This is a genomic window from Pseudomonas sp. (genome assembly GCF_051660785.1).
In the GTDB taxonomy this organism is placed as follows: Bacteria; Pseudomonadota; Gammaproteobacteria; order Pseudomonadales; family Pseudomonadaceae; genus Aquipseudomonas.
In genome coordinates this window covers 230687-288357 of sequence record NZ_JBOFQE010000058.1, presented here as the reverse complement: position 1 = coordinate 288357, position 57671 = coordinate 230687, and the positions used below count along the sequence as shown (strand labels likewise).

The 57671-nt window shown below is 56.4% G+C and carries 49 protein-coding genes (1 of these 49 cut by a window edge); 23 read left to right on the top strand and 26 right to left on the bottom strand.

Features of this window, described 5'->3' with window-relative positions; genetic code table 11:
• Nucleotides 1-56 precede the first annotated feature (56 nt).
• The 6 genes from ACRC4F_RS15285 to ACRC4F_RS15260 all read left to right on the top strand — a co-directional run bounded on the left by ACRC4F_RS15285 (nucleotide 57) and on the right by ACRC4F_RS15260 (nucleotide 7017).
• Entirely contained in the window at nucleotides 57-1346 is a 1290-nt protein-coding gene (locus ACRC4F_RS15285; protein ID WP_438660065.1) for an NAD(P)/FAD-dependent oxidoreductase, read from the top strand.
• Nucleotides 1347-1362: 16 nt separating this feature from the next.
• On the top strand, nucleotides 1363-1917 hold the full coding sequence (locus ACRC4F_RS15280; protein ID WP_438660064.1) for a helix-turn-helix domain-containing protein: 555 nt from the start codon (nucleotides 1363-1365) through the stop codon (nucleotides 1915-1917).
• Nucleotides 1918-1937: 20 nt separating this feature from the next.
• Entirely contained in the window at nucleotides 1938-3278 is a 1341-nt protein-coding gene (locus tag ACRC4F_RS15275; RefSeq protein WP_438660063.1) for a glutamine synthetase family protein, read from the top strand.
• 335 nt (nucleotides 3279-3613) lie between these two features.
• Nucleotides 3614-6175 carry a nitrite reductase large subunit NirB gene (gene nirB / locus ACRC4F_RS15270; RefSeq protein ID WP_438660062.1) on the top strand — a complete coding sequence of 854 codons (2562 nt, stop codon included), beginning with the start codon at nucleotides 3614-3616 and terminating at the stop codon, nucleotides 6173-6175.
• Nucleotides 6175-6549, top strand: a complete 375-nt coding sequence (gene nirD / locus ACRC4F_RS15265; protein WP_438660061.1) for a nitrite reductase small subunit NirD — start codon at nucleotides 6175-6177, stop codon at nucleotides 6547-6549. The genes nirB and nirD overlap by 1 nt, the downstream gene beginning before the upstream one ends.
• A gap of 27 nt (nucleotides 6550-6576) precedes the next feature.
• A complete protein-coding gene (locus ACRC4F_RS15260; RefSeq protein WP_438660060.1) occupies nucleotides 6577-7017 on the top strand; it encodes a CBS domain-containing protein in 441 nt (146 codons plus the stop codon).
• A gap of 27 nt (nucleotides 7018-7044) precedes the next feature.
• Here ACRC4F_RS15260 and ACRC4F_RS15255 read toward each other — a convergent pair whose 3' ends face one another.
• The 7 genes from ACRC4F_RS15255 to ACRC4F_RS15225 all read right to left on the bottom strand — a co-directional run bounded on the left by ACRC4F_RS15255 (nucleotide 7045) and on the right by ACRC4F_RS15225 (nucleotide 14831).
• Nucleotides 7045-7689, bottom strand: coding sequence for an MliC family protein (locus tag ACRC4F_RS15255; protein ID WP_438660059.1), 645 nt, complete (start codon nucleotides 7687-7689; stop codon nucleotides 7045-7047).
• A 222-nt stretch (nucleotides 7690-7911) separates the two neighbouring features.
• A complete protein-coding gene (locus tag ACRC4F_RS15250) occupies nucleotides 7912-9063 on the bottom strand; it encodes an MFS transporter (RefSeq protein ID WP_438660058.1) in 1152 nt (383 codons plus the stop codon).
• A 90-nt stretch (nucleotides 9064-9153) separates the two neighbouring features.
• Nucleotides 9154-10188, bottom strand: coding sequence for a GlxA family transcriptional regulator (locus ACRC4F_RS15245; RefSeq protein WP_438660057.1), 1035 nt, complete (start codon nucleotides 10186-10188; stop codon nucleotides 9154-9156).
• 45 nt (nucleotides 10189-10233) lie between these two features.
• Complete coding sequence (locus tag ACRC4F_RS15240) at nucleotides 10234-11583, bottom strand: MmgE/PrpD family protein (RefSeq protein WP_438660056.1); 1350 nt, start codon at nucleotides 11581-11583, stop codon at nucleotides 10234-10236.
• A gap of 85 nt (nucleotides 11584-11668) precedes the next feature.
• Nucleotides 11669-12712: a glycine betaine/L-proline ABC transporter substrate-binding protein ProX gene (proX, locus tag ACRC4F_RS15235; protein WP_438660055.1), complete on the bottom strand. Its 1044-nt coding sequence runs from the start codon at nucleotides 12710-12712 to the stop codon at nucleotides 11669-11671.
• A gap of 67 nt (nucleotides 12713-12779) precedes the next feature.
• The gene (gene proW / locus ACRC4F_RS15230) at nucleotides 12780-13745 is read right to left on the bottom strand and encodes a glycine betaine/L-proline ABC transporter permease ProW (RefSeq protein WP_438660054.1); all 966 of its coding nucleotides are present in this window, start codon (nucleotides 13743-13745) and stop codon (nucleotides 12780-12782) included.
• 48 nt (nucleotides 13746-13793) lie between these two features.
• Nucleotides 13794-14831, bottom strand: a complete 1038-nt coding sequence (locus ACRC4F_RS15225) for a quaternary amine ABC transporter ATP-binding protein (protein WP_438660053.1) — start codon at nucleotides 14829-14831, stop codon at nucleotides 13794-13796.
• Between the two features lie 447 nt (nucleotides 14832-15278).
• On the opposite strand from ACRC4F_RS15225, the gene ACRC4F_RS15220 reads away from it, so the two are divergent.
• Nucleotides 15279-16232: a LysR family transcriptional regulator gene (locus tag ACRC4F_RS15220; RefSeq protein WP_438660052.1), complete on the top strand. Its 954-nt coding sequence runs from the start codon at nucleotides 15279-15281 to the stop codon at nucleotides 16230-16232.
• A 114-nt stretch (nucleotides 16233-16346) separates the two neighbouring features.
• Here the strand turns inward: ACRC4F_RS15220 and ACRC4F_RS15215 are convergent, their stop codons facing one another.
• Nucleotides 16347-17582 (bottom strand): aromatic ring-hydroxylating oxygenase subunit alpha, encoded by a 1236-nt coding sequence (locus ACRC4F_RS15215; RefSeq protein WP_438660051.1) that lies wholly within the window; start codon nucleotides 17580-17582, stop codon nucleotides 16347-16349.
• A gap of 630 nt (nucleotides 17583-18212) precedes the next feature.
• Between ACRC4F_RS15215 and ACRC4F_RS15210 the strand changes: the two genes are divergently transcribed.
• The 5 genes from ACRC4F_RS15210 to ACRC4F_RS15190 all read left to right on the top strand — a co-directional run bounded on the left by ACRC4F_RS15210 (nucleotide 18213) and on the right by ACRC4F_RS15190 (nucleotide 24215).
• Entirely contained in the window at nucleotides 18213-19124 is a 912-nt protein-coding gene (locus ACRC4F_RS15210; protein ID WP_438660050.1) for a dihydrodipicolinate synthase family protein, read from the top strand.
• Nucleotides 19117-20634 (top strand): aldehyde dehydrogenase, encoded by a 1518-nt coding sequence (locus ACRC4F_RS15205; protein WP_438660049.1) that lies wholly within the window; start codon nucleotides 19117-19119, stop codon nucleotides 20632-20634. Before ACRC4F_RS15210 ends, ACRC4F_RS15205 begins: the two co-directional genes overlap by 8 nt.
• Nucleotides 20631-21977, top strand: coding sequence for an NAD(P)/FAD-dependent oxidoreductase (locus tag ACRC4F_RS15200; RefSeq protein WP_438660048.1), 1347 nt, complete (start codon nucleotides 20631-20633; stop codon nucleotides 21975-21977). Before ACRC4F_RS15205 ends, ACRC4F_RS15200 begins: the two co-directional genes overlap by 4 nt.
• Before the next feature lie 181 nt (nucleotides 21978-22158).
• On the top strand, nucleotides 22159-23157 hold the full coding sequence (locus tag ACRC4F_RS15195; protein WP_438660047.1) for a 4-hydroxyproline epimerase: 999 nt from the start codon (nucleotides 22159-22161) through the stop codon (nucleotides 23155-23157).
• A gap of 140 nt (nucleotides 23158-23297) precedes the next feature.
• Nucleotides 23298-24215, top strand: coding sequence for a DMT family transporter (locus ACRC4F_RS15190; RefSeq protein WP_438660046.1), 918 nt, complete (start codon nucleotides 23298-23300; stop codon nucleotides 24213-24215).
• Nucleotides 24216-24307: 92 nt separating this feature from the next.
• Here ACRC4F_RS15190 and ACRC4F_RS15185 read toward each other — a convergent pair whose 3' ends face one another.
• Nucleotides 24308-25063, bottom strand: a complete 756-nt coding sequence (locus ACRC4F_RS15185) for an SDR family NAD(P)-dependent oxidoreductase (RefSeq protein ID WP_438660045.1) — start codon at nucleotides 25061-25063, stop codon at nucleotides 24308-24310.
• Between the two features lie 12 nt (nucleotides 25064-25075).
• Nucleotides 25076-25687: an SDR family NAD(P)-dependent oxidoreductase gene (locus ACRC4F_RS15180; protein WP_438660044.1), complete on the bottom strand. Its 612-nt coding sequence runs from the start codon at nucleotides 25685-25687 to the stop codon at nucleotides 25076-25078.
• 415 nt (nucleotides 25688-26102) lie between these two features.
• Here ACRC4F_RS15180 and ACRC4F_RS15175 point away from each other — a divergent pair, with 415 nt between their 5' ends.
• Together ACRC4F_RS15175 and ACRC4F_RS15170 are read left to right on the top strand one after the other, a co-directional pair.
• Nucleotides 26103-26810: a TetR/AcrR family transcriptional regulator gene (locus tag ACRC4F_RS15175; RefSeq protein WP_438660139.1), complete on the top strand. Its 708-nt coding sequence runs from the start codon at nucleotides 26103-26105 to the stop codon at nucleotides 26808-26810.
• Nucleotides 26800-27576: a pyrroline-5-carboxylate reductase family protein gene (locus ACRC4F_RS15170; RefSeq protein ID WP_438660043.1), complete on the top strand. Its 777-nt coding sequence runs from the start codon at nucleotides 26800-26802 to the stop codon at nucleotides 27574-27576. Before ACRC4F_RS15175 ends, ACRC4F_RS15170 begins: the two co-directional genes overlap by 11 nt.
• A gap of 96 nt (nucleotides 27577-27672) precedes the next feature.
• On the opposite strand, the gene ACRC4F_RS15165 is transcribed toward ACRC4F_RS15170, so the two are convergent.
• Nucleotides 27673-29709, bottom strand: coding sequence for an oxidoreductase (locus ACRC4F_RS15165; protein ID WP_438660138.1), 2037 nt, complete (start codon nucleotides 29707-29709; stop codon nucleotides 27673-27675).
• A gap of 194 nt (nucleotides 29710-29903) precedes the next feature.
• Between ACRC4F_RS15165 and ACRC4F_RS15160 the strand changes: the two genes are divergently transcribed.
• Complete coding sequence (locus tag ACRC4F_RS15160; protein ID WP_438660042.1) at nucleotides 29904-30884, top strand: isopenicillin N synthase family dioxygenase; 981 nt, start codon at nucleotides 29904-29906, stop codon at nucleotides 30882-30884.
• 314 nt (nucleotides 30885-31198) lie between these two features.
• Entirely contained in the window at nucleotides 31199-31867 is a 669-nt protein-coding gene (locus tag ACRC4F_RS15155) for a dTMP kinase (protein WP_438660041.1), read from the top strand.
• Between the two features lie 894 nt (nucleotides 31868-32761).
• Here ACRC4F_RS15155 and ACRC4F_RS15150 read toward each other — a convergent pair.
• Nucleotides 32762-33073 carry a helix-turn-helix domain-containing protein gene (locus ACRC4F_RS15150; RefSeq protein WP_438660040.1) on the bottom strand — a complete coding sequence of 104 codons (312 nt, stop codon included), beginning with the start codon at nucleotides 33071-33073 and terminating at the stop codon, nucleotides 32762-32764.
• 91 nt (nucleotides 33074-33164) lie between these two features.
• Here ACRC4F_RS15150 and ACRC4F_RS15145 point away from each other — a divergent pair, with 91 nt between their 5' ends.
• Entirely contained in the window at nucleotides 33165-33599 is a 435-nt protein-coding gene (locus ACRC4F_RS15145; protein WP_438660039.1) for a hypothetical protein, read from the top strand.
• 166 nt (nucleotides 33600-33765) lie between these two features.
• Here ACRC4F_RS15145 and ACRC4F_RS15140 read toward each other — a convergent pair whose 3' ends face one another.
• Together ACRC4F_RS15140 and ACRC4F_RS15135 are read right to left on the bottom strand one after the other, a co-directional pair.
• Entirely contained in the window at nucleotides 33766-33960 is a 195-nt protein-coding gene (locus ACRC4F_RS15140; protein WP_438660038.1) for a hypothetical protein, read from the bottom strand.
• A gap of 119 nt (nucleotides 33961-34079) precedes the next feature.
• Entirely contained in the window at nucleotides 34080-34508 is a 429-nt protein-coding gene (locus ACRC4F_RS15135; RefSeq protein ID WP_438660037.1) for a hypothetical protein, read from the bottom strand.
• A 259-nt stretch (nucleotides 34509-34767) separates the two neighbouring features.
• On the opposite strand from ACRC4F_RS15135, the gene ACRC4F_RS15130 reads away from it, so the two are divergent.
• Nucleotides 34768-34977 carry a hypothetical protein gene (locus tag ACRC4F_RS15130; protein ID WP_438660036.1) on the top strand — a complete coding sequence of 70 codons (210 nt, stop codon included), beginning with the start codon at nucleotides 34768-34770 and terminating at the stop codon, nucleotides 34975-34977.
• A 63-nt stretch (nucleotides 34978-35040) separates the two neighbouring features.
• Here the strand turns inward: ACRC4F_RS15130 and ACRC4F_RS15125 are convergent, their stop codons facing one another.
• Nucleotides 35041-36201 carry an ATP-binding protein gene (locus ACRC4F_RS15125; protein ID WP_438660035.1) on the bottom strand — a complete coding sequence of 387 codons (1161 nt, stop codon included), beginning with the start codon at nucleotides 36199-36201 and terminating at the stop codon, nucleotides 35041-35043.
• A 525-nt stretch (nucleotides 36202-36726) separates the two neighbouring features.
• On the opposite strand from ACRC4F_RS15125, the gene ACRC4F_RS15120 reads away from it, so the two are divergent.
• Entirely contained in the window at nucleotides 36727-37701 is a 975-nt protein-coding gene (locus tag ACRC4F_RS15120) for an HNH endonuclease (protein ID WP_290024053.1), read from the top strand.
• A 40-nt stretch (nucleotides 37702-37741) separates the two neighbouring features.
• Here the strand turns inward: ACRC4F_RS15120 and qatD are convergent, their stop codons facing one another.
• From qatD to ACRC4F_RS15095, 5 genes are all read right to left on the bottom strand, one after another.
• Nucleotides 37742-38509, bottom strand: coding sequence for a Qat anti-phage system TatD family nuclease QatD (gene qatD, locus ACRC4F_RS15115; protein WP_290024052.1), 768 nt, complete (start codon nucleotides 38507-38509; stop codon nucleotides 37742-37744).
• Entirely contained in the window at nucleotides 38506-39927 is a 1422-nt protein-coding gene (gene qatC / locus ACRC4F_RS15110; protein WP_438660034.1) for a Qat anti-phage system QueC-like protein QatC, read from the bottom strand. The genes qatD and qatC overlap by 4 nt, the downstream gene beginning before the upstream one ends.
• On the bottom strand, nucleotides 39878-40423 hold the full coding sequence (qatB, locus tag ACRC4F_RS15105; protein ID WP_438660033.1) for a Qat anti-phage system associated protein QatB: 546 nt from the start codon (nucleotides 40421-40423) through the stop codon (nucleotides 39878-39880). Before qatB ends, qatC begins: the two co-directional genes overlap by 50 nt.
• Nucleotides 40424-40749: 326 nt before the next feature.
• Nucleotides 40750-42699: a Qat anti-phage system ATPase QatA gene (gene qatA / locus ACRC4F_RS15100; protein WP_438660032.1), complete on the bottom strand. Its 1950-nt coding sequence runs from the start codon at nucleotides 42697-42699 to the stop codon at nucleotides 40750-40752.
• 678 nt (nucleotides 42700-43377) lie between these two features.
• The gene (locus tag ACRC4F_RS15095; RefSeq protein ID WP_438660031.1) at nucleotides 43378-44385 is read right to left on the bottom strand and encodes a DNA-binding protein; all 1008 of its coding nucleotides are present in this window, start codon (nucleotides 44383-44385) and stop codon (nucleotides 43378-43380) included.
• A 181-nt stretch (nucleotides 44386-44566) separates the two neighbouring features.
• On the opposite strand from ACRC4F_RS15095, the gene ACRC4F_RS15090 reads away from it, so the two are divergent.
• Both ACRC4F_RS15090 and ACRC4F_RS15085 read left to right on the top strand, forming a co-directional pair.
• On the top strand, nucleotides 44567-45514 hold the full coding sequence (locus ACRC4F_RS15090) for a site-specific integrase (protein WP_438660030.1): 948 nt from the start codon (nucleotides 44567-44569) through the stop codon (nucleotides 45512-45514).
• Nucleotides 45515-46234: 720 nt separating this feature from the next.
• Entirely contained in the window at nucleotides 46235-46966 is a 732-nt protein-coding gene (locus tag ACRC4F_RS15085; protein WP_438660029.1) for a cysteine hydrolase family protein, read from the top strand.
• A 438-nt stretch (nucleotides 46967-47404) separates the two neighbouring features.
• On the opposite strand, the gene ACRC4F_RS15080 is transcribed toward ACRC4F_RS15085, so the two are convergent.
• The 6 genes from ACRC4F_RS15080 to ACRC4F_RS15055 all read right to left on the bottom strand — a co-directional run bounded on the left by ACRC4F_RS15080 (nucleotide 47405) and on the right by ACRC4F_RS15055 (nucleotide 56783).
• Entirely contained in the window at nucleotides 47405-47986 is a 582-nt protein-coding gene (locus ACRC4F_RS15080) for a methyl-accepting chemotaxis protein (RefSeq protein WP_438660137.1), read from the bottom strand.
• Nucleotides 47987-48322: 336 nt separating this feature from the next.
• On the bottom strand, nucleotides 48323-49240 hold the full coding sequence (locus ACRC4F_RS15075) for a hypothetical protein (RefSeq protein ID WP_438660028.1): 918 nt from the start codon (nucleotides 49238-49240) through the stop codon (nucleotides 48323-48325).
• Nucleotides 49241-50221: 981 nt separating this feature from the next.
• On the bottom strand, nucleotides 50222-53302 hold the full coding sequence (locus ACRC4F_RS15070) for an efflux RND transporter permease subunit (protein ID WP_438660027.1): 3081 nt from the start codon (nucleotides 53300-53302) through the stop codon (nucleotides 50222-50224).
• Nucleotides 53299-54486, bottom strand: coding sequence for an efflux RND transporter periplasmic adaptor subunit (locus ACRC4F_RS15065; protein WP_438660026.1), 1188 nt, complete (start codon nucleotides 54484-54486; stop codon nucleotides 53299-53301). Before ACRC4F_RS15065 ends, ACRC4F_RS15070 begins: the two co-directional genes overlap by 4 nt.
• Nucleotides 54483-55859 (bottom strand): efflux transporter outer membrane subunit, encoded by a 1377-nt coding sequence (locus tag ACRC4F_RS15060; RefSeq protein ID WP_438660136.1) that lies wholly within the window; start codon nucleotides 55857-55859, stop codon nucleotides 54483-54485. The genes ACRC4F_RS15065 and ACRC4F_RS15060 overlap by 4 nt, the downstream gene beginning before the upstream one ends.
• A gap of 189 nt (nucleotides 55860-56048) precedes the next feature.
• A complete protein-coding gene (locus tag ACRC4F_RS15055; protein WP_438660025.1) occupies nucleotides 56049-56783 on the bottom strand; it encodes a response regulator transcription factor in 735 nt (244 codons plus the stop codon).
• A 143-nt stretch (nucleotides 56784-56926) separates the two neighbouring features.
• Here ACRC4F_RS15055 and ACRC4F_RS15050 point away from each other — a divergent pair, with 143 nt between their 5' ends.
• The gene (locus ACRC4F_RS15050; protein ID WP_438660024.1) at nucleotides 56927-57619 is read left to right on the top strand and encodes a response regulator transcription factor; all 693 of its coding nucleotides are present in this window, start codon (nucleotides 56927-56929) and stop codon (nucleotides 57617-57619) included.
• Nucleotides 57597-57671, top strand: the 5' end (the start) of a protein-coding gene (locus ACRC4F_RS15045; RefSeq protein WP_438660023.1) for a sensor histidine kinase. 1290 nt of this gene lie beyond the right edge of the window; 75 of the gene's 1365 nt are visible here — the first part of the coding sequence; its start codon is at nucleotides 57597-57599; its stop codon lies beyond the right edge, outside the window. Before ACRC4F_RS15050 ends, ACRC4F_RS15045 begins: the two co-directional genes overlap by 23 nt.

Here is a 57671-nt window from a genome sequence, read left to right as displayed (position 1 = left end):
AAATTTATGCTGTAGTTTTTCATGAAATTATAAAAAGATAATTTCATGAGGCTTGTATGTTTCAGCAGTCCACGCAGCATGTCGCCAGCTACTACGCCCACAGTTGCGCCGATCGCCTGACCACTCGGCCGGCGCTGGCCGGTGAGCAAAGTACTGAGGTGGTGATCATCGGTGCCGGCTTCAGTGGCTTGCATACCGCGCTGCGTCTGGCCTTGGCCGGCAAACGCGTGACGCTGCTGGAAGCCAGTCGGGTGGCGTGGGCAGCGTCGGGGCGCAATGGCGGTCAGGCCATTCTTGGCTGGTCGTGCGACATGCCGCCGCTGGAAGAGGCGTTGGGCTATGAACGTGCACGACGGTTGTGGGACGGCATGCGCTGGGCAGCGCAAGAACTGCGGGCGTTGCCGGCTCGCCATGGTTTCGACTGTGATTATCGCGCCGGGCATTTGTGGACATCGGTCATGCCTCGTCGGGTCGGCCTGCTGACGGAATGGCAGCGCGAGGCCAGTCACAAGTGGGGCCACGATGGCTTGCAGTTCATCCGCCGTGAGCAGCTGCCGGAATGGGTGGCCAGCGAGCGCTATCAGGCAGGACTTTATGATCCCGAGGGCGGGCATCTCAATCCACTGAAACTGGCCCTCGGCCTCGCCGCCGCTATCGAACGTGCTGGCGGGCGTATCCATGAACAAAGCAAGGCGTTGAGTTATCGAGAGGAGGGCGGTCAGTTCCTGGTGAACACCGAACTCGGATCGATTCGCGCGGATGTGCTGGTGCTGGCCTGCAATGCGTATCTAGACCGGCTCGACCCACAGTTGGCCAGTTGCGTGTTGCCAGTGGGGACTTACCAGGTCGCCACCGCACCGCTGACGGCCGAGCAAGCCACGGCGTTGTTGCCGAGCAATGTCTGCGTCACCGACAACCAGTTCGTTCTCGACTATTTCCGTCGCACGCCGGACAACCGCCTGCTGTTCGGCGGTGGCTGCACGTACCTGGGTGGAATGCCCAAGGACATCGCCGGCGCAACCCGGCCGTTTCTGGAACGGGTTTTCCCGCAGCTCAAAGGCGTGGAGCTGGAATTCGCCTGGGGCGGGCATATCGACCTGACGCTCAAGCGCACGCCGGACATTGGCCGCTGGGGTGATCGCTACTGGCTTCAGGGTTACTCCGGGCATGGCGTGCTGCCGACACTCGCTGCGGCCCGCGCCGTGTCCGACGCGATTCTCGGCCAAGGCGATGAACTGGCGTTGTATCAGGGCTTGAGTAACCCCAGCTTCCCCGGTGGCAAATACCTGGCGGCGCCGCTGGAAGCCATTGGCAAGGCGTGGTATCGACTGCGCGACAGCATTTGAGGAAGGAATTCCAGGCATGAACAAGCAAGAAGAAATCGCTGCGCTGGCGATCCTCATTCACGACCTGCGCAAGCACAAGAAGTACACGTTGAAGGACCTGGCCGACGAGATCGGTCGTTCCGTCGGCTTTCTTTCGCAGGTCGAACGCGGCCTGTCACGGCCCACTGTGGCTGACCTGACGGCGATCAGCGAAACACTCGGCGTACCGACCACCTACTTCTACAGCCTGCCCAAACCCAAGGAATTGCCGTGGGTCACCCGGCCGGATGAGCGCCGCACGCTGTATTACGCCAATGGCATCACCGACATTCTGGTGTCGCCGAAAATGCGCGCTTCGTTTTCCATGCTCGAAAGCCACCTCGAAGCCGGTGCCAGCAGTGGCGAACGGCACTTGAGTGACAGCTCGGAGCAGGGCGGCTACGTGCTCGAGGGCGAGTTGACGCTGTGGTTGGGCGATGACGAGGCGGTCACCTTGCAGGCCGGCGACAGTTTTCAGTTCGACAGCCATACCCGTTGCCGCTACGGCAACCTTACCGAGCAGCTCACGCGAGTGCTCTGGGTCTACACCTGATCACCACAATAGGACCAACCATGATGGACGCTGATTTGCTGGCCGAGGTGCGCGCCTTTCGCCAACGCCACCCTGATGTACGTTACGTCGACCTGATTTCCCTGGACATTCCGGGCCACTTCTACGGCAAGCGCTATCCCGTTGAGATGCTGGAAAAGGTCGCGGCCGGCAGCGCGCTGAAACTGCCGCAAAACTGTGTGCTGCTGGGTGTGCAGGGCGGGTTGTTCAAGATTGGCGATTACTGCTTCAACGACGGTGACCCGGATGCGCTGCGCCGACTGGTGCCCGGCACACTCAAACCGGTGAGCTGGGAAGCACAACCGCTGGGGCAGATGCTGATCACCTCGGACGGCACCGAGCAGCCAATCGTGTTCGAACCGCGCCAGGTGCTGGCCCAGGTGTTGGAGCGGCTCGCGGGCAAGGGCATTCATCCGGTGGTAGCGTTCGAGCTGGAGTTCTATCTGTTCGATAAGAAGCTGCGCGACGGGCTGCCGCAGTTTCCCCGGGATGACCTGACCGACGATGCCGATGATCAACCGAACATGCACATCGAGCGCTTGTCACGCTTTGCGCCGGTGCTGGATGAGATGGTCGAAGCATCGCGGGCGCAAGGCATTGACACCACGGTGATCACCGCCGAACTCGGCCCGGGCCAGTTCGAAATCAATTTCGGCCATCTCGATGACGGGTTGCGTGCGGCGGACTGGGCGGCTTTGTTTTGTCGCAGCACCCGGGGCGTGGCCCTAAAACACGGCTACCGCGCCAGCTTCATGGCCAAGCCTTACTTACAGCACCCGGGCAGCGGCATGCATGTGCACGTCAGCCTTTACGACACCGCCGGCAATAACATCCTCGCCGCGAATCAGCAGCAATCCCTGCGTCATGCCGTGGCGGGTTGTCTGGAATTGCTGCCGCACTGCATGCCGATCTTCGCACCGAACCAGAACGCCTTTCGCCGCTTGGGCGGCACCACCAATATCGCGACGCGGGCGAGCTGGGGCTTTGAGGATCGTGATGCGTGCCTGCGCATTCCCGAGTCCGATGCGAAAAACCTGCGCATTGAACATCGCCTTGCCGGCGCCGATGCCAACCCGTATCTGGTGTTGGCGGCGATTCTGGTGGGACTCGAACAGGGTCTGGAAACCGGCAACGAGCCGATCCAGCCACTCAACGAAGACCGCAACAGCGGGGTCGATTTCCCGCTGGAGATGCTCGAAGCGGTGCGCGCCCTGCAGCATCAACCACAGCTGCGCGAAGGGCTGGGTGCGGAGTTCGTGGATGTGTATTGCGAGAACAAGCGCCAGGATCATCTGGCGTTCATGCAGGAGATCAGTGCGCGGGAGTATCGCTGGTATCTGTAATGCACTTTTATAAAGCTTTCGTGATGCGCCATGCACTACGCCAAGGCAGAAACGGCAGGGTTCATACTCGAAATGCCCCGGCGGGAGCCTTGAAACACTGATATTCCGCGCTTGGCACAAACGCTGCATTACATCGATCAAGGCCCACCGTGAACGCAGTCGAGTGGGCAGCCCCCTCGGTCAACGACGATCGATTCGTGGGCAACATCGGTGGGTCAGGCAAAGACGTCTGGTTTCAACACCGCAAAAGAACAGGCAAAGACGCCTGGAACCGCAAGGTTTCAGGCGTTTTTTTTTGCTTTTTGAACCGTGATGGGCTGAGTCGGGTGCTTCTTATGAATTCTAATGTGGCCGCGTTGAACAAGCTGAAAACGCTGATCGTGATCGGTAATGGCATGGTCGGACACCATTGTGTCGAACAGCTGATCGAGCGCGGGGCGCTTGATCACTATCGGCTGCACGTGTTCAGCGAGGAGCCGATGCGTGCCTACGACCGCGTGCACCTCTCCGAATACTTCACCGGCCGTGATGCCGAGTCGCTGGCCTTGGGTGAAGCGTCGCTGTACCAGACCCCGGGCGTGACCTTGCACCTGGGCGTGCCAGTGCTGGAAATCGACCGCGCCCGGCGTCAGCTGATCACTGCACAAGGGTGCGTCGCCTACGACAAATTGGTCCTGGCCACCGGGTCCTATCCATTCGTGCCGCCGATCGAAGGCGCCGAGGGTGATTCGCGCCTGGTGTACCGCACCCTTGAAGACCTTGATGCGATTCGTGCTGCTGCAGCCAATGCCCGCCGTGGCGTGGTCGTCGGCGGTGGCTTGCTTGGGCTGGAAGCCGCCAACGCCCTGAAAAGCCTGGGCCTGGAAGCCCATGTGGTGGAATTCGCCCCGCGCCTGATGCCGGTGCAGCTGGACGAGCAGGGCGGGCGTGCGCTCAAGGCACAGATCGAACGCCTCGGCGTCGGTGTGCACCTGTCACGTGGCACTCAATCGATCAGCGCCGGTGAGGACTATCGCTATCGGATGAACTTCGCCAATGACGAGTTCCTTGAAACCGACCTGATCGTGTTTTCCGCCGGTATCCGTGCCCAAGACACCTTGGCCCGCCAGTGTTCGCTGGAAGTCGGCCCGCGTGGCGGCGTGGTGATTGACGACCAATGCCTGACCAGCGATCCGCACATCTACGCCATCGGCGAGTGCGCCGCGTGGAACGGCAGCATCTTTGGCCTGGTCGCCCCGGGTTACCAAATGGCCCGCGGTGTTGCCGCACTGTTGTGCAACGAAGCCGCCGAGCCGTTCATGGGCGCGGACATGTCGACCAAGCTCAAATTGCTGGGCGTCGATGTAGGCTCCATCGGCGATGCGCACGGCAGCACGCCGGGCTCGCGCAGTTATCAGTTCATCGACGAAACCACCGCCAGCTACCGCCGTTTGGTGGTGGATGCGACCGGCAAGCACGTGCTCGGCGCGGTACTGGTCGGTGACAACAGCTATTACGACACGCTGCTGCAGTACATGCAGAACGCGATTGCGCTACCGGCGGAACCTGCCAGCCTGATCCTGCCATCGTCCGAAGGTGCGCCAACCCTGGGCCCGGGCGCATTGCCCGAGTCGGCCACGGTGTGCTCGTGCCACAACGTCACCAAGGGTTCGATTTGCTCGGCTATCGACGGCGGCTGCACCGACCTTGGCCTGCTCAAGTCGCAAACCAAGGCCTGCACCGGTTGCGGCGGTTGTGCCGGGCTGCTCAAGCAAGTGTTCGAGCATGAGTTGATTGCCCGTGGCGTCAGCGTCGACAAAAGCCTGTGCGAGCACTTCGCCTACACCCGTCAGGAGCTTTACGCGCTGGTGCGGGTTGAAGGCGTCATTACCTTCGAAGAACTGCTGGCCAAACATGGCCGTGGCCACACCGGTTGCGACGTGTGCAAACCGGCGGTGGGTTCGATCCTCGCGTCGTGCTGGAACCAGCCGATCATGGACGCTTCACTGGTGCCGTTGCAGGACACCAACGATACGTTCATGGCCAACATGCAGAAAAACGGCACTTATTCGGTGGTTCCGCGTATCCCCGGTGGCGAGATCACTGCGGACAAACTGATCGCCATCGGCGTGGTGGCAAAGAAATACGACCTCTACACCAAAATCACCGGCGGCCAGCGGATCGACCTGTTTGGCGCGCAGCTGCACGAGTTGCCGGACATCTGGGCCGAGCTGATTGAAGCAGGCTTCGAAACCGGGCATGCCTACGGCAAGTCGACCCGCACGGTGAAGTCCTGCGTCGGCAGCACCTGGTGCCGTTACGGCGTGCAGGACAGCGTGCAAATGGCCCTGACCATCGAGGATCGCTACAAGGGCCTGCGCTCGCCGCACAAGCTCAAGTTCGCGGTGTCCGGTTGCACCCGTGAGTGCGCCGAAGCCCAGAGCAAAGACGTTGGGGTGATCGCCACCGAGAAAGGCTGGAACCTCTACATCGCCGGCAACGGCGGCATGCGCCCGCGTCACGCCGAGCTGTTCGCCACCGACCTCGACGACGAAACCCTGATCCGCTACATCGACCGTTTCCTGATGTTCTACATCCGCACCGCCGACAAGCTGCAGCGCACCTCGGTATGGCGTGAAAGCCTGGAAGGCGGCCTCGAATTCCTCAAGGACGTGATCATCCACGACAGCCTTGGCCTGGGTGAAGAGCTCGAATCGCAGATGCAGCTGGTGGTCGACCGCTACGAATGCGAATGGGCCAACGCCCTCAAGGACCCGGAAAAACTCAAGCGCTTCCGTACCTTCGTCAACGATAAACGCCCGGACCCGGACATCCATTTTGTCCAGGAACGCGGCCAACGACGCCCGATCATGGCCGCCGAACTCAACCTTATCCCTGTCACCGAGGAGATTGCCTGATGAGCCAGTCCACTACCCGACGCATCGCTTCCCTGGAAAGCCCCAACACCTGGCAAACCGTGTGTGAACAGCAGGATCTGGTCAGCAACTCCGGCGTGGTCGTGTGGCTCGACGGCGCGCAAGTGGCGCTGTTCTACCTGCCCGCAGTCGAGGGGCAGACTCTCTACGCCATCGACAACCATGACCCGCAATCCGGGGCGAATGTTATCGGTCGCGGGTTGATAGGCAGCATCAAGGGTGATCTGGTGGTTGCCTCACCGATCTACAAACAGCATTTCCGCTTGGCGGACGGTAGCTGCCTGGAGTACCCGCAACAGCGCTTGCGGGTCTGGCCGGTGCGGTTGAACGGCGGGTGGGTGGAAGTCGGTGTTTGAAGGTCATTAACGGCATTGGAGGCACTTATGAAAACAGCCGCACAGCTGCTCAAACTCAAGGTCGTGCAAAATCGTCAGGTGCATAGCATCGCGCCTGATGAAATGGTGCTGGAAGCCCTGAAGCTCATGGCTGAAAAGAACGTCGGCGCACTTCCTGTCATCGAAAAAGGCAAGGTGGTCGGGGTGATCAGCGAACGCGACTATGCCCGCAAGGTCGTGCTGCAGGGGCGTTCTTCGGTGGGTACGCCGGTGCGCGACATCATGAGCGCGCCGGTGGTGACGGCGCCGAGTCAGCAGAGCATCGAACGCTGCATGGCGGTCATGACCGACAGTCATTTGCGTCATTTGCCGGTGGTGGAAGACGGCGAACTGATCGGCCTGCTATCGATTGGTGATCTGGTCAAGGAAGCTATCGTCGAGCAGGCCGATCTGATCCGGCAGCTGGAACATTACATCCGCGGGCACTGAAACGGTCGGAGTTCTCACATCAGGCCATCAACCGACCGGCTCGACCGTGCAACTCATTTCCCGTGTACCCGGCTTCTGGAAAAGCACCACGCCAGCGTCTTGCCAGAAGCTGTAGTTACCCTGGTAATCCTTGCCGGTGTAACGGGTGCCCGAATCACTCTGTACCTGAATGAGGGTGATCGCGGTATTGGCCCATTTCAGGTACACGACACCCGGCTGCGTGTTGAAGAACGTGGCCGCAATCAGCGCGTTGAATCCCGCACAACGGAATGCCAGGGGACCTTCAGTGAGTCGGTCCGGGTCCTTGGTCCGGACGATGGAGGAGCCTTGGCGCAGTTGGTGCGCGCGCTCGGCATAACTGCGGACAATGCACGCCTTTTGCTCCGGTCCCGAGGCACACTCGTTGCGGGCAGCGATCCAGAACTGCTGGTCGATGATGACGTTGTCCGGTGGCGGAACCGAGCGTTCATCCGTGAGCGCCAGGCGATAAAGGCGCGTCAGTTCATTGTCCATCTGCATCAGTTGCGGATCGCGACAGATGAGCTTTTCGACGGAGGCTTTTGCCTGCGCGCAGTCGATGCCGGAAGGGGGCGCCGCATTTGCGCAGGTGCTGGCCGCCGCGCAGAGGCTGGCAGCGAGCAGACAAGTGAAAGGGGCCGTGACCGTTTTCATGTTGGCTTTACCCAGATCATTACGGGATGCCCGGATTGCCGTGGGATCTGTAGATCCGTTGAACAGTCATTCGTTTGCATTGGGTGTACGCAGTGTAAGTCAGTGCTCAAAACTTGCCACATCCGCCCGGCGGTCGCCAAGCCTTGGCGGCAAAACCCAAGCCAGGCATTTGCCCCGGCTGCCGGCCTGGTGCTGACCACGCCGAAATCCCATTTGAACAGGTTAATTTCGAAGTAATCGAGCTGTCGCGCCGACAAAAACCAGCAAAACACTCACGCAGCCCAGAGCGAATGACAAGGTGCTCAGATGAGCGACCGCCCCGATAAATACGGGACCTATCAAAATCCCCGCGTAGCCCATCGAGATGACAGCGGGGATGGCTACCGCCTGTGGCATACGTTGCTGGCGACCGACAGCAGTAAAGAGCACGGGGACAATGTTTGAGCATCCGGCACCGACCAGCGCGTAGCCAATCAGGGACGCCGCCCAGCCATCGATTCCAAGCGACACGATCATGCCTGCGGCTGCGCAGAGCCCGCCAAGCGCGACGACGCGCACACCGCCCAGTTTGCTGACGATGGCATCACCTGTGAGGCGGCCCACCGTCATTGCAGCGGCGAAAGATGCGTAGCCCAAGCCGGCGATGCTCGGCTCCAACCCTCGGCTCGAGACAAGGAAAACCGCGCTCCAGTCGAGGATCGCGCCTTCAGTGAGGAAGACGATGAAACAGAGCGCCCCTAAAAACAGCACGATTCCCCTGGGCACCGCGAATATGGGGCCACCCCGTTCAGTGCCATAAGTCAGAAAAGCCGGGGCTGCCTTGTAAAGTGCTCCCAAAACGGTGGCAACGATGCAGAGCGCAGCAAACAATGGGTGCAGGCCGAAGGTCAGCAGGACGGTCATCGCCCCGGCGCCCACTATGCCTCCGACGCTGTAAAGGCCATGGAAGCCGGACTGAAGTGCCTGCCCGCTGTTTTTCTCGACGATGACGGACTGAATGTTCATGGCGCAATCAAGCATGCCCATGCTGGCGCCGAAGATAACGACAGCGACGACCAGCCCCGGCAGCCACACCAAGGTGCTCAACAGCGGAAACACGGCACACAAGACAATCGTCGACCAGATCACGACGGGGCGGCAGCCATAGTGTGCGGTGAGATAACCGGCGAAGGGCATGGCCACGATAGATCCACCGCCCAGGCCCAGAAGAAGCAATCCCAGGCCACCGTCGTCCAGGCCAGTGCGGGCTTTAACCAATGGGACCAGAGGCGCCCATGCGGACATGAGTAAGCCTGCGATAAGGAAAGCGACGCGAGTAGACATGCGCTCGCTGTGGTTAGCCGTGGGTACCAACACCGGGGATGGCGCATTCATAGTTCTCGGTCATCCTTATCGGTGTTGCCAGCCATCGTTTGCTCGGCTTGGACAGTGCGGTTTTTTCTGCGGGTCAGGGCTTTCGGGAACTTAGCGCCTGCGCTCATACGTCGCTCTATAACTACTCGGCGCAACGCCAAAGAAGTCCCGAAAGCGCATATGGAAGTTGGCGAAACTACAGAAGCCGGTCGCAATCGCGATATCGGTGATCGGCCGATTGCTTTGCAGAATAAGCTGCCGGGCTCGAGTCAAGCGCAGCTCAAGGTAGTAACGCGTGGGCGTGGCGCCCACGAAACGACAGAAGCGACGCTCCAGTTGTCGTCGGGAAATGTTCACGCACTCAGCCAGTTCGTCGATCGATAACGGCTCCTCGATGTTCTTCTGCATCAGTTCCAAAGCGAGCTTCAGGGTTTGGGGCAGGGTGGGGTCAGCGTCAACGACGACAGACGATATCCCGGAGACTTCAGAGGTTTGATCGCAACTGAGTATCTCCTCGACAGCATGGGTCAGTGACACACTTTGTTTAGCGGTGATGAGCTCCAGCATCATGCGTAACGAACTGCTGGCGCCCGCGCAGGTAATACGGTTTCGATCAATGACGTGCGTTCGACAAGAGACCAGCACCTTGGGAAAAACATCCTCCATCATCGCTCGTCCATCCGGGTGGAAGGCACACTCGACACCGTCCATCAGCTGAGCTTCCGCCAGGAAAAACGCGCCGTTCCACAAACCGCCCAGGGTCGCGCCAAGGGAGGCGACGTTACGCAGCTTGCGTCGTAATAGCGGGTCGCTGATCAACTTTACCCGCAATCCACCGGCGACGATGAGAACGTCGATACGGTCCAGTAGTTGTGATAATTCCAGGTCTGCTGAAATCGCAAATCCCAGATCGCTCATGACCAGACGGCTCCTGATGCCGACAGTCAACACCTCAAACGCCGGTGTCTCGCTAATCAGGTTGGCAGTCACCAGTGCATCGATGGCGCCGGTAAACGACATCATCGAGAAATTGTTCAAGAGCACAAAAGCTACACGAGTTACCGCCTGCGGCTTTATCGGTTTTACCGCCGTATAGGCGTAACCCATGTTTTTGTCTTTGAGCACGCTCTCGAATACGAATGGCATAAATCCTCTTTGACACCTGAACGAATAGCCAAGCCGTTGCGCAAGCTAGTCCGCGGTTTTTGCAGCGGACAGCAACAAATCAAACAATGATCGGCAGTCAGCACTATCGGGCAGTGCTTCAACACTGTTCTTGATGGCATTGCTGAGTGTGGTTCCCAGACTGTCATCAGCCAGTAAATGGTATTTAGCAGCGAATTCGTCGCTCGACATCGGGTGGCCGGGGTCGCCCTTGGCCGTCGCGGTCGGGCTCGTGAGGCGCGTGCCGTCTTTCAGGGTGACCGTGACGCGGGACAGAATTTCCTCCGGGAACCTGGCGGACAGGTCAGCCGCCTCATGAAGGGTTATCTTCGCGCTGATGCTCAAGATGTCGGGTGCATGAATGGAATCGCCGGTGACCTCTTTTGGCCCCAGCTTCCCGCGAACGATCAAGGCAGCCAGCGGGAACGCCAGCGCATACTGAGCCTCGTCGGCATTCTTCGGAAAATGCCCCTGCAAGCACACAGACTCGTGGAACGTTTCGACGTCTATGGTCTCGATCAGCTCTGCAGTGATGACTGGATGTGCCCGCATCAAATCGGTCATGGCCGTGAGTGCCGGTTGCGCCCAGCGACAGACCGGCCACGGTTTGAAATATTGCTCGTCAATCTCCCAACGGGTTCCGATGTCCTGCCAGAAAGTGGAAATCTCCACAGTTTCAACGGTGGCGGCTGGAGCGCCAGTGACACCGAGCTGTGCCATCAGTAAAGCGTTCAGTCCGGCATAAGCCCCGGCGCCGTGAGCATCACGCAACATTGTCGGAAAGCTCACCAGGCGCATCATCGGGCACCGGGGGCCGAAGTATTCCGCGATGCCCAGCGCATGACGGAACGTCGTTTCATCCAGCTTCAGCAGGCGGGCACCGGCGCAAACGACCCCGATCCCGGAAAAGGCACCTGAGGCATGATATTCCGGGGCAGTGGCCATCAATGCCTGTCCCGCCCGTAAGGCGGTCTCGTAACCGATGCACAGTGCGCTCAGGAACTCCTCGCCGCTGATGTCTTTACCCTGACTGCGATACGCGTCGACCAATGCAACAATGGCCGGGACTACGGTTGCACCCGCATGCCCCTTGGAGGTGAAGTGACCTTCATGGGCATCCAGGCTATCCACACAGAAACCACCTGCATACGCGGCGCCCAGTGGGTGTACGGCTCTGCCGTCGAACCAAAGGCGGCTGGACAGCTTGTTGGCAGAGTAGTGGGTGTCAGCGTAGGTTTTGAGCATCACGCTGGTTTGATTGTTGCGGGCGCCGGCGGCCACACCAATGATGTCGAGCAGGCAGGTTTTAACCAGCTCGCGTGTAAGCAGGGGCGCGTCCCTGTAATTGAAATTCTGGACGAAGGAATACAACTGCATTTCATGATTCCTTAAGGATGAATGCCCAAATGGATAAAAAAGTTGCCCGGTAAGGGCAACTTTTATGCAGTTTCAAATGAAGGGATTAGTTCTTTGCGGTGGCGGTATTTGCAGCGGCGCGTGCGTCTACCAGCCAGCTGTCGTATTTCGCGCGATGGGCGGCGATCCACTCCTTGGCGTGCCGGGTGATGTCCGCAGCACTTTTTTCACCATTGTGCATTTTCAGGTTTTGCGCGCTTTCATCGTCGGTAGTGATCTGCATTTCAGACAGGAACTTCACTGCAGCCGGATTTTTCTCGGCGAACTCTTTATTGATAACCGCTCTGACACTGTCTACCGCGAAGCCAAGGTTTTTACCATCGAAGGTCGTGTTGACGTCATTCTTGCCACCCGGAAGATCTGTACGCGGCACGGTCAACCACACAACATCTTTACCTTCGACCAGCACGCCGGAGATCCACTGAGGCACCCAGGTGTAATAGAGAATCGGCTTGCCTTGTTTATAACGAGCGATGGTGTCCGCCATCAACGCAAAGTAGGAGCCCTGGTTGTTGGAAACAGTCTTCATCAGGTCATAGGCTTTCATGTGGTGCGCAATGATCAGCTCACAGCCCCAACCCGGGTTGCAACCTGTGAGGTCAGCTTTGCCGTCACCATTGGCATCGAACAGTTTGGCAATGTCCGGCTTCTGCAAATCTGCGAGAGAGGTGATGTGGTGTTCATCGGCCGTTTTTTTGTCAATCATATAGCCCTGCAACACGCCCGGCATGATCGCGCCGGTTTTCACCATCGTGTCATCGCCGCCGGCCTTCTCGTAGAAAGATTTGTGCAGTTCCTCCCACAGGTGTACCGAGAAATCAGCGTCGCCATTGGAGATGGCGACCATCATCGTGCCGTATTCGGTTTCCTTCGGAGTTTCAACGTCGTAGCCCAATTCCTTGAGACCTGCCATTGCAATCTCGCCGCGGAACCGTTCTTCGGCAATGGACGGGAAGATCGGAGTGATTGATACCCCTTTTCCAGGCTCCTGCGCCGTGGCGGCCGATGCGAAAACAGGTGAAACCGCTAGTACTAAAAGCGCCACAGAGTGAATGAATTTCTGTTTTATTCCGAAGGTTGTGAAGTTCATTATCGTTTACCTTGGCTGAGTTAAGAAGTTCGCATTTCTTTTGGTTCACGAGGCGCTGTTAAGCGGGTTAACTTTCTTTGGGACTCACTTCTATTTTTGTGATCGTGTCTTTTCTTTTGAGGCGATAGATGACGCCTGCAGGACCGGTCTGGTACCAGTGCTCACCTTTGGTGGCTCTGTTGCTGCGCTCACCCATTGCCTGGGTCAAGCGGTCGAGGAAAATCGCCAGCAATACCAGCCCCAGGCCACCGACGGTTGCCAAACCCATATCAAGGCGGCCGATCCCGCGAAGCACCATCATTCCCAACCCGCCCACCGAAATCATCGACGCGATGACCACCATCGAAAGTGACAACATCAATGCCTGGTTCAGGCCCGCCATGATCGTCGGTGCCGCTAAAGGAAGTTGTACTTTCCTCAGCATCTGGCGTGGGGTACATCCGAAAGCCCGGGCGGCCTCGACCTTGTCTTCAGGTACTTGCCGAATTCCCAGATTAGTGAGCCTGACGAGTGGCGCTACCGAAAAGATGATCGTGACCAGTACGCCGGGGACGTTGCCGATACCGAAGAGCATCACGACGGGAACCAGATAAACAAATGCAGGCAGCGTTTGCATGGCGTCGAGTACCGGACGCAGCAGCATCTCCAACCGATCACTGCGGGCACACAGGACACCCAGCGGTATGCCGATAACGGCGCAGAAAAACAGTGAAGTGAGCACCAGGGCAAGGGTAATCATGGCGTCATTCCACACGCCGATCACACCTAATAGAGTGAGCGTGACGAAACAAAGGATCCCTATTTTTCTCCCGCCTACCTGCCAGCCAAAAAGCGTGGCGATAATAATGAATATTGAAGGAGGAATAGCCAGCAGTCCGTACTGGATACCATTAAGTACCTGGTCAATAGGCCATCTTATTGAGCGAAATATCTCGCGGAAATTATGAACCAGATAATTCAGGGCAACTTCTACCCATTGGCCCAACGGTACGTTGATGGATTGAAACGGGTCTAGAAAACTGAATTCGTTCATGTCATCACCTGAATGTCCGAGCCTGGCAAGCCAGAAAATAGAGACTATTTAGTGTCGGCTCATTGTTTGAAGCAGTAGGCTCTTGGAAATCGTGCCTTTGAAAACACCCTGGCGATCCAGTACAGCAACTGGATTAACTGCGTCAGCAACAATGTGAAAGACATCCTGCAGGAGTACATCGTCGCGCAACGTTGGTGTGGTTTGATCCATGGCGTACGGATGCTCTGCGCAAATCTTCGCAACATCACCAGCCTTGAGGATTTTCGAAGCATCAAAGCCTTTGAAGAATGCTCTGACGTAATCGTTCGCGGGGTTGCAAAGCAGCTCTTGCGGGGTACCGATCTGAACAACCCGACCACCCTCCATGATCGCAATGCGATGACCGATGCGAATCGCCTCGTCGATATCATGGGAGATGAAGATGATGGTTCGATGCTGTTCTGCCTGCAGGCGGATCAGTTCGCCCTGCATTTCGTGGCGAATCAACGGATCGAGTGCCGAGAAGGCTTCGTCCATCAGCAGAATGGCAGGGTCGTTGGCCAGCGCTCGGGCCAGGCCTACGCGCTGCTGCATACCGCCGGACAGTTGGTGCGGATAGCTGTAGGCATGGCCATCGAGCCCCACCTGTTTTAGTGCTTCGAGTGCACGTTTATGCCGTTCACTTTCCTCGACGCCGGAGATTTCCAGGCCGAAAGCAACGTTGTCGATCACACTCATGTGGGGCATCAAGGCGAACGACTGAAACACCATGCTCATGTCTTTGCGACGAACGCTGAGAAGATCGGCGTCCGACAGCCCCGTGATTTCCTGGCCGTTAAGATGGATCGTTCCGGAGGTTGGCTCGATCAGTCGATTGAACAACCGGACCATCGTCGACTTGCCGGAACCGGAAAGCCCCATGATGACGAAAATCTCTCCACGTTTTACGGAGAAACTGGCATCAAAAACACCAACGACTTGACCGGTCTTGCTGAAAATTTCACTTTTATCAGCACCGCGAGCCAGCATCTCCATCGCGAGCTTTGGTTGAGTACCAAAGACTTTGTAAATGTTTTTTACCGAGAGTATCTCGTCACCAAGACTCATAACCCCTCCTGCTGCAAATACGACGTAAGATCAAGACTTTAGATATTCTTATCTTGATCAGTTAAGACGGTGCTTGTAGGGGCAGTCAAGCTGAGAGAAAGGTTGGGAGTTAGTCATTGTGACCATCCTCTTTATTATGTGATGTTTATTATTCTTTTTTAACGGCGCTGAATTAATCAGTGGCTTGAGACCCAAGTTATTACCTTATAGAGTCAGCGTCTAACAACATTTCTTCCAGCCTATCAATAACGTCATGTTATCAATCATTTAATTATGTCAATTTGCGACCGCGGCAGTGCCAATTGCGAAGACTAATGCCGCTGGCGCTGTCTTGGGCCCAGTGTTTCAGCTACGCTCCAGCGTAGGCTCTTGGTGGAACTCTCTCGCCGATCTCGTCCCTAACGGCCCTCGAAAGGGCCCCGAACCGGATATTCAATACTCTAGGTTATGGTTAAGCACATCGATCCAGACATGACGCTGCTGAAAATGCCGTCACTTAAAGCCGTGAAGTCATTCGTAGCCGCCGCCAAATATCAGAGCTTTACGCGTGCGGCAGAAGCACTGTGCGTGACTCAAGCGGCCATCAGCCGCCAGATTCGCGAGCTTGAGGCGTACCTTGGCGTGGATCTTTTCAAGAGGGTGGGGAGAGCGGTCGAGTTGACGGAAGCCGGCTCCATATTTTTTGATGCTGCCCAGCTATCTTTCGTCAATATTTCCCAGGCGGCGGAACGCATTCGTACCAACAATGCAGGCAAGCGCACGTTGACGCTGTGTTGTTCACCCGCGTTTTCAGCCCTCTGGCTTGCAGCGAAGCTGCCGGGTTTTTTTACCAAGAACGCGGACATCGATCTCAATCTGGTCACTACTCAAAACTTCCTGTCGATGGAACCGGGTGTAACGCCAGACATCTTCATCACCAAAATGGCCAGGATTCAGGATGGCTACCGCAGTTATCCGTTGTTCCATGACGTCATCTACCCGGTGTGCACACCGCGTTATAAAGACGAGCATCCAGAGCTTTCCAGCCTGGAAGGATTGCGCGACGGAGTTTTGCTGAACCTCAGCCCCTATGGCCGATCCCAGGTAGCGGAGCACGTTGACTGGGGCGTCTGGCTGGCTTATCACGATGTCGATATCGAGAAACGCCCTCACGACAGTCCTCACGTTTTCAACGCGAATGACTACAACCTGGTGATCAGCATGGTGTTGACCCACCAGGGCGTAGCGCTGGGATGGAATCACCTGGTCGAAAACCTGATCGAAAACGGCACGCTGATCCGGCCGATCGAAGAAGAAGTGATTCTCCATGAAAGTCAGCACTATCTGACATTTCGTGAAGACCGGATCAATGACGACGCCTGTTGCCGGCTACGCGACTGGATTCTGGCCCAGTTTTCCTGAGCTGTTCAGCAGACCGGAGCACTGGCTGATCAGTGACTCGGCGTGCGAGGAGGGGAGAGGTTGGGGGATGCCGGTGGTGATCATTCGAGGTGCTCGCCACCGGCAGTTTTGCATTTAGCCGACAGACCTTAACGGAATCGTGTCACTGAGCTGATCAAGCATCGTTTTGCAGTACCAATCATCAAACTGGCACACACCAATTTCGCTGGCCACCGACAACGGGCCAGGCTCGTAAGCAGGAGAGCTGACGCCGATCTGTGCGCCTTCAACCAGGGTTCGGTCCTGGTCATTGGTTGCAAGCCAAACCTTGGTCAGGCGATCGATGTCGTAGTCAACACCTTCCTGGGCGTCCTTCTTGACGATCCATTTGGTAGTGACCAACGTCTCGCCCGGACCGATGGGCAGCACGCGGAAGCTCAGCGCGTGGTCGCCCAGGAAATGGTTCCAGGTCGATGGGTAGTTGAAATAAAGCAGCGCTCCGATGTTGGCTTCACCGGAGGTGTCCAACCGGCCAGCGACCGCAGGCTTGCCATCCATTGTGTAGCTGACGGCCCCGGAAAACAGGGGGATGCGCGTCATTCGGAAACGACCTTCACCATCCATGACCAACCGGCTGGGCAACCCTGCTGCTTCGCAGCGATCCCAGTGTTCCTTGAGTTCGAGATCCTCATCGCCGCCCGCGCCACCCACTGAGGGGTTGTCCACAAAGGAGTGCATCAATTCCGGGTGAGTGCAATCGCAGTGGTAACACTCGCGGTTGTTCTCGAAAACCAGCTTCCAGTTGCCTTTCTCAATGATGTTCGACTCAAACGCGACTTTGCAGTCGTCCAGGTTATGAGGCGCAACGAAAGGCGTGACGGATTTTCTGAACGACGAGAAGTCCGGGGCGACATCGGCGACGCAAACATAGATGTACGTTTCGACGACCTCACAATGCACGGGTTTCAACCCATGCTGGGACTTGTCGAAATCGTCTCCCATGTTCCCGGCGAAAAGCAGTCTGCCGTCCAGCTCGAATGTCCATTTGTGGTAAGGGCACACCAGTTTGGCAACTTTGCCGCTGGCTTCCGGGCACACCTTGGAACCGCGATGGCGGCAGGCGTTGTGGAACGCACGAATCTGTTTGTCGGCGCCGCGCACGATAGCAACAGGGTAATCGCCAATTTGCAGCGACAGGTACTGACCCGGCTTCTCCAGCTCAAATGTGTGCCCTGCGAAGATCCAGCTTTTGTGCCAGATCTGTTCCAGATCCTGCCTGTAAACGTCCGGGTCGCTATAAAGGGCACCTGGCAGCGCGTGGTCAGGCTTGCGCTGCGCGATTAGATTTGAAACTGCCGATTTAGTGCTCACGGTCAACACACTCCAAAATAGCAAAGGGGCGACTCATTCAACCTGCTCAGCGAGTTTAGGCCAAACGGTCTTGAATTCACGGCAAGGCCTGTTCTTCTCATCAAAACATTATGTCTACAGCATCTTGATTCGACCCTGGGCAAACCGATCCTGATTAACGGGATGAATGTACAAACACTTTTCATTGCCAATTCGTCGATAGAATATCGCTGTTGTAAGGCTACGACGGCAATCGTGCATCAACAAGAAACATTTACTCTTATCAATGCATAATCAAATGTTATCGATCAGTAGGTCGGGTCAAACTACAAAATCTCAACTCATTGATTTCAATGCGTATTTATTTTTCCGCGACGAGGCATATGTGCATTCTTGGGCTTATACGGCCGAAGTACACTCTATTGACCACCTTCTTGGCCCATGCGAGTCTGGATTCAACAGTTCACTGCACTAGTTGGTAGTACCAGCGATGGAGGTCATTTGTGAAAGGCAGCGAAACTGCTCTTTACGAAGACTTTTTAAGGTCAGATCCGCTGTCCCGTAAAACATAGACATTTTAATCGCAGCTCAAGGCATCAAGGCTGACGCGCTCGTTGGTCTTCAACGTCACTCGCATTCGGAGAACTTATCTTGAAATTCGAAGGTATTTATACGCCCGCTGTCACTCCTCATAAACCTGACGGGGAGATCGACTGGAGTGTGTACTCAGAAGTTTTGGAGTCGCTGATTGAGGCGAAGGTCCACGGCATTATTATCGGCGGCTCGACCGGCGAATATTATGCGCAGACTTCGGAAGAGCGCACTGAGCTGGCCGCCTATGCCAAAGATGTGATCGGTACACGGGTTCAACTGATCGTCAGTACCGGCGCCATTCGCACCGAAGATGCCGTTCAGTACGCGAAAGATGCCAAATCGATCAAAGCGGACGCCATCCTTGTCACGTCTCCGCCGTACGCGCTGCCAACCTCCCGGGAAAACGCGATCCACGCGCTGACCATCGATCGTGCCGCCGACTTGCCGATCATGCTTTACAACTACCCCGGGCGCATGTGCGTTTCGATGGATGAGGAATACCTCACCCGAGTGAGCGAATCGAAAAACGTCATTGCCATCAAGGAAAGCTCGGGCGATATGGGGCGTGTGCATCTGCTCGCTCGCGAGTATCCGAACATCGGCCTGTCGTGCGGCTGGGACGATCAAGCGCTCGAATTCTTTGCCTGGGGCGCCAGAAGTTGGGTGTGCGCAGGTTCCAACTTCCTGCCCAGGGAACACGTAGCGCTTTATGAAGCCTGCGTGATCGAGAGGAACTTCGACAAGGGCCGTCAGATCATGTCGGCAATGATGCCGCTGATGAATGCACTGGACGGCGGCAAGTTCGTGCAGTCGATCAAGTACGGATGTGAAGTTGCCGGGCTGAAAGTAGGTGACGTGCGTTTGCCGCTGCAGCCACTTGAAGCAGCAGAAAAGCAAAGCCTTGCATCGGTCATCGGTGAACTTAAACGCAACGTAGCCAACATTTCTTCGGGAGCCAGCCATGGGTGATCTTCTGAGCAAGGCCGAGTATGCCGCTCTGGCCAAAGACATTTCGTTGCCATCCAGGGCGTTCATCAATGGCGCGTTCAAGCCCGCGATCTCGGGCAAAACCTTTGCCACGAACAATCCGGCGACGGGCGAGTTTTTGACTGACGTCGCTGCCTGTTCGTCCGAGGATGTCGACTTTGCGGTGAGTAATGCCAGGGAGGCTTTCGAGGATGGTCGCTGGAGATCGATTTCTCCCAGGGAACGCAAAGCGGTTCTGCTGAAGTTTGCGAACCTGCTTGAAAGCCATCTACACGAACTGGCCGTTCTCGAAAGCCTCGATAGCGGCAAACCGGTCAGTGAGTGTCAGTTGGTCGACATCCCGGACACCATCCACACGATCCGCTGGCACGCAGAACTGATCGACAAGATTTATGACAACACCGCCCCGGTGGGCAGCGACGCACTGACCATGGTGGTAAGGGAACCGATCGGCGTGGTGGGCTGCGTATTGCCCTGGAACTTCCCGCTGCTGATGCTGGCCTGGAAAATCGGCCCGGCGCTCGCTGCAGGCTGTTCAGTCATCGTCAAACCTGCCGAACAAACGTCGCTGACCACCTTGCGCGTTGCTCAACTGGCGTTCGAGGCGGGCGTTCCCGCTGGCGTGCTCAACATTGTCACCGGTACGGGCAAAGAGGTCGGTGAGCCAATCGGCTTGCATAACGATGTCGACATGGTGAGCTTCACCGGCTCCACCGCTACCGGTCGCCGTTTCCTGCATTACGCCGCCGATTCGAACCTGAAGCGCATCGTCCTTGAGTGCGGCGGAAAAAATCCGGCCGTGGTGATGGACGATGCCCAAGACCTGGACCTCGTCGCTGAGCATGTCGTCAATGGCGCGTTCTGGAACATGGGCGAAAACTGCTCTGCGACTTCACGTCTGATCGTCCATGTGTCGGTTAAAAACGAGCTGCTGGAGCGCATGGGCGCGTACATCCGCGAATGGAAGATGGGCGATCCGCTCGATCCGGAAAACCGCGTAGGGTCGCTGGTCAGTCCTGAACATTTCGCAAAAGTGAAGTCGTACCTTGAGCACGCCGCCGAAGGAAAACTTCAAGTCGTTTACGGCGGCGCGACCAAAGACGGTGCTTTCGTAGAGCCCACCGTGATTGACGGCGTCGGTCGAGACAACCGGCTGTTCCAGGAAGAGATCTTCGGCCCGATTCTGTCAGTCACTACCTTCAACACGCTTTCCGAAGCCATTGCCCTGGCCAATGACACGGTGTACGGCCTGGCGGCCTCGGTTTACACGGGCAGCCTTCGCCGGGCGATCAAGTTGTCGCGGGAAATTCGCGCCGGCATCGTCACCGTGAACTGCTTTGGCGAGGGCGATGCTTCGACGCCATTCGGCGGCTACAAGGAGTCGGGCTTCGGTGGTCGGGACAAATCCATTTTTGCCCATGACCAGTACACCGAAATCAAAACCATCTGGATCGATGTGTCTGATCGGTCGGATGAAGAGACCGAAAAATGAGCACCCATACCATCAAGCGCCTGCCGGTAGATACCGGGGTTTCAGGTTGGGAGGCGATTTCCGCACGCACTGCGCCTGTCCGCATGCTTGATGGAAACGTGACGGCGGACTGGCTGATTATCGGTGCCGGTTTTGCCGGTCTGTCCGCCGCTCGCAGACTTTCACAGCTGCACCCGGGTGACAGCATTGTGGTGGTCGATGCACATGAGGTGGCCAAGGGGCCGGCCGGTAGAAACTCTGGTTTCATGATCGATGTGCCGCACAGTCTGTCGTCCGGGGAATACTCCGTGGCGAGTGAGTCGGCAACGGCGCTGGAAATCACGCAAAATCGTTTTGCAATTGCTTTTGCCGCTGACGCCGCGCGGGAGTACGGCATGTCTGCCGACACGTTCGACCCTTCCGGGAAGATCAATGCGGCCGCCACTGAGCGGGGGTTGAAGCTGAACGTCAATTACGCTCAGTCCCTTGAACGCATCGGCGAAAAGTTCGAGATGTTTGATGCCGCGCAAATGCGCGAAATCACCGGGTCCACCTATTACCACGGTGGGATCTACACGCCCGGCGCAGTGATGATTCAACCTGCGCAATACATTAGAGACCTGGCAGCAGGGCTCGAAGGGAAAATCACACTGTTCGAACGCTCTCCGATTGTTGAGTTGACCAAGCAGGGAAGCGGTTGGAGCGCTCGATCTCATAACGGGACGGTGCACGCACCCAAGGTCATTCTGGGGGTAAACGGGCACATCGAAGACTTTGGCCATTATCAAGGACGCCTGTTGCACGTCTTCACTTACGCCTCCATGACGGCAGCTTACAGCGATGATGCATTCAGGAAAGAGGTGCCGGGCAAAGCCAGGTGGGCGTTGTTGCCGGCGGACCCTATGGGCGCAACCGTTCGCAAGATCTCTTCAGACGGTCTCTCGCGTATCGTCATCCGGACAAAGTTCACCTATGACCCGAGTATCCAGGTCACTCCAGAGCGGGTAGCAGCGGTGGCCAAAGAACAGCGCCATTCCCTGGATGCGCGCTTTCCCGAATTGAAATCCACTGCGTTGGAATTCAGTTGGGCCGGCCGGCTGTGTTTGAGTCGGAACAGCGCCGCTGCATTCGGCGAGATTGAAGAAAACCTGTACTCGGCTTGCTGCGAAAACGGGCTGGGTACCGTGAAAAGCACCCTGGCAGGGGTGATGGCTGCGGAGTTGGCGTCGGGTACGCGTTCGGAGTTTCTTGATAGCTTCAGTCACGCACCAGGCCCCAGCAGGCTACCCCCCAAAATAATAACGAAACTGGGCGTCAGTTCGGTTATTCGCTGGCATGAGTTTTGGGCGGGGCGAGAAGGTTAACAAGTTCAAGTTGTCGGCTTTTCCAATCAAGGTCGTTAAACAAGTCACTAATAAGACGGGCCTTCAAACAGTTGCCCAGGGAGCTGCTTGAGTTGGGCCAGGCATCCGGTGCTTCACCCCGACTGCACGGGGTGCGTTGCAGCGTCACTCTCCCAGCACACTCCTTTGAAAGGGCATCCCTATGAGACGCAGCTTTTTTTGCATTGATTCACACGCGTGCGGCAACCCGGTTCGGGTCGTAGCGGGCGGCGCACCGCTGATGCCTTCCGTATCGATGGCGGAGCGGCGCGATATTTTCGTGCGAGACCACGACTGGGTGCGCACCGCATTGATGTTCGAACCCCGGGGGCACGACATCATGTCCGGCGTCATCATCTACCCATCGGTACGTGATGACTGCGACTTCGGCGCGTTGTTTATCGAAGTCAGCGGCTGCCTGCCGATGTGTGGCGCGGGCACCATCGGATTATCGACCGTGGTCATTGAAGAGGGCCTGGTGACACCGCGCGAGCCGGGAAAACTGGCCATTGAAACACCGGCGGGGCGCGTCGATGTCGAATACACCCTGGGTGGCGAATTCGTTGAGTCGATTCGCTTGTTCAACGTCTCCAGCTACCTGCACACCGCCGATGTGGTGGTGGAAGTACCTGACGTTGGAACATTTACGGTGGACATCGCCTACGGCGGAAATTTCTACGCGGTGGTGGAACCCCAGGAATGCTGGGCTGGATTCTCGGGGCAGACGGCGGAAGACATCGTGGGGTTGAGCCAGAAGCTGCGCGCAGCGCTCTCGGCCATTTGTGACCCTGTGCATCCCGAGAACAGCAGAATCAGCGGTGTTCATCACATCATCTGGTGTGACAAACCACAGAGTAAAACCGTACATGGACGCTGTGCCGTGTTCTACGGCGATAAAGCTATCGATCGTTCTCCCGGCGGTACCGGTACCTCGGCGCGGATGGCTCAGCTCTTCGGAAAGGGTCGGCTGAACGTCGGAGACGTGTATCGGCTCGAAAGCCTGATCGGCACGATCTACGAAGGAAAGGTTGAGGCATCGGTAAAAGTCGGAGCCTTCGACGGCATGAAGCCAAGTGTCAGCGGCTGGGCTGAGGTGATAGGTCACAACACTATTTTCGTTGATGACAAAGACCCTTTGGCTCACGGCTTCCAGCTCGCATGAACAGTCTGGGCCTGGTCACATGCGGCGCTGTTTCACCACGCCATTTCAGTAAATGCTACAGCTCGTATTTGGTTGCCGGCCTTCGAGAGAAACGCGGTGAGTGAAAAACCGGATGTTGCTGACGTTTTATGGAGAAGGGCATGACCGAGGTGCGATTGAAGAACAGCCGAACAAAAAATACTGCGCCCACCGTTGCCGCGAATCATGGGGTCGCAAGGCCCCAGCTGGGCATTTTCCTGTGCCTGCTTTCAATGCTGATTTTCGCCAGCCAGGATGGCGTAACCAAGGTGCTTGTCAAAGACTTCCCGGTGGCTCAACTGGTCATGGTGCGTTACTGGGTGTTTGTCGTTTTTGCCCTCGGATATGCCGCCTACCAAGGTCAGGTCAAGGATTCGTTTCGGAGTAAGCACCCTCGGCTGCAAATCATTCGAGCGTTGTTAGCGGTGGGTGAAACCATACTGTTCGCAGTGGGGCTACGATATTTGGGGCTGGCCGAAATGCACGCGCTCTATGCCGTATTTCCGCTGATGACACTGGCATTGGCGGGGGCCGTCCTGGGTGAGTTCATAGGCCTTCGACGCTGGATCGCTGCGGCCATAGGGTTCACCGGCACACTGATCATTCTTCGACCCGGCGCGGGCGTTTTTGAACTCGCGGCGCTGATCCCCCTGCTGGCTGCCTTGGCGTTCGCGGTGTTCAACGTATTGACGCGCCGGATCAGCCAGCACGACTCCTTTGCGACAAACATGCTCTTCATGGCAAGTGTGGGTGCCTTGACGGTCACATTTGCGGGGTTGCCCGCATGGGTTTCTCCGACTCCGGTACAGGGCCTGTTGATGGGGATCCTCGCGTTGACAGGAGTCGTTGCTCAGATTCTTTTCATTCAAGCGCTGAAATACGCAACCGCGTCCACCCTGCAGCCTTTCAACTATGCGCTTCTGGTTTTCGCTACTTTGATTGGTGTAATCGTTTTTGCCGAGCACCCGGATACCTGGGTGCTTGTCGGCGCAGCATTGGTGATTGTTGGGGGGCTGTATGCGATTAAAGCGAAGGCGTGAACAGGCAGTACCACTCTGATTGGCTCCCGCCGCAAAAGTTTGCGGCGCAGGAGAGCAAGTGACTCCCTCCGCCGCAACTCTGGCTGATTCGATCAAAACGGCAGTGGCAGTTTCGCCGTGCGCCCCCCATCCACCACCAGCACCTGCCCGGTGATAAAGGCCGATGATTCGCAGGCCAGGAAAACGACTGTCCCGCCAACATCCGCCGGCAATCCGGTCCGTCCGACCGGGTGAAGGCGCAGGAGTGCCTGGCGCGCCGCACGCGGATCCGATTGAGTGGAGAGGTATGCATCACTCAACTCGGAATTTATCCACCCCGGAGCAATGGCGTTGCAGCGAATGCCGTCCCGGCCGAGATCGATTGCCAAGGCTCGGGTCAGCCCATGGATACCCGCCTTGGAGGCACAGTACGCAGCATGCTCAGGGTTGGCGCCTATCCCTTCGATCGAGCCGATGTTGATGATGCTGCCACCACCGCGCTGACGCATCTGCGGCACCAACGCCTTGCACAAGAACGCTGGCGCCCGCAGGTTGACCGCCATCATGCGATCCCAGTCCTGTTCGGTCATGTCATCAATGGACTTCTCGAACATGAACCCGGCGTTGTTAACCAAGACATCGATTCCGCCAAGCTGCTCCCGGGCGAAGCGGGCGATCAAGTTGGGGGACTCCATCGAAGCGAGATCGGCCTCGACGAAACAGACCTGAGGGTGATTTTGCAAGTCGGCGTCCAGTGCCTGGCGCTGAGCGATCAGCACAGAAGCGCCTGCCTCCAGCAATTGTTCGGTGATCCCTCGGCCAATGCCTCTGCCGCCCCCGGTCACCACTACATTTTTACCTTTGAGCATCGCTACCTCTCCTTAGCCGTCCAGGCCACGACGCTCGAAACCGCTGCGTATCATCGGGGTATTGATTTCGTGCGGGCACACGGCATTGACGCGGATGCCTAAAGGGGCGCAATCGCGGCCCAGATTTTTGGTTAACGCCGCGACAGCCCCTTTGCTTGTGCAATACGCCACGTGGGCGGGACCTGGATAAATGCCCCAGACTGATGATGTGTTGACGATTGCGGCGCCCGGGCGGTTTTTCATGTGCGGTATCGCGGCACGGCAGATAAAGAACACCGCATTCAGATTTACGCCCATGACGTCAAACCACATGTCGTCAGTGGTTTCCTCAATCGTGCCGCGGGGAATGATGCCCGCATTGTTCAATACGATGTCGATCCCCGAAAAAACATCGACGGCCGTTTGGACAATCGCTTCGCAATATTCTTTACGGCGTAAATCACCCGCCACGTAGTGCACTTCAGCGCCCAGGTCGCGGACTTTGGCGGAAATTGATTTACAACCGGCTTCATCAAGATCAGACAAAACAAGCCTGGCGCCTTCTCGTGCGAACAATAACGCTAATGCCTGTCCGACACCGCCGGCAGCGCCGGTTATGACCACCACTTTATTATTGAATTTCATTGGGCAACCTGCCTGGTAGTTTTTGGCGCACCATTATTTAATTTCAACGGATCGCAGCGTCTACCAACTTTTTTACTGGGCCAAAGATAACGTGACGTTATCGAAAAATACTTACTTAGAGGGTGCCGGTTGCGTGTGCATAAAGTGAAGTTACATTTGTCCATTCAAATATCACGACGGGTTATGTGAGTCGTCTGCCAGGTTTTCATCGGTGGAAAGTTAAAGGGCTTGCAACTTGCCTCGGTCTCTTTTTTGTTTCTGTGGCAGACGGCGAGGGCGATGGTCAATAACGTTGATGAAGAAAACGATTGCCCGGTCGGTGTCTTGAAAATGTACGCCCATGTACATGCCGTGTACGCGACAGACACCTGGGGTGTACAGTGACCAGGAATTTTCAAAGAAAGGTGCAACCCCGATGTCTCAGACAGGAAGGGCGAAAACCAAAGCGCAGGACGCAGGCTGGCGAGGTTCCGTCGATGGCTGGCTGGACGCCGCCTACGATGCCCTTAAAGAATCGGGAGTGGATGCTGTGCGGGTGATGCCGCTGGCCAAACGCTTGAATTTGTCTCGAACCAGCTTCTATTGGTTCTATGAAGATCGGGAACAGCTGCTCGGTGCACTCCTGGCTCGATGGCGGGACAAGAACACCGGCGGCATGGTCAGCCAATGCGAGAGTTACGCCGAAAGCATTTCCGAAGCGATTCTCAACGTCTTCGAATGCTGGGTGAACCCTGAGTTGTTTGACTCGCAATTCGAATTTGCCGTGCGCAGTTGGGCGCTGCAATCGGACGAGGTCACCGCTGAAATCGCTTTGGCCGATGAGGCACGGATGAATGCCCTGGCCGCGATGTTTCGACGTTTTGGCTACGACGGGGAGGGCGCCGACGTTCGGGCCAGGACGATCTACCTCACGCAGATCGGCTACATCTCCATGAAAACCAGTGAAGACATTGTCATTCGATTTCGACGGATCCCTCAGTACGTGAGTGTGTTTACCGGCAAGGTACCGAAGCGGCGCGAGCTGGACCGCTTTTATGGAAAGTTCGGCTACGCGGAAAAAGAGCCTGGTGTTTTTGTTCCCTTGGCCGAAACGTTCGAGGAGTCCGCTGCCGATGGAGAGTAGAACCCTGGGCATCATCGGGGGCACCGGCTGGCTTGGGCGTGCGATCGCCGAGGCGCTGCTCGATAGCGGCTTCATCAAGCCTGACCGTTTGTTGATCTCGAACCGCTCCGGCGTTAGTACCTTCGAGCCAGGCGTGAGACTGCTGGCCGACAATCAGCAGTTGGTCGACCTCAGCGATGTTGTCGTGCTGTCTATTCGTCCTGAGCAGTTTCGTGAACTGCAGATCAACGCCCGCGGCAAGCGGGTGATTTCCCTGATGGCCGGAGTTCCAGCGGCAGCGATCAGTGCAGCCACCGGTGCGAATGCAGTGGTGCGAGCCATGCCGAATGCGGCCGTGGAAATCAGGCAGTCGTTCACACCCTGGTTCAGTGCCGGAAATCTTCCAGAGCACGACCGCCAGTGGGTGCAACGACTGTTCGAGTGTGTAGGTGCGGCGGATGAAGTGCCTGATGAAGACTGCATTGATTACCTCAGCGCGTTGTCCGGGACTGGGCCGGCTTTCCCGGCAATGTTGCAACTGGCGCTGACTAATCAGGCGGTGGCTGCGGGCATTCCCCTTGCCATCGCTCAGCGCGCTGCACACGGCGTGGTGGTCGGGGGCGGTCAGATGCTTGCCAGCCGCGATCCACAACTAATGATTGAGTCGTTGATGGCTTACCGCGGCGTAACGGCTGCAGCGTTGCAATCGATGGCCGATCAGAACATCGAATCCATTGTGGGGCGGGCGGTAGAGGCTGGCGCTGAAGTGGCGCGGCGGGGAATGTAAGCGGGGCAGGGATGCAGTGAAGACCTTCGATGGGCCTTCACTGCCGGAGTTTTGCTTGTTTTGAGCCTCCGTTCCACCACTAAGGGAGGCTCTAATTCAGATGTCTTTCATCAGGCGCAAGGCATCGTAGATGGCCGCGTGGGTGTTGCGCGCAGACACGGCATCGCCGATCCGGAACAGCTGGAAGCGTCCCTCGGGATTGGTGACGATGTTCTGGGCGGTGCCGGCGATCAGGTCATGTTGTTCTACCGCGCCACCATTGGTGGAGAGAGGACGCAGGTCGAAGTACAAGTCGTCCAGGGGAAGGGTGCCGTGGTTGACGACCACCTGATCGACCACGCGCTGTTTGTGAACCTTCCCGTAGTCGCTGCCAAAGGTTGCAACGAGCCCGCCATCCCGTTTTTCCACGGTATCGACCCGGTAGGTCACGGTGAATGTGACGTCCAGATCCTGCAAGCTGCGCATGTAGGGCACCAGGTTCATGGCCATGACTTCAGGTGCAAACGAGCGGTCAGGGGTGACGATCTCCACGGTCGCACCGCTTTGCGCGATGACCTCCGCAGCCTGCAGAGCGGCATGATCCCCCGCATCGTCGAAGATCAGTACGTTGCGCCCGGGCTTGATGTCACCGGAAATGATGTCCCAGGTTGAAACCACCAGTTCGTTGCCCTCGCGGAGCACCTCGGTATCCGGCAGGCCGCCGGTCGCAACGATCACCACGTCTGGCTCGAAGGCTTGCACGGTGTCGGCTTCTGCCCAGGTGTTGAAGTGAAACTTCACCCCCAGCCGTTCGCATTGCGCCATGCGCCAATCAATGATGCTGATCATCTCGCGACGACGCTCGCTCAGCGCTGTCAGTCGAATCTGCCCGCCGGGTTGGTCGGCCGCCTCAAGCACCGTCACGTCGTGGCCGCGCTCACCGGCAACCCGCGCCGCTTCCAGCCCTGCGGGGCCAGTCCCCACCACCAGGACTCTGCGCTTGACGGCAGCCTTGGGGATTTCATGGGGCATGGTGGTTTCACGGCCCGTCGCCGCGTTGTGAATGCAGTAAGCCGCGCCGCCCTGGTAGATGCGGTCCAGACAATAGTTGGCACCCACGCACGGACGAATGTCTTCTTCGCGCTTCTCGATGATCTTGCGCACGATGTGCGGATCGGTCATGTGCGCACGGGTCATGCCCACCATGTCCACTTTGCCCGAGGCGATCGCGTAGCGCGCCGTGGCCACGTCTGGAATCTTCGCTGCGTGGAAGGTCGGGAAGCCCGTCGAGGAGCGGATCTCGCCAGCGAAGTCGAGATGGGGTGAATTGCGCATACCCTGGATCGGAATGACATCGGTCAGCCCTGCATCCGTATCGATGTGGCCACGCACGACGTTCAGAAAATCGACCAGTCCGCTGTCCTTGAGCATGTGAGAAACCTGCATGCCCTCGCTGGCAGTAAAGCCACCAGGCAGTTCTTCATCACCGGTGTAGCGAACCCCGAGCAGAAAATCTTCGCCGACCCGCTGACGGATGCCACGCAGAATGTCGAAGGTAAAACGCATGCGGTTTTCCAGCGAACCGCCGTAAGGACCGTCGAGGTCATTGGTCAATGGAGACCAGAACTGGTCCATCAAATGCCCGTAGGCCTGAAGCTCCAGGCCATCAAGACCTGCCGCCTTCATGCGCTCCGCAGCATCTACATAGTCCTTGATGATCCGCTCAATATCCCATTCCTCCATTTTCTTCGGAAAGGAACGGTGCGACGCCTCGCGGCGGTGTGACGGCGACACCACTGGTAACCAGTCGGCCTTGTCCCAGCGAGTACGGCGACCCAGGTGAGTCAGCTGAATCATCACGGCCGCGCCATGTTCATGGCACTCATCAGCCAGGTCCCTCAACCATCCGACCACTTCGTCCTTGTAGGCGAGCACATTGTTGAACACCGGCGGGCTGTCTCGGGATACGGCAGCAGAGCCAGCAGTCATGGTCAGGGCGACCCCGGCTTTTGCGCGCTCCACGTGGTAGGCGCGGTAGAGATCCTTGGGCATGCCGTCCACAGGGTAAGCCGGTTCATGGGAGGTGGTCATGATCCGGTTTCTGAGGGTCAGATTCTTGATTTTATAGGGTTGCAGCAAGGGATCGCTGGACATCTCGGTGCGCTCCAAAGTGAGCTTCATCAGGTTTGGTGACTTGAAATTAGGACAAATGTACACCGGTGTCAACGAGTGATGACACAGGTGTACATTTCGCTTGCGTGGTGAAAAATCCAGGATTAACATTCGCCAAAACGGGGACTGGGTTGGCTCATCCGAGCCTGTCATTCATCTTGGAAGGGAGCGCAAACGTGACAGAGTTATTTGATATTCGTCTGGCCAGCAAACAAACAGCTTTCACTGAAATCCCGGTCATCGATGTATCGTCACTCATAAACGGCGAAAATCCGCTGCTGGTAGCAAGCCAAATAGGTGACGCCTGCGAAAAGGTCGGGTTTTTTTATATAAAAAACCATGGCGTCGGGCAGCAATTGATAGATCAGATGTACGCCCTTACCAAAAGCTTTTTCAAGCTCACATTCGAAGAAAAGAACAAACTTAATATCGTCAATTCCGGGCTTACGCTACGGGGTTATATACCGATGTATGCGGAAAACGTGGATCCTGCCAATACCCGAGACTTCAAAGAGTGTTTTGACTGTGGAGCTCATTACGATGAGATTTCTCCGTTTTTCGGCCCTAATCAGATGCCGTCTGCACTGCCGCAGTTCGAACAAGTTGCCGAAACTTATCATTCCGCTGTATTGGCACTCGCGAGAACACTCATCGGCGGGATCGCGCTGAGTTTGGGTTTGCCACAAGATTATTTTGAGCACCTGCAGCGCAAGCCCATCACTATCCAGCGAGTCTTGCGATACCCGCCACAGATCGGAAAGGTTTCCCTTGAGGAGATTGGCATCGGAGCGCACACAGACTACGGTTTCCTGACTGTCCTGTCGCAAGATGCAGTGGGCGGATTGCAAGTCATGAACCGGGCAGGGGAGTGGGTTACCGCCCCACCGGTCGAAGGCACTTTTATCGTCAATATTGGTGATCTGGTTCAAACGCTCACCAACGATCGCTACACCTCGACGATGCATCGCGTCATTAATACCAGTGGTCTGGAGCGTTATTCGATTCCATTTTTTATTGATTTGGATTTCGATGCGGTTGTTGAGCCAGTGCCAACTTGCGTGAGTGAGTCTTTACCTGCGAAGTACGAGGCCTACACGTGTGGTCAACACAAATTTAAGCGATTTGTTGATAGCTATGCGCATCTGAAAGTCGAATAGTAGTTGTAATACGCATCGGCAATCTGGCGGAGCAATCCGGTAAGTTTCGGCCTATCTACGCTGCCGGGGCTGGAGTCCACCAGGTCGATGTGGCTGGTTTGCCTGTTCACGGGTCATCCTCATTTCCGGGAGGGCCAGTGATAGGTTGAGATCTTCGACGACCCTGAATTTGAGACCCGTTAGCCAGAAATCGGGTTAGAGTGCTCATCAATGTCTGTTCATAAGGTCCCTCCGCTCGATTTGCGTAGGCGCGCCAAGCGCCTCCAGTGAACGAGCCGGGCATAAAAAACCGTATATCAATCGTTGCTTGAAGAATGAATCGTTCGCTGTTTATTTCTCTAGATGGGCCCAAGGGAACCGGCAAAACCACTCTGTTGGAGGCCGTTACGAAAGTACTGAGGGCAGACAACAAAAAGGTGATCCGACTTTGCGAGAGTAAAAGTGATCCCTATAGGGGTGAAACAATGGCCCTCGTTAACAAACTCGTCAGAAATCCCAGTCGGGATCTAGAGTTGGGGGTTTGTGAGCGCTTGGCTGATAGCCGCACCTGGATTTCCCAACACGTGCTGGCTAAACAGCCACCGGACAGCATCATCTTGATTGATCGCTGGTATCCGTCTGATGCCGCGTTTCGCCGGATAGTCCCGTTTGCAGAGATTCTACAGTTGAACATCGATCGAAACGTGCAAGTGCCAGACCTGCATGTCGGGGTTGTCACCGACCCTGATATTTCATGGGCACGGGCAGCGTCACGGCGGCGTGGGCTGAGCAGCACTGTGATGCACAAGCTGGAGGAACATGTCGCTTGTACCCGGGCGTTCGAGCAAGCGATTGCAGATCATGGCTGGGTTTTATGCCGTAATGAAGGAACGATCGAAGATGCCACGATGCAGGTGGTTTCTGAGATCTATAGAGTCCTTCGATTTCCGGCAGGTGATTTGTCTTTGCAGCGGAAGTCGGATGACGGGATCTGGGATTGGTAGCTTGAAAGGGCCTTTGGTAGAAGTTCCACCCTGACACATCATTTAACATAATATACATTACACGTAACAATGTGTTTCGAGATCAGCCCGGTTGCACGCAGATTTCAAAGCGTTCAATTCACCCAGGCCCCAGTACGCGGAAGTAAATCTGCATAAAGATTAGGAAGTAATTGTTTGGATAAGACCCTGAAGCTTCCGTTTATTTTTTTTGCTTCCGATTTTGGCGGATTCGTCGCCACACGTGCTTCCTTATATTTTTTTTTACTTCGCGTTTTCCCGTCTTCCGTCGAAATTCGCTTCCTTTTACTTTTTTTACTTACGGTTTTTCCTCATCCACGATCTGCTCCCAGGAACTCGAGTTCAAAAACCGATTTCCAAACTCGATGCTATGTGAAATCTGTAGCTTTCAGCGTGATGCTGTTACGCAGATTGCAAAGGCTGCCATGCGCTGTGTAAACAGTCCGCATGATGAGCGCGCAGATGCTGTGCGGACGACGATGGCGGGTCAAAAAAACGGGTTTGCAGAGTAATACTAAGTCTGTGTGCTTTATCCTTGAGGAACCTGAGGCGTCTGGGATGTTAAAGCCCCGTTGCGTTCCTAGCTCCGGGGGGTTCCAGACGAAATACTACCCTTGGTTTCACGTGCGATTTATTTTCAACAGTGACCTGAACCATCGGTTGTTGAGGTTGCGTTTGGCACCTAGTCTCAGTTGCAAATTTTGGGACTGAGACTAGGTGAAAACCAGCGAAGCGCATGCCTCCTCCCGTCTCCTGGAACTACTTGCGCGACTGCTGGGGTTAAATCGAGAATTTTCGCTAACTCATTGATAATTCAACTAAACGACTATTTAGTTGAGCTAATTCTATGCGCACTATGATTATGAGGGTCAGATGTCACACCTGCCCTCCTTTTCCATTGTCGATGACATCTCCAATGAGTTGCAGCTCATTCTCTACATGGGATAGAAATCTACTGATATCCCCGGTGTTTTCTTTCCGCATATAGCATGCCGCCACCAAGCTGACCGGATGGATGCCGAGAGCGCTGCAAAGCTCTTCGAGCTTATCAAGCGTCGGGCTGGTGCCGCCTCGCTCGAGCAAGCTGACATTGGTCCGGCTACTAACAAGCGCAAAATCCTCCTGCGTAAGGTTTTTCTGAAGGCGAACCTGCCTAAGCGTTGCCCCAAATGCTTTCCTCAGTTCCATTTTGCGATCTCACAAAAGGAACGATAAAGCTTCATTGCACAATATATGACTAAAACATATATTGTGCATTTACGATGCGGAGCGGCCTGCCATGAACCAGGAGCATGGACGATCGATGATCTTTACCAGCCTATTCAATGACGATTTTCTTGCGCGCCCCTTCGTTCGGCAGACGGTAATGTATCCATGGTTTTATCTGTACGCAGAGGTTCGTGAAGGCAAGGAGTTCGTGGGTGAGATGTTCATGGTCTCTTCGTTTGACTCACTCAAAGATATCCTTGAGCAGCAGCATGACTCCTTTCGAATTCGGTCGATCCACTATGTCACCCCTGGTTTTGTCAACAAAACTGGTCAGTGGTGCATGGAGCCGCTTCTTGAGGCGAGCGAAGCGATCAATCAAGATGGGCAGAAGATACCGATTTTGACAGTTGCTGGCCGGTCGTACTCACAATTGGAAATCAGCACCGAAATAGACCTAGTGAACGTGAAGGTATTGTTCACCCACAAGGCGGACGGGCACGACTGATTTTCCAATAAAAAGGTCTCTGCGTCATTCGTGGGACTGCCGTGCCCTTTGACCTCTGACGCGCTCAGACGTGGTTTTACGACTCAAGATCTTGTAGGAAGCTGTGGTGCCTCAAAAGAGTGACCACATAAACCGAGCACCGCTCGATTTTTCATATTATCGGCAATCAGCCACGCGACGATGGATCGTCAAAAACCTTCGCACGCTTCAAGGGCACACCGGCGAAAGCGGTGCCTTCTACCTTACTAAAAGCATCAATAGCATCGACGTTAAAAAAACTACGATACTTGGACGACTTTTGCAGACGCTCAAGCTTGGCCCGGGCATTAGCTGCGATATCGCTATCGACTTCAGCGCTCATTCTGTGCTCCCTTTTAAAGCACCGATACGTAAAAAAACCTGATGGAGACCTCGTCCGCGGTTTCGATACACGTCTCGAGGGTTTAGGCTGGTATTACCTCCTAACACTCCCCAAGACCGTCACTTTTTTCGGCGACGGGATTCTCGGTCAGCGAAATCAAAGCTTAATCCTGCGAGTGGGCCACACGGTTCTTGATCCGGATGATAATGGAGCAGGCTTTCACACAATTTGATATCCAGCTTATTCAGTGAAAGGCTGGCCTCGCTATCCTCAACCTCCGCCTCTGACTCATTTTCCCCGTCTTCCGGTACCAAAGATTCAGGCCTAGTCAAATAAAGAGCGAGCAATTTATGGTGTGGGTAGCGGTTCTCAAAATTCCTGACCAATCCCTTGAAAATGCTTTCACCCGTGGGTGTGCCAGCAACTCGGCGAATCACATAGTCAGCGATAGCCAGGCGCACCTCGATCTCGTTTGAATCGAGTGGAAGATCCTCATACCCATCTTCAAACCGGCTATAGGGTCGACATTCGACGGGCTCATCAGTCATCGTTCAGACCTCCTGCGCAGGTTTACTTTGATAGGTCAAACGGCCGTACACGAAACTCCGGTATTACGATTGAAGTGATCGTCTTGGCGGGAGCTAGGCGCGCCCTTCAAAGTACTTCAACACCAAAACAAATGGAACCACCGGAATCTCGTGTACGGCCAGCGAGTCCAGGAGAGAACGACCTGCGATCCCTATCAGGCTGGAGGCCTCTGACATCCGATCAGCTGAGATTTCAGTTAACCAGCAAGTGAGTCATCACATGAGTGATCGCAGCGAACGTTCAAGAGTAGCCAGCTTTGACGAAATATTGATGATCAAGCGTCGAGCAAGAGACAGACTTGTTGAGGCGGTTTACGCAGCAGATCGTGAAAGCCTTGAGCTTGTGGCGGAGTTTGTGAAAGCGGCTCTACGTGGCAATTCACCAATTCCACGGCCACAACGATTTAGCTGTCTCGATAACGAGGAATAAAACGCCACGCACGGGAGCACTCATCTACGGTGCTGCAACGCAGGAAACACTATTGATGAGTGTTCACACTAGGTCATCCAACAGACCATCTTTGCGTAGAAGGTCAACTATCACCTGTTCCTCGATCGTATAGACACCGCGAGAAGTTTTCCAGACCAGTTTCTTTTCCTGCAGCGCCATGAGCGCTAGCTGCACATCTGGCACTTCGACCCTCGACTCGCTTATCGCTATGCCAGCGTTCGCTATCGCTTTGGCATACAACTCCATAGTCGAAGATTCGAAGGGCGCGAAACCCTCACCCTTTGCACCCATCACACAAATGACGGCAGACTGGATCGGTGTGAGGCTATGAATCACTATCTTAAGATTCGCATTTAGCGCTTCCGCTTGCGCTCGGACAAGCTCGGCAAAACGCACCAGGATGGCTTTAGGGTCGACGGTGAGATCGAAACAGATACCGTCTGCGGCTGCGCTGAGAATTTCGGGGCGATAACCACTCTCTTGAAACAACTGGAATACATCTGAAGGGTCGAGACTATTTGGAAGGTCAAGCGCCTTGCAATACCAGTCAACGAAGTCTTCATCCAACATTGGGAGCTTTAGCATTGGGGCCCCAAAAAACGCCTCATCGCTGCTATTGCGAAGCATGGCAAGCTTGTTTTGGTTTGATCCGATGCAAACGATGCGAAGACCATAATGTTTGGAGCTGTTAAGTTCGTCCCTGGCCGCCTTTAGCGCAAAGAGTGCTGCGACACCTTCGTCTGTCGTGATGGCATGTTGAGTTTCGTCGATTATCAGAACAATGAGTTTTTTCGCCTCATCGGACAGCGCTTCAAATGCCTTAGTGAGACCGATTTTTTTCCCGAGCCCAATTTTGTTCACGTTGAAATTCACGCAACCGACACTTACCGCTTCCGGCCCGGGAGCTATCGCCAATCGGCTCATGAGTTTCTCCTCACGTCCAATAGCTTCTCGGACAGTCTCGACTATGACAGCACCTGGCTCTGTCGGCAGGTCCTTCCAAAGATCGGCATACAACACAATGGCTCCCGCCTCTTCCAAGGCAGGCCTCAAGTCTTCGCGGGCGAAAGTGGACTTCCCGGTTCGGCGTGGCGCTGTCAGGAAGACACCTGACGCAGCAGCACTGCCCACTGCCACTTGCGTTATTAGCTTAGCGAGCTGTGCAGCCAGCGTCCGGCGACGGTAAAAATTTTTCTGAGACATTGCTCGCCTTTGATGAGATCTATAGGGAATCAATGAGTGTGAAGCCGAATCTGAGCGGGACTTTGTATCAGCGCCCAGCCGCCGTTGACGGTCGCTGTTTTGTCAGCGTTCAAAAACCATTATAGGTCTGGACCCGGTGTTGATAGTCCTATGTCAACTGACTCTACCTCTAAGGCGCGATACAAATGCAATATCCGATAACTGTCAGACCCGGATGTTCCATGACTCTCCTGGTACACGCAAGCTAGCGCCACTCCAGTACCGTTTTGGTCCGCAATACGTTACACCGGTTGGCTATCAGGGCCTACCTGTAGATGGGGCTTTAGCTTCCGGTTGAAGCGGACAAAAGCGCACGCGAGCCTGCCAATCCACAGAATCTCTGGGGCACATTAGCGCCGCTCTACGCGTTTTGCCGGCAGACCGGTATCATTTAACATCCTCAAATGGTGCGGCTCAGGTGCGGCCGAACCTCCAAAGAACGACCCTCACCAGGGTGCTGCTCAAGTTTCAGTGGAGCCACGCGGCGTGATCGAAAAATTCATTGAGTTCAACGAAAAGCGAGGCAGAGCGCTGACTGAGCGCTACGTTCTCCATGTGTTCAACGTGTTTTCTCCCACTCAGCTGAAACGCAGGCTGGGGCACAAGCAACCGAAGGTGTGTCGGTATTGTGGGAAAGACGAGATATCCACGACCTTCCGCGAAGAGTCGCATGCCATACCCATTTTTCTGGGGAACAAGACGATTATCGATGAGTTGGAGTGCGATCAGTGCAATCACCACTTCGGGGATCATCTTGAAAACAGCTTCGCAGCCTACACCCACCCTCACCGTCCATTTCAGCGAATCCGGGGGCGCAATGGCATCCCCAAGTACAAAGCCCCAGACTTAGAGATTTCGGCTGTCGACCAATCCAACCTAGTCATCTGTATCGGTGATAAAGGTGGTGTCGATGCGTTGGAGGTCGAGGGCAAGAATCAACTCCGTTTCCAGGTTGTGCGCCAACCCTACTACCCGACCGCCATTCACAAGATGCTCATCAAAATGGCATTGGCCATGATGCCAGGCGATGATCACCGCCAATTCGATTACCTGAAACCCTGGCTTCTGAGTAAAAACCATAAGCCTGGCTTGAGTGGCTCCGTGCCGGTTATAGAGTGGGGGATAAGCGGAGGCGTCAATCCGAACAAAATCACCTGCATCGTTGCCAAGGTGAGAGAGGCGTTTCAAGAATCGACATATAGGTTTCAGTTCATATTTCAGTACGGGAATTTCCAGTACCAGTTTGTGATTCCCCTGCCTGACGAGTGTGGCCATCGTAAGGATTTCGTCTACGCGCCCGTGTTCCTGCCTGATGAGCATTTCCGAGTATTCGGCCCATCCGACTACCAAGAGAAGCACTTCAACTCACCTGACCGGGTGCGTGGAGAAAAACTCAGCATCCTGCTTCAGTACAGCGACAAATCCTCTGGAGGGCCTGGGCAGGAGAACACTGCTGATTAGATTCTCAGTTTTCAGGCGGCGAGTTTCGCGCGTCGAGATACTAGGTACGTACTAGATCTCGCAGATTACTAATGATTTGGGCTGCAGCTTGCTCTGACGATTGCTCTCGAAGCAGCGCCAGCGCCTGTACCGTTTTTGGGATATCGGTAGCAGGCCTGGTTGGTCGTCCCTCGCTTTGCACGAACGGGCCATCGGTCTCGGTGAGAAGCCGGTCAGACGGTAGCAAGGCGACGAGGTTGCGGTGCTTGGCAGAGGTCAGCATCTGCGAGTTGATCGAAAAATAGCATCCAAGCTCCACAGCCCTCCTAGCTTCACTGGGGGAGCCGGTAAACCAGTGAAGCACCACCGTCCCCCGGTCAGTCGGAAGCAGGCGCTCGATATGGGAAAGCACCTTTCCAACACTCCGTACGCTGTGGACGGTGAGAATCTTCCCACCCTGCTCCGAGCAAGCCTCGAGCACCCTCTTGAAGACCCGTTCCTGCGCCTCAAAGCTCCGATAGAATTGGGGCCCGGCATCAAGCCCTACCTCTCCAACGTATCGAGTCTCCTCAAGCAGGCGCTCCAGTAGCGGCAGCTCCGATTCACGCTCGGCCACCAGTTGGGGATGTAACCCCAATGCCACCCGGACATGCCGAGACGATGCCGCAAGCTCACGATTGCGCCGCCATGCTTTCGGTGTAGTGGTCACGGCCAAGGTAGCGACCCCTGCCTGATCGCACTCCACGATGAGACGCTCGTGATCGGGATAGAGGTCAAGGTGGCAGTGGAAATCCACCCACTTTGGAATCGAGCTCTTCTGCGGTTTCATAGTGGTATGGCTGTCACACCCTCGAGGTAATCGTCGACTTCCAGCAGTCCATATCGATAAACCTGTTCGAAGTCATCCAAGCTGTCAGGATGGTCGATCAAAGGCCCGGGCTCATGAATTGCGAACTTGGCGCGGTGTGGAGCACGTTTGAGGCGCGCGATGGCCAGCTGGAAAGAGCGCACATGTTCGCCATCAGATTTGTTCGTGTCCAGCGCTTGCGCATGTAGATCCGGGATGACATATCGGGTTTGATCCGGCCCGCACCCACGATGAATTGCTGCCCGCCTGATAATGCAGGGGACGCAGAACCCGCAGTGCTTGGGTGATCGATTCGAGGGGTCAGGATGGTACCTTGCCTTTCCTGGCGAGGAGCACGACATCGTGAGATGCACATGATCCGCTAGGAACTCAGGGTCAGAGCACTGCTCTGCCATTTGGCCCTTGGTGAGATGGCTGAACATGTTGAATAGCCTAGTGCTTAGGCCCAAACGCCCGAAGAGCTCATTCACCCGCGCCATGTAGTATGGATGAGTCGTGCGCGTGCTACATGCACCCAGGCGGCGCGGATCCAAGGGAACGTTCAGAGAGATCAGACCATTTTCAGGCACATGGATGGTGATCGAGTCGCCGATCGCTTCCGCGGCCATGGCCGCCAGCGCGAAGAACAGGAATGAGCGCGCTCGAAGCGTATCTTCACTACCTCCACCCTCCACGAGATCGTGCGGGAACCCCACACGGGCCTGGACGTGGTTGATCGACCTCTCGGAAAACCTCTCCTGCATCGCTGCCCGGCAGTCGTTCTGATAGGTACTGGTGCTGTTGGTGTCCCAGTAATGGCTCACAAGCAATGGATTGCCGCCGCCACTGAATAGATCGATCGCCCCAATGAAGCTGTCCATCCCCCCTGAGAACAGGCAGACGCTGTCCGACTCATCTGTTCTCAAGCTCTCCGGAGCGGGAGATAGCTCATCGATATCTGTGGGCCGCTCGCGGAAGACCAGGCGCCAGCGATCACCAGTGAGGAATTTCAAGGTCGAGGCCAGCAGGTCGGACGTTGCTGTCCATACTGCGGGATCTGCGACGGGGACGTAGAGGTCGATCTCCCTCGTCCAGGAATTCTCCGATTCGGTGTCTCGTGAGATTCTGGTGTCCGCCGCGGTAAGGGTCGCCGCCAGCAGTGCCAGATCGACGGCAGTCTCTCCTGGGCTAAGCCCCAGATCAGCCAATTGCTCAATGGCTTGGCCAATCCCGAACTGCAATCGCCCGTGCCCGTCAAGGAACTGGATATTGGTGATGACACTACCTGACTCCAGCAGCGCTAGATCCTCGTCATCCGTTTCGCCGAGCCGGCAGATATGCTGTGGTGCCTCATTCCAGCCCCTCCGCTGCAGTCGCGATAAGATCGAACGCCGCCTCATAAATCGCAGACGTGACCTGATTGACCTCTTGGTCTGTGGGCGCCGGCCATTGCTCCAGCCGGTTGGCGAGCTGACCTCGCGTACAACCTGTGATGAACGAACTCAGCTGAGACTGGATGCGTTCAACCGCTTCCACATCATCCGGCATGGTGATGCCCCTACCGCCCAAGTCCGCCATGATCATGCTCTCAATCGAATTCGCTACGAAGTTGAGGAAGAAGTTTTGCCGATCAGCTTCAGTCATATCCTCGAAGCTGCCGCTGCCTGCCTCGTCCAGTTCGGCGATCGTGTTCAGTGCAGCCTGGCGCGCAACGCCTTCGTCAATCGCCCCACCAGGCGGGCAAATGAACTCAAGCAGCGCGAGTAATACCTGGGAGGCCGGTTGCCCTGGAGCCACGGTGAGTTGCAATCGCCGTAGTGTCTCTGCTGCCCCGTTGCGCTGAACATCCCCGAAGATACTGAGCAGCTTTGCCGCAGTAGCGCGGGATGTTCCCATGCGCCGCGCACCTCTCGATGATCCCCCTACGCCTTTACGCACATAGGAAGACAGGGCATTCCCCAAATCGCTGGGGCTTCCAGTACGGGCGAAACGGGTGAAGCTGCTGCGGGCACCCCGAAGTGAGCCAGTGCCGTCATTGTTCACCGGCCCGGATGGAGATGAGCCTGGCTGAGACGGGGTAGAGCCTGACTGAGATGGATTTGATTGGCCAGGCCCATTCGGTTGAGCGGCGGGGCCGGCTGGTTGTGCTACATCATCAATCCAGGAGGGCACCAAGCCGGAGCTCGGGCCTCCATATCCTTTGGAGGTACCCATATCAATCCTTAAGATTTTCCGCTGAATTCAAGTACGCGCTTGGATGCCTTCTGAAGCGTCTCGTTCTCGACCTGCTGGCTCCAGCCCCTCAGAATCCCCTCAAGCCCCTGGATGGCATTGGTGTCCTTTAGGCTTTCATGCCATGGGGCGGGAGCCCACATGCCAAGCTTGGGCGTGGGCAGAGATCGGACGAATTCGACTAGACGTTTCTGTAGCGCGGGGCGTTGTTTGACAAGTTCGATCAATCCCGGAACGCCTTTGGGTTGATTCGAATACTCGTCTGCTTGGATTATCCGATCGCGGAGTGCATCAAAAACATTCTCGGCATCAACTTCAGCTAATGCCACGATGTCCTTCTTCGTGGCCGCTTGCCGGATCTGCAATGCAGGGCCCATTAGCTTGTCAACGAGCGCCTCGAGATGACTCACTGCGACCTGCCCCATCAAGGAGCTGCGTTTATCGCGAGTCACGAAAATGTAGGGGCGCAGATCAACACCGGTCAGCGCGGGATCGATCGCCGCCCAGTTGCTGATCCAGTCGCTCTTCTCCCAATCGTGCACATCGCCAGAGTTGGCCACAGCCTTGAGCTTCCCAGAGCCTTTCCCCTCCTCCGACTCTGAGGCGGTTCCCTTTGACTTCTTGGTCCGCTTTTCCAGCTCGGCGATTGCAGGTACCGAACCGTCCGCATCCAGGCTCGCGATCCGTGCCAGTTGCTCATAAAAGTCAGGGTGGAAACGCTCAGCCAGCATGATTTTCGCAAGTATTGGACGCCGAATATCCTCAGCAAATCCTCGAGCCTCGGCGATGGCGTGGCGCAGCATCATCGAGTTCAGGAAGCGTTTGATCTGCCGGGGGTTGCCGCGAGTACCTTCACTCAAGATCCGCGCCAGCAAGGCACTGGTATCCAGTGCTTCCTGGACAAAGTCAGGAAGTGGATCGCCGAAAGCAGCAGTTAGCGCTTTGCGGTCGAGGCCGCTGCTTTTCCAGGGCCGGAGCATATCCTTCTGAGCGGCCGTTAAGAGCTTCTTGAGTTGATCGTCATCGGTTTTGACGACGCTTTCCAACTGTAGGAGCGTGATGTAACTACGGGTCTCCGCCAGCCCCAGTGCCGGGATGCGGAACGGTACCTGAATGAGCTTTTCGAGGTAGTTACGCGCATAGGTCACCGGCCCCGCCCCCTGTGGCAGGTCTGGGAAGTGCTCGCGCACCGCGTACTCGATCATGGCCTCGTCAGCACCGACCACGAATGCTGTCCGGTTTACGAAGAGGAAGAGACGGATGGCCTCAAGCGTGGCGATGGCTGTCTTGGGCAGGCATCGATCAAGGTCATCAACGATGACCACCAGTTGGTCAATGTCTGCGGCCGTCAGAAGCTCTTCGAACTCGGCCCGGAACTTGTGCATGTGCTCGGGGAGCTGCTCAGACTCCTTCTCAGCATCCTTGATGAAGCCGCCGGCCCTCTCAGCAAGGCCGGTGAGGCTTTCTATGCTGAGATGGTCGCCCGGGTTATGCACGAAGGCCGAAATGGACTCCACTGCCCCTTTGAGCTGGTCAATGCTGGGTAGGCCGGACAATGCGGTGAACCCGAGACCTCCGGCATGCTTCGCCAGCTTGAACCAATCAATACGTCGCAAGACCTTCTTCGCGGCGTCGGCGACCTTCTTGGAGCCTGGCCGTGCACGCTGCAATTCATCGACAATGGTCTGGATAACGACAGTTTTCGCGTCCTCAAAGCCTTCGAATGTCCAGCCGTTGAACCAGATACAGCAGACGCGCTCATCAGCGTTGAGTAGTTGCTGAGTCATCTTCAGGACGCTGGATTTACCCGCCCCCCAGTCGCCGTGCACACCAATAGTGACCGGGGTTCCCCGAGATTCATCAAGTAGGCGCTTTACCGTTTTGGCAATGGGGGCGTAGTACAGCAGGTCAGTGGCTGTTTCCTGGTCATTCAGGAACATGTAAAGAACTCCTTTTCTAGCATTTGAGATCCAACCACGGGGGTGACCAGCGGAAAGCCGCCCCTCTCACATCAGGTTATGGGCATCAATAGATGTCCGCGAGTAGGCCAAAGTCGGCGCATTGATGTCAATACGCCATTTGGCGGGGTGATGAACTGCCCCGACTCAAGCGCGAGTTGGCTGGAGCCACCAACGGGCGCGTTTTTCAAGAGACGGTGGCAGCGCGCCTTGCCAGCGAAGCATCGGCAAGTAGACATTGCGCCATACATTGACGTAACGAGTGAGGGGCTAAACCCCGTCATTTCCTCCAACGTACGCCTAACGATAGCGGCTGACGTGGAGTCCTCAGAAGGCGAAGCATTATTTGAGAATCTGACGGAGCAGCTGGAAATAAAAATCAATGCAATTTCAGACGCCACCAAAGTATCTATAGAGATCAGCGTAGATTCTGGCTACTGATCTACTAGCCCGCTACGCATCGAAACCCTTCCTAGTCATTTTGGGCGTCACCTTCCTAGCACTGGATGCGATTCGCCCAAGACGCTTCAGCGGCCCCGAACAATCATCCGAAGAAACCATCTGGGTCAGGCGCTCATGCGCGTATTTCAGGCCAAGAGTGCCTGCAACTGAACCGCCACATACCGCGTCAAATTTGATCAATCTAACTCTCCCTTGTATTTATTTTGTGTTGCTGTCGTTGTCAGTATCAGGATGATTTGTGGATTGTCGTAGCTGAGTGAGCTCCGCAGAATATTGCTCCGACAACCTCGTGGCTTCCGCCAGTTGCGAGATCGCCTGCGCCAAACCCTCCTCTAGCCGCTTGGATTCGGCACGCGATATGCCTAGCTGCTCCAGAAGCGCTTCTTTCGCCCCGTCTGCCTTGGCAACTGCTGTCTTCATGGCGGCAATCTCACCGCTCAAACGAAGCGCCGCGTCTTCATGCGTCGCCGCCGCCTTGGCCTGCTGTCGCGCCTCACTTAATAAACGCTCGTTATCTCTGTTGAGTCGAGTCAGTTCATCTTGCTTGAGCATCAACGTTTGTTGCAGCTGTCGCAGCTCAACCTGAACTTGCTGCACCTGCCCTTCGTGTCGCTGTTGCTCCTGCTCCCGTTGTTCCTTGACCGCGTTACGGTAATGTTCCAGCGCATCGCGTGAATGCAGGTGCTTTTCCTCCAGGGAGCGGATCTGCTCGTCCTTTTCTTGAACACGGAGTTCCAAGTCACTGCAGTTTTGGCTTAGGCGTGCATTGCGGGTGAGTTCGGCTTGCAGGCTTGCCTGACAAATCTGTAACTCATCCGCTTGAAGCCCTAACGCCCCTTTCTGACTATCAAATTCCCGCTGCAAAGAGGCGAGTTCGGTATTCAAGCCGTCGAGCTTTTGCTCCAGCTCAATGCGCTGCTCGTCGAAACGCGCCTGGGCATGCGCGAGAGCTTCGCCTCCCTCCTCCGTCATTCGCTCTAAGAGGCCGGCCACAAGCTCGGTCAGTTCATCGCTCAATCGCTCTCTAGAGGCCCGCGGCCGAGGGTCAAAATCTTCGATTTCCTTCAAATATCGGTGAATAGTCGTCTTCGAGCCGGTATTGCCCAGCTCGATGCGCACGGCGTCGATGCTTGGGTTCTCGCCGCGGGCGAGCAGCGCTCTCCTAGCCTCCAGGACTATCGCCTTGTTGATTCCGCCGCGCGCCATTTTCCTCTCCTTCGATTTCGTACTGTTTTACATACTATGTATATACATAGCATTTACTTGATCAAAAAAGAATAATCTACGTAGCTTTCTTTGATAAAATAATCGAGCGTTATCGCATCATAATGCTGTTTTTTGCTTTTTCCATCGCCGGAAAAGGTACGTTTCGCGTAGAAGGGTCGAGATGAACAAGGCTGAACGCTATCTGCAGGCCGGCACCCGGGAAAATACTCGGCGCAGTTACCGTGCCGCCGTAGAGCACTTCGAAGTGACCTGGGGTGGGTTTCTGCCGGCGACCGGCGATGGCATCGTGCGCTACCTCGCCGAGTACGCGGATAAGCACACCATCAGCACGCTGAAGCAGCGCCTGGCCGCTTTAGCTCAATGGCACATCACTCAGGGATTTCCTGACCCCACGAAGACCCCTACCGTTAAACAGATGATCAAGGGCATTCGGACATTGCATCCGGCCCAAGAGAAACAAGCGGCCCCTCTCCTCCTCCTTCACCTAGAACAAGCAGTGAGCTGGCTCGAGCGCGAAGCGGCGCTTGCGGCTGAGCGTGGCGACTTCAGAAATGTAATGAAGCATCGACGTGACATCGCCTTGGTGCTGATCGGCTTTTGGCGAGGATTTCGTGGTGACGAGCTGGCACGCCTGCAGGTCGAGCACACCCAGGCAGACGCCGGTGCCGGCATCACCTTCTATCTGCCGCATACGAAAGGCGATCGACAGCACCTGGGGGCGACGTTCCACACCCCTGGCCTCAAGAAACTGTGTCCAGTTCTGGCTTACGTCAATTGGATCACTGTGGCCGGCATTGCGCGCGGGCCCGTGTTCAGGAAGGTGGATCGCTGGGGCAATCTGGCTGACGGCGGCATCAACTCCAACAGCCTGATACCCATGCTTCGCCGTATCTTCAAGCAGGCCGGTGTCCCCGCCGACCTGTACAGCAGCCACTCATTGCGTCGAGGGTTTGCCACCTGGGCTTCAGCCAATGGCTGGGACATCAAGTCGCTAATGAGCTATGTGGGTTGGAAGGACGTGAAATCGGCCTTGCGTTACGTGGACGCTGGCGCATCGTTCGCAGGACTCGCCGTTCGAGCCCCGACACCCCAGGTAGAGAGTTTGTAGCCCGCACACTCGCCCCGCCGCCAGAACACTGTCACGGGCATGTCGACTTAAGAAGTAGGTTAATGGCGATCGCGAAATTCTCTCCAAGTCCATGGAGGTGTTGTTTCGCAGCAGTGCTGCCGAGCTTGTATCTGGCATGGCCATGACTGAGACGATCCTCCCTCCGAGAGGCACGAGGATCTATACCTTGCGCAACCATAGCCCGTGTTTGGTCGAGTGTGTAATTGCATGGATTCGACCACCCATTTGCGTTGGACCTGACCAGTCAATTGCATCCAAGCTGACCAACCGTTTGCATTGACTTGACCAGAACAAGCCGTAGTGACGGCCGGCAAAGAACGGCCAGGAGCTGTCATCGATTGTCTCTGACTCAGGGCAATTCACTTGACCGGTGCTAATGGGGGTGATGAAGATCATGCTTCAGTGTTAGAGCTTGTTGTTTTGCTCGCAAGCAGTACGCAAACCTAATCTAGTGCTGGTGCTGGTGCTGGTGCTGGTGCTGGTGCAGATGAATGTCGCAGACCAAGCAATATGCCTACATCGAGTTGAGTGTCAGTCGCTAATCGCTGGAATACAGCCAGTTGCTGTTCACTCATTCAAGTCACATTTCCCGGACGCGGGAGGAGGCGCGATCTAATAGGTGAGTGTCGTTTACACCTCAATGCGGCGTGGTGATGCAACTAGAATCGCGATTAAAAATTAATAATAATGGAGATTGATATGCATCGGCCACAGAGCGATTTTACGGCCTTGTCCGCCACCATTCCGGGTGTCGACTTTTCCGATATTGGCGCAACCGCGTTGGTTGTGGTCGATGTTCAGCACAGTGACGCCACCGAGAACCGGGGTTGGGTCAAGGCCTGTGAAGCAGTGGACCAAGGCTCTATGCGCTATTACCTGGACCGACTGGAACAGACCACCATTCCCGCTATCAGCAGCCTCTTGAGTGCATTCCGTGACGCGGGGCGGCCGGTCATTCATCTGTGTACCGGATCGCTGTATCAGGACATGCGCGATTGTCCCGCACGCTTCAGGGCCTGGACGCAGGAACTGGAAGTCGCCGGTGGCGTTCAGGATATGTGGTGGGTGGGCAATCCGGACTACGCTTTTCGCGAGGAGGTTGCGCCGTTGAGGGACGAGACGATCATTCGTAAAACCACCCAGGGTGCCTTCAACGGCAGCGAGATAGACACGACATTGCAGCGCATGGGCATTACTAATTTGGTGTTCACTGGCGTGGTCACCAGTTGCTGTGTCGAGACCACGGCGCGTGACGCCGCTGACCGGGGATACGGTTGCATCCTGGTGTCTGACGCCTGCGCCGATTGTGATGAAGCCATGCACGAGGCTGCGATGTTGAACTTTGGCTTGTACTTCGGGAAGGTGGTGAAAAGCGCCGAGGAACTGATAGTACCGCTCATGACTCACTCCAAGCCTCACCTTCGCGGCTGAGCACTCCCCGGAAACGTTGCTCTCATGCTGAATGAGCGCAGTCTCTTGAATTGCCAGGGGGGATAGCCCGCTCAATAACCTCCACGAATGAATACACGATAATGAAGTCATCGCCATTGGCGTGCATTTTATGAAACCTCAGTGAATCGACCCTGCTCCTGCAGACACATTACCAATCTCTGCGTCAGCCGATTGCCGCCGGTCGATGCAAAACTCCCCCTTGTTTACACAGGACTTATTGTGTTGCATCGACCGGTTGAATCCAACAGTCCGAAAGCAGTCAAGCAGTTCGAAAGGGACTGTCGAAACGGCTAACCGCTGCAGCAGAGCGTGATAGTTCCCCCATACAATTCACGCAGCCGCACCTCGTTCGTTGTTGCTACTCACCTCAAACTGCCCCACTAATTTTTGCAGTTTGTAGGCATTCAACCTCACGGTTTACGCACTGCTCTGCAGCACGACGACAGTCTGGCGCGTCTCTATGGAGGACTGGTCGACCTTCTTGATCGTCTTGCCGTAGTCGAGGCTGCGCTTGTTGAGTTGCTGGATGATCGCAAACATACTTTCCACGGCTTGATGCAGCTGCACGTTTTCCGAGGATGCATCTTCGGCCAGGCGCAGGCTGTTATCGACATCCTTGACGCCCTCCTCCATAAGGCTGACAGCTTTTTGCGTTTCGTTCTGCAGGCCTTCAACCATCTGCCGAATGTCGTCGGCAGCGCGTGATGTGCGTGATGTGCGTGATGTGCGTGAGGCGAGACTACGTACCTCATCGGCGACCACCGCAAAACCTCGGCCATGTTCACCCGCGCGAGCGGCCTCGATGGCGGCATTCAGTGCCAGCAGATTGGTCTGGTTGGTAATGTCACTGATCAGGCCGGTGATCTTGCCGATCTGGGTCATGCGACTATCGAGCAACTGCACGCTCGAAGTAGAGCGCTCGACCACATCGCGAATCGACTGCGTGCCTTCCCGCACGGCAAGAAATTGCTCGCGGGCACGGGTGACCACCTCATCCATTACCTGCTTCATTTGCTCGGCGCTGGCCGACGCTTGCTGGATCTCGCCCAATTGATCTTCAACGATAATCATCATGCGATGCACCGCTTGGGCCACCTCGACAGAAGTGATTCCGGCTGCCTGGCTGCGACCCAGCAGCATCTGATTGGTGGTACCAACGTTGCGACTGGCCTTCACCCTTGCCCGACCACAGAGTCCAGGTGGTCGATGAAACTGTTAATCCAACGCCCCATGCCATGTCACCGGTCTCATCGTTGGCCATACGCGTGGTATCCAGACGCTGACGAAGGTTGCCCTCGCCCTCGGCGATGGTCCTGATGACACTGGTCATCTCGTTCAACCTGGCCGCGAGACGTTTGGGCCCCAACAGGCTGAACAGACTGTGGCGCACACCATGCTCACGACTTCGACGGTATCGATCAGGTTCTGCGCCAGGCCGCTGTAATGCTGGACCGCGAAATTGCAGGCGAAGAGTCCCGTCATGGTCGCGAGATAGGGCTTCATCAAACCGAAGCTGAGGGAGCGCCGGCGGTAGACTTCCTCCAAATCGGCCTCACACATCATGCCCCAGCGGTCAGGTGATCCGGGCAATTGGAACGTAACGCCCTTGCCGACCACCGGAATGTGCCGGTAATCCGAATAACCGGGATAGGTCACGAACAGGTTGGAACCTGTGCGGATGGTTTCGCGGACGCCTGGGTGCAATTGCTGCGTCGCCGGGTCGGTAAAGCGCAGTTCCAGTTCAGTATGTCGCTGGATCTGCACCGTCTTCCAGGACGTGTGCACGCCGCTTTTCAGATTTTCGCCGTGGGTGAACGTACCGTCTTCAAAACGTGAGCGCGACAAGGCGGTTCCCGGTTGAATTGCCGGATCAAAGCGTGATTGCGCCATGAACAGATAGTTGTCACCCGATTCGGCAAAAATGTACCCGGCCTCGCGCTGGATAAGATCGCCTAACACATCGTTTGGTACACGACCGCAGAGGCAGCCAAGGACTTTTCCATCGGCCTTCAAGGGCTGATAGAACATCAACGTGACTTCATCGTAGAAGCGCGAAGACGATGGACCGATGTGCAAGGTCAGTGGATCGCCGTAAGGGCCATGGAGAAACGGCGCTTTCAATCCTTCTGCCAATGCACGAGTGTTCTCGAGTTGATTTTTACTGTGTCCGTTCCAGGTCGAGACGACAATGGAGCCGCTGGCATCAACCACAAACAACTCTGAAAGATCTTCAGCCTGGTTGAGCTTGTCCATCAGCGAAGAGCTGTCGAGATGGGCGAAATCGCGACCGAGATTTTCCGCCAGTTCAGCCAGGTGTTCCCACTGCTAGCGCGTCCAGTTATGCAGCAACTGCACACGCGTTTCAGCGATGGCTTCAAACGTTTGTTCTATCACTGGATAAGCCGACTGATTTCGCCCGCAAGCCCAGCGCATCCGAATTTTCCCAGTCTTGCCGAACCACGGTAACCAGTGCTTTTCGCTAGAGGATAGCTGCATCGAATTGCTTGACAGCGACATCTACTTCCCCACTTGCGACATTCATTTGCAAGTTTAAAAGCAAATACCACACCAATTCGCAAGCTTGTTAACTGTTTCGGGTATCGGTGCTTACTAAAGGGAAACCTCGATAGGTACTCAATTGAAGATCCTGTTGGTTATGGCCGCAGGTGATTGAGGGCACGAGAGATCTCAAGCCATAACTCAGTGCGCAGATCACGACACGCCCTATAAGTGCGCCTGTCATTAGTCTCGCTGTCAGGCTATATCTCTAGATTAACGTGCCGGACATGGACACTGATGAACTTTAGGGAATGCAGTGCACCATCCATTGTGCGATGGCGGATCCGCATCATTTCTGGGTGATGAAAAACAGCGTCAGGATCACTACATCCTGATTTCCACAGCGGTGGCGTTGGGATTGTCGCGAACGATGGTGTGAATGCGTCCATTGTACATAATCAGTTCGGCGTTCATGGCCCCCCGGAGCTCTCTGTTAAGGGTGTGCTGACTAATCCGGCGATGGGCGCAGCGGCTCACAGGTCGCCCGCAACACCAAGCAATGTACTGGTGATGAGAAAGCCGCGGCGTTCTTGGTCGGTCAGGTCAGGTTTCATTTGTTGTACCTGCCATCTAAGCTTGGCCGAGCCAGCCCGCAAACAACCCCATCACCCGCGGCATGAAGATGTAGTGGTTTACTGACTAACATCGGTCTTTGGCAGATCCAGCTTTACGCATTCAGCCGCCGACCAGTTGTGCCGCAACATCTGGACGTCGTTTGCGCAGACGGTTGAACCAGAGATAGACCACTGGCGTTGTATATAACGTCAGAATCTGCGAAACAACCAAACCACCCACGATGGCGATCCCCAGCGGCTGACGCAACTCCGAGCCGGCACCTTGGCCGAATGCCAGGGGTATGGCACCGAGCAAGGCTGCCAGTGAAGTCATGAGGATTGGCCTGAGCCGCAGCAGGCAACCCTCGCGGACAGCATCCACGGGGGCCAACCCGCGCTGCTCGGCTTCTAATGTGAAGTCGACGATCATGATCGCGTTTTTCTTGACGATGCCGATCAGCAAGATAATGCCGATCATCCCAAGCACCGACAAATCCTGTCGGCAGAGAATCAAGGCAAGCAATGCGCCAAAACCTGCTGACGGCAGCGTCGAGATGATGGTCAATGGGTGAATGGCACTTTCATACAGCACGCCGAGCACGATATAGACGGTGAGGATCGCCGCCAGAATCAACCACGGTTGAGACTTGAGTGAGTCCTGAAACGCTTGAGCCGTACCCTGGAAACTACCCTGCACGCTGTCCGGCATGCCGATCGCCAGCGACGTTTGCTGGATCGCATCCACCGCCTCGCTCAAGGCATGCCCTGGCGCGAGGTCAAACGAGAGGGTGATCGCCGGGAATACGCCTTGATGGTTGATGACGATGGGCATCAGTTCGTTCTTGATGTCGGCCAACAGGCTCAGCGGCACCATGGCGGCTGAAGTGGACCGGACATAAAGATGGTTTAAGGTCTGGATCGACAGCTGCCAGCGCGGATCGACCTCAAGGATGACGTGATTCTGATCGAGTTGGGTGAACATCGTCGCCACCTGCCGCTGACCAAAGGCGTCATACAGCACATCGTCGATGGCCTGCACGGAAACCCCCATCCGTGCCGCGGTGGGTCGGTCAATGATCAGTGTCGCCTGAGTGGAAGCCTGCTGCTGGTCGGAGGTGACGTGCTGCAGTTGCGGCAGTGTTTTGAGTTTGTCCAGCAACACACCGCTCCAGTGATCCAGCTCGACGCTGTTCGGGTCTTGCAAGGTGTACTGGTATTGCGTCTTGCTGGGGCGGCCACCGACCTGGATATCCTGGTTGGCCTGAAGGAACAAACGGATGCCCGACACCTGATTGAGCTTGGGCTGCAGTCGGGCGATCACCTGCTGTGCGGAGGCCGTACGTTCGCTGAACGGCTTGAGATTGATGATGACTCGCCCCTGGCTGATGGTCGGGCTCGGTCCGACCCACGAATACACCTTGGCGATATCCGGGTCCTGGCCTACGACGTCCACCAGCCGCGCGACCTGAGCATTCATCGCCTTGGGCGAAATGTCCGACGCCGCTTCGGCAATGCCCTGAATCAAGCCCGTGTCCTGCTGCGGAAAAAAGCCTTTAGGGATGTAGATGTAAAGCGCTGCTGTCGCGACGAAGGTAGCCAACGCGATGGTCAGGGTCATGCGTTGATGAGCCAGGACCCAATCCAGGCTGCGACGATAGCCGTTTTGAATGCGGGTAAACGCGTTTTCGCAAGCGTGTGCAAAGCGACCGGGTTTGACGCCATCGTCATGATTGAGCAACCACGCACAGAGCATCGGTGTCATGGTCAGGGATACGATGCAGGACATCACAATCGCCACGCTGACGGTCACTGCAAATTCGCGCATCAGGCGCCCAACGATGCCGCCCATCAACAGGATCGGCAAGAACACAGCGATCAAGGAAAGGGTCATCGAGATGATGGTGAATCCCACCTCTCGCAAGCCATCAATGGCGGCCTGCAAGCGTGATTTGCCCATCTCCAAATGACGGACGATGTTTTCCATCACGACGATCGCGTCATCGACCACGAACCCGACCGCGATCGCCAGCCCCATGATCGACAGGTTGTCCAGGCTATATCCCAACAGGTACATCACGGCGAAGGTCGCCACCAGCGAAAGCGGAATGGTCATCGCAGGAATAAGCGTTGCGGTGGCCTTGCGCAGAAACACGAAGATCACAACAACCACGAGGGCAATGGACAGCAAGAGCGTGAATTGCACGTCGTTGACCGACGCCTCGATAGTTTGGGTCCGGTCGCCAATGACATGGACCTGGACGTCCTTGGGCAGCGATGCGGTCAAGGATGGAAGCGTATCGACGATATTCTGCGTGGTCGACAACACGTTGAAACCGGGCTGCTTATGGATGTCGACGATGATCGTCGGTTCCTTGCCAAGCGCGGCTGATTGCTGCGTGTCTTCGGCACCGTCGATGACCTTGCCTAGATCACCGAGTTTGATCGGCACTCCATTCTTGTAAGCAATCACCTGTTCGCGGTAATCCTTGGGGTCGAGCAACTGGTCGGTAGCCCCCAGCGTGATCGATCGATCCTGACCATCCAGGCCGCCCTTGGGCTGATCCAGAGTGTTGTTGCCGATTACACTGCGCACATCTTCCAGGGTCAGGCCGCGAGCGGCCAAGGCATCGGGATCGATCTGAATGCGCACTGCCGGCTTCTGCTCACCATGGAAATCCACCAGCCCGACCCCCGGCATTTGCGACAGACGCTGTGCCAGATAGTTATCGGCGTAAAGGTCCAGCTCATGCAATGTGCGAACCGGTGACGTCAGCGCCAGCGACAGCACTGTGCCCTCCGCCGGGTTGACCTTATTGAAGGTCGGCGCGCTGGTCATGGTTTTCGGCAAGTTGGCGCTGGCGGTGTTGATGGCTGTTTGCACATCCTGCGCGGCACCGTCGATGTCTCGCGACAGATCGAACTGCAGCACAATCTGACTTTTACCTGCCGCGCTGGTGGAGGTCATCGAAGTAACCTGCGGAACGGCTGCAAATGCCCGCTCCAGTGGCGTTGCCACCGAGGTCGCCATCGTCTCCGCGCTGGCGCCCGACAACTTGGCGGTGACTTGAATCGTCGGAAAATCCACCGTTGGAAGCGCCGCGACGGGCAGCTGAAAATAGGCGACCGTCCCCAACAACATAATCCCCAGCGCCAGCAGGCAAAGACCGACCCGACGTGGTATCAAACCTGCCAATGCGTTCATCGGCTGGCCTCCATCGCAACGGCTGCCTGAGTTTGGCTGTCAGCCTTGACCGGCGAAACCTTTGTGCCCGGCGCGATTCGTGACTGCCCCTGAACGACCACCGTTTCCCCCGGCGTCAGCCCTTCTCGAATCCACTGTTGGCCAGCAACCACTGCGCTAGCGTCGACCTGCCGGGGCTCAACCCGCTGATCAGCATTCACCACATACACATAAGGCCCTTTCTGTCCTTGTTGCACAGCCGTTACCGGAACCACCGTGGCGTCGAGCCGGGTGTTGAGCAATACCCGGGCGCTGACCAGTTCGCCTGGCCACAACTGACTGTCATCATTGTCGAACTGCGCCTTGAGCTGGATCTGCCCACTGGCCGCCGACACCTGGCTGTCGATGAAACTGAGTGTGCCACTGGCGATCTGCTTCTTGCCGTCACGGCTCATCGCCACGACTTGCAACGGCTGGCGAGCATTCTCTTCAAGGATTTGCGCAAGATCGTCCTGAGAGACAGCAAACGCCACGGAAATAGGATTCATCTGAGTAATCGTCACCAATCCGGTCGCCTCGGCGCCGTGAGCGATGGAGCCGACATCCAGCAGTCGCTGCCCGGTACGTCCGGTAAGGGGAGCGGTGACGTGGGTGAAGCTCAGCTGCAGACGTGCGTTGTCCAGCTGGGCCTGATCGGCCTGTACCGTGGCCTGTTGCGCCGCGAGTTGCGCGCGATAGGTGTCGACGTCCTGCGTCGGGCCGGCCTTGGCATTAGCCAGATTGGTTGCCCGTTGCAAATTGACCTTGAGGTTCGCTAGCTGCGCCTGATCCTTGGCAACCAACGCCTGTGCCTGAGCGACCAGGGCTTGATACACCCGAGGGTCGACCTGCGCCAATGACGCCCCGACCATAACCATCTGCCCTTCGGTGAACATCACCTTCTGCAATTCGCCGTCGACCCGCACCCGCACATTCACAGTGTTGAGTGCCTGCACGCTACCAATCGCGTCCAGCCAGATCGGCAGGTCCTTGCGCTGCGCCGCTTGCATCACCACGGGAACCGCGGCATCGGCCGACACTGCCGGTGAAGCCTGCACCCGACCTGGCCAGACGTAATGAAGCAACAGCGCAATCGCGATCAGCGTAATGAGTACGGCGATGATGCGCAGGCGGCGAGAAAACGAAGCGGTATTGTCCGGGGTCATGGGCGGGACGCCTGAAAAGTAGAGGAAGACGATGCGAGGGACGCCGAGGCGCCAGAAGTGGCATTGGCAACGTTGCTGGGGGCGAAGTCACCGCCCAGTGCGCGGAACAGGCCGACCGCCGCTTGCAGGTGTTGCAAGCGAACCTGCAGCAACGTGTCTTCGGCTTGGTACTGGGTTTGCTCCACGATCAACAGCGTCTGAAAGTCGGTGGAACCGAGGCGGTAACGCACCTGGGCCAGCCTCGCGGCTTCGCGGGCCGACATGACGGCGGCTTCATTCAGCGAGAACGCCTGATCGAGCTCGCGGGTCGCACTCATTTGTGTTTCCACGTCCTGCAACGCTTCGATCACCGACTCACGATAACTGTCCGCCAATTCCCTGACATGCGCCTGATCGAAGTGCAATTGGCCGTCGAGCCGGCCACCGGCAAACAGCGGTTGCGCCAGGGTGCCGACCAGGCTCCAGATCCCGCCGCCTGTCAGGGTGTCGATGCCTTTTTGTAAATCCAGGGTCAGGCTCGGGAAGTACGCGGCGCGTGCCACACCGACATCGAAGTTGGCCGACTGCAGGCGCGCTTCTGCCGCCTGGATATCCGGCCGCTGACGCAACAGTCCCATCGGCAAGCCGCTGTCGGGACTGGGAGCGGTGAGATTTTTCAGGCCGTATTCTTTCAGTTTAAAGCCCTGCGGCGACGCACCGACCAGCACCGCCAATTGGTACAGCGCCATGTCACGTTGTTGACGTAGCGGCGGCGTGGCGGCCTGGAAAGTTTGCAAGGTGTTGCGTTGCTGGGCGACTTCCAGTGTAGACACCGCCCCCTGACTGGCCTGGTACTCGACCAGGTCCAGCACTTGCTTCGCATCTTCGGCAATCGACTCTGCCAGCTTCAAACGATCTTGCAGCGATAGCACCTGGAAATAGGTGATGGCAATGTTGGCGCCCAACGTCATGCGCAACGTCTGCGCATCGAACACGCTGGCGTTGGCTAATACGTTGGATGAGTCTGCTGCCGCGCGGTTCTTGCCCCAGAAATCAACTTCATAGCTGGCGGCAGCGAAGGCATTGGCGGTCTTGGGCGTCGAGGTATGGTTCTCGCGCTGGTAATCCCCCCCCAGTGACAACTGTGGATACTGCGTGGCGCCCGTGACTTGAGCGATGGACCGCGCTTCTTCAATGCGGCTTAGCGCAGCCTTGAGGGTGTAATTCTGGTTAAACCCGCGAGCGATAAACTCGTTAAGTTCTGCGCTGTGAAACTCTTCCCACCAGGGGCCACCGCTGGCGGGTTTGATGGACGCGCCCTGCGCAGCATCCCAGGCAGGCGCCAGAGCTATTTCGGGTCGCTGATAGGCAGGCACCAAAGAACATCCGCCCACGGCCAGCCATAGGGCGACCGCCAGTGAGCGTGACGCGTACCGGGTCAAAAAATACCGCGAAATGAACGACGCTGTGTGTGCCGCAGCCATGTGCTGACGATCTCCGAAACCTGATGGAATACTCCACGAAGGGCTCGAAGATTAAGTAGCCGCGACTGTCAGCAAGCTCCTCTGTGCTTAAACAATTTTTTAAGAAGCGTCTATTCCGCTGTCCTGAGCCTTCTCGGTGTCGAAAGGCCCGGGCTCTTCGTCGTTTTCCAGAAGGTAACCAGCACCCGGCACGGTGCGAATGACCGAACAGGGAAACCCCTCGTCGAGTTTGCGACGCAGGCGATAGATGTGCTTATCGATGACGTTGTCGTTAGGATCGAACGCATAATCCCAGGCGCTCTCCAGCAGCATGTCGCGGGTTACCACCTGTCCGCAGTGACGCATGAGTTTTTCAAGAATCAGCGACTCTCGCTGCTGCAGGACAATAGTCTTGCCCTGACGAACGACCGTGCGCGAGGTGCGGTTCCAGCGCAGCGGGCCGGCTTGCAAGGTCATGGTGTCACGGGGATGCGGGGCCGCCGAGCGCAGCAGCGCGTCTAGCCGCGCCAGGACTTCAACGAACGCGTAGGGTTTTGCCAGGTAGTCGTCACAACCGGCCTTCAGGCCTTCAACCCGATGCTGCGTCGAGGCCAGGGCACTGAGCATCAGGATGGGTGTACGCAGCCCGCGCTCACGCAGTTGCGTCACCAGTGCAATGCCATCCATCCCCGGCAAGCGGCGGTCAACGATCAGCGCGTCGTAGGCGCCCTCGATCGCCATCGACAATCCATCACGGCCATCTTCGGTCGTATCGGCAATGTGCCCGCTTTCACTCAGACCGCGTACCAGATAGGCCGCCGCTCGCTGATCGTCTTCAACTACCAATATCCGCAAAACCGCCTCCGGGGTGGCCAGCTAAACTTTTTTTCATGTTGGCGCGACCTTTATGTTCACTACGCGTTGGCACACTATGCAACTGCTACGGGGTTCACACCAGTTCTCCGACTTCCATCAATTCCAGGGAGCACTTCGCGTCCATGCCCCATGTACTCGTGATTGAGGACGACGTCACCACTGCCAGCGAAATCGAAGCCGCCCTGCAGGATCATGGCTTTGTCGTGACCTGCGTCGACAACGGTCGAGAAGGATTGCTACAGGCCTTCAGTGACAACTTCGACCTGATCGTTCTGGATCGCATGCTGCCCGGATCGGTGGACGGCCTGGGCGTGCTCACCGCCCTGCGCGCCGCCAACATTGCCACCCCTGTGCTGATTCTCAGCGCGTTGAGCGCGCTCGATGAACGCGTCCGTGGCTTGCGTGCCGGCGGCGACGATTACTTGACCAAACCCTTCGAGTTCATCGAGTTGACCGCTCGACTGGACGCTTTGAGCCGTCGTCACAGCGTCCCGGCCGGCACTGACCGTGAAAGCCGACTGAAAGTCGGCAAACTGGAAGTCGACCTGCTCAAACGTAGCGTGCGTCGCGGCGAACGCATCATCGAGTTGCTGCCCCGCGAATATGCGTTGCTCGAACATCTCATGCGCAATGCCGATCAGGTGGTGACTCGCACCATGCTGTTCGAAGCCGTGTGGAATTACAGCTTCGACGAACGCACCAACGTGATTGAAGTTCACATCGGCCGGCTGCGTCGCAAGATTGACGGCGAAGACGAAGAACCCATGATCCATACCGTCCGTGGGGCAGGCTATGTTCTCCGTTCACCTGAGTGAAATTCCCCGCACCATCAGCTTTCGCACCGGCTTGATGTTCTTGGCGCTGTTT

What these genes read in the sequence shown, in the direction of transcription:
- ACRC4F_RS15285 (WP_438660065.1), top strand. Translation starts at nt 57, where the DNA reads ATGTTTCAGCAGTCCACGCAGCATGTCGCCAGCTACTACGCCCACAGT.
- ACRC4F_RS15280 (WP_438660064.1), top strand. Translation starts at nt 1,363, where the DNA reads ATGAACAAGCAAGAAGAAATCGCTGCGCTGGCGATCCTCATTCACGAC.
- ACRC4F_RS15275 (WP_438660063.1), top strand. Translation starts at nt 1,938, where the DNA reads ATGATGGACGCTGATTTGCTGGCCGAGGTGCGCGCCTTTCGCCAACGC.
- nirB (WP_438660062.1), top strand. Translation starts at nt 3,614, where the DNA reads ATGAATTCTAATGTGGCCGCGTTGAACAAGCTGAAAACGCTGATCGTG.
- nirD (WP_438660061.1), top strand. Translation starts at nt 6,175, where the DNA reads ATGAGCCAGTCCACTACCCGACGCATCGCTTCCCTGGAAAGCCCCAAC.
- ACRC4F_RS15260 (WP_438660060.1), top strand. Translation starts at nt 6,577, where the DNA reads ATGAAAACAGCCGCACAGCTGCTCAAACTCAAGGTCGTGCAAAATCGT.
- ACRC4F_RS15255 (WP_438660059.1), bottom strand. Translation starts at nt 7,689, where the DNA reads ATGAAAACGGTCACGGCCCCTTTCACTTGTCTGCTCGCTGCCAGCCTC.
- ACRC4F_RS15250 (WP_438660058.1), bottom strand. Translation starts at nt 9,063, where the DNA reads ATGAATGCGCCATCCCCGGTGTTGGTACCCACGGCTAACCACAGCGAG.
- ACRC4F_RS15245 (WP_438660057.1), bottom strand. Translation starts at nt 10,188, where the DNA reads ATGCCATTCGTATTCGAGAGCGTGCTCAAAGACAAAAACATGGGTTAC.
- ACRC4F_RS15240 (WP_438660056.1), bottom strand. Translation starts at nt 11,583, where the DNA reads ATGCAGTTGTATTCCTTCGTCCAGAATTTCAATTACAGGGACGCGCCC.
- proX (WP_438660055.1), bottom strand. Translation starts at nt 12,712, where the DNA reads ATGAACTTCACAACCTTCGGAATAAAACAGAAATTCATTCACTCTGTG.
- proW (WP_438660054.1), bottom strand. Translation starts at nt 13,745, where the DNA reads ATGAACGAATTCAGTTTTCTAGACCCGTTTCAATCCATCAACGTACCG.
- ACRC4F_RS15225 (WP_438660053.1), bottom strand. Translation starts at nt 14,831, where the DNA reads ATGAGTCTTGGTGACGAGATACTCTCGGTAAAAAACATTTACAAAGTC.
- ACRC4F_RS15220 (WP_438660052.1), top strand. Translation starts at nt 15,279, where the DNA reads ATGGTTAAGCACATCGATCCAGACATGACGCTGCTGAAAATGCCGTCA.
- ACRC4F_RS15205 (WP_438660049.1), top strand. Translation starts at nt 19,117, where the DNA reads ATGGGTGATCTTCTGAGCAAGGCCGAGTATGCCGCTCTGGCCAAAGAC.
- ACRC4F_RS15200 (WP_438660048.1), top strand. Translation starts at nt 20,631, where the DNA reads ATGAGCACCCATACCATCAAGCGCCTGCCGGTAGATACCGGGGTTTCA.
- ACRC4F_RS15195 (WP_438660047.1), top strand. Translation starts at nt 22,159, where the DNA reads ATGAGACGCAGCTTTTTTTGCATTGATTCACACGCGTGCGGCAACCCG.
- ACRC4F_RS15190 (WP_438660046.1), top strand. Translation starts at nt 23,298, where the DNA reads ATGACCGAGGTGCGATTGAAGAACAGCCGAACAAAAAATACTGCGCCC.
- ACRC4F_RS15185 (WP_438660045.1), bottom strand. Translation starts at nt 25,063, where the DNA reads ATGCTCAAAGGTAAAAATGTAGTGGTGACCGGGGGCGGCAGAGGCATT.
- ACRC4F_RS15180 (WP_438660044.1), bottom strand. Translation starts at nt 25,687, where the DNA reads ATGAAATTCAATAATAAAGTGGTGGTCATAACCGGCGCTGCCGGCGGT.
- ACRC4F_RS15175 (WP_438660139.1), top strand. Translation starts at nt 26,103, where the DNA reads ATGTCTCAGACAGGAAGGGCGAAAACCAAAGCGCAGGACGCAGGCTGG.
- ACRC4F_RS15170 (WP_438660043.1), top strand. Translation starts at nt 26,800, where the DNA reads ATGGAGAGTAGAACCCTGGGCATCATCGGGGGCACCGGCTGGCTTGGG.
- ACRC4F_RS15165 (WP_438660138.1), bottom strand. Translation starts at nt 29,709, where the DNA reads ATGTCCAGCGATCCCTTGCTGCAACCCTATAAAATCAAGAATCTGACC.
- ACRC4F_RS15155 (WP_438660041.1), top strand. Translation starts at nt 31,199, where the DNA reads ATGAATCGTTCGCTGTTTATTTCTCTAGATGGGCCCAAGGGAACCGGC.
- ACRC4F_RS15150 (WP_438660040.1), bottom strand. Translation starts at nt 33,073, where the DNA reads ATGGAACTGAGGAAAGCATTTGGGGCAACGCTTAGGCAGGTTCGCCTT.
- ACRC4F_RS15145 (WP_438660039.1), top strand. Translation starts at nt 33,165, where the DNA reads ATGAACCAGGAGCATGGACGATCGATGATCTTTACCAGCCTATTCAAT.
- ACRC4F_RS15140 (WP_438660038.1), bottom strand. Translation starts at nt 33,960, where the DNA reads ATGAGCGCTGAAGTCGATAGCGATATCGCAGCTAATGCCCGGGCCAAG.
- ACRC4F_RS15135 (WP_438660037.1), bottom strand. Translation starts at nt 34,508, where the DNA reads ATGACTGATGAGCCCGTCGAATGTCGACCCTATAGCCGGTTTGAAGAT.
- ACRC4F_RS15130 (WP_438660036.1), top strand. Translation starts at nt 34,768, where the DNA reads ATGAGTGATCGCAGCGAACGTTCAAGAGTAGCCAGCTTTGACGAAATA.
- ACRC4F_RS15125 (WP_438660035.1), bottom strand. Translation starts at nt 36,201, where the DNA reads ATGTCTCAGAAAAATTTTTACCGTCGCCGGACGCTGGCTGCACAGCTC.
- qatD (WP_290024052.1), bottom strand. Translation starts at nt 38,509, where the DNA reads ATGAAACCGCAGAAGAGCTCGATTCCAAAGTGGGTGGATTTCCACTGC.
- qatC (WP_438660034.1), bottom strand. Translation starts at nt 39,927, where the DNA reads ATGAGGCGGCGTTCGATCTTATCGCGACTGCAGCGGAGGGGCTGGAAT.
- qatB (WP_438660033.1), bottom strand. Translation starts at nt 40,423, where the DNA reads ATGGGAACATCCCGCGCTACTGCGGCAAAGCTGCTCAGTATCTTCGGG.
- qatA (WP_438660032.1), bottom strand. Translation starts at nt 42,699, where the DNA reads ATGTTCCTGAATGACCAGGAAACAGCCACTGACCTGCTGTACTACGCC.
- ACRC4F_RS15095 (WP_438660031.1), bottom strand. Translation starts at nt 44,385, where the DNA reads ATGGCGCGCGGCGGAATCAACAAGGCGATAGTCCTGGAGGCTAGGAGA.
- ACRC4F_RS15090 (WP_438660030.1), top strand. Translation starts at nt 44,567, where the DNA reads ATGAACAAGGCTGAACGCTATCTGCAGGCCGGCACCCGGGAAAATACT.
- ACRC4F_RS15085 (WP_438660029.1), top strand. Translation starts at nt 46,235, where the DNA reads ATGCATCGGCCACAGAGCGATTTTACGGCCTTGTCCGCCACCATTCCG.
- ACRC4F_RS15080 (WP_438660137.1), bottom strand. Translation starts at nt 47,986, where the DNA reads ATGGATGAGGTGGTCACCCGTGCCCGCGAGCAATTTCTTGCCGTGCGG.
- ACRC4F_RS15075 (WP_438660028.1), bottom strand. Translation starts at nt 49,240, where the DNA reads ATGGACAAGCTCAACCAGGCTGAAGATCTTTCAGAGTTGTTTGTGGTT.
- ACRC4F_RS15070 (WP_438660027.1), bottom strand. Translation starts at nt 53,302, where the DNA reads ATGAACGCATTGGCAGGTTTGATACCACGTCGGGTCGGTCTTTGCCTG.
- ACRC4F_RS15065 (WP_438660026.1), bottom strand. Translation starts at nt 54,486, where the DNA reads ATGACCCCGGACAATACCGCTTCGTTTTCTCGCCGCCTGCGCATCATC.
- ACRC4F_RS15050 (WP_438660024.1), top strand. Translation starts at nt 56,927, where the DNA reads ATGCCCCATGTACTCGTGATTGAGGACGACGTCACCACTGCCAGCGAA.